The 50,851-nt window shown below is 71.2% G+C and carries 42 protein-coding genes, 1 tRNA gene and 1 pseudogene; 25 read left to right on the top strand and 19 right to left on the bottom strand.

Going from position 1 to position 50,851, the window contains the following annotated elements; genetic code table 11:
* Positions 1-258: 258 nt before the first annotated feature.
* Together AB0H52_RS10060 and AB0H52_RS10055 are read right to left on the bottom strand one after the other, a co-directional pair.
* Positions 259-564 (bottom strand): helix-turn-helix domain-containing protein, encoded by a 306-nt coding sequence (locus AB0H52_RS10060; protein ID WP_151491657.1) that lies wholly within the window; start codon positions 562-564, stop codon positions 259-261.
* Positions 564-935: a type II toxin-antitoxin system RelE/ParE family toxin gene (locus tag AB0H52_RS10055; protein WP_151491656.1), complete on the bottom strand. Its 372-nt coding sequence runs from the start codon at positions 933-935 to the stop codon at positions 564-566. The genes AB0H52_RS10060 and AB0H52_RS10055 overlap by 1 nt, the downstream gene beginning before the upstream one ends.
* A gap of 652 nt (positions 936-1,587) precedes the next feature.
* Between AB0H52_RS10055 and AB0H52_RS10050 the strand changes: the two genes are divergently transcribed.
* From AB0H52_RS10050 to AB0H52_RS10040, 3 genes are all read left to right on the top strand, one after another.
* Positions 1,588-2,358, top strand: a complete 771-nt coding sequence (locus tag AB0H52_RS10050; protein ID WP_151491655.1) for an IclR family transcriptional regulator — start codon at positions 1,588-1,590, stop codon at positions 2,356-2,358.
* A gap of 422 nt (positions 2,359-2,780) precedes the next feature.
* Positions 2,781-4,211, top strand: a complete 1,431-nt coding sequence (locus AB0H52_RS10045; protein WP_151491654.1) for an extracellular solute-binding protein — start codon at positions 2,781-2,783, stop codon at positions 4,209-4,211.
* A 29-nt stretch (positions 4,212-4,240) separates the two neighbouring features.
* On the top strand, positions 4,241-6,244 hold the full coding sequence (locus AB0H52_RS10040; RefSeq protein ID WP_192580393.1) for an ABC transporter permease subunit: 2,004 nt from the start codon (positions 4,241-4,243) through the stop codon (positions 6,242-6,244).
* A 14-nt stretch (positions 6,245-6,258) separates the two neighbouring features.
* Here AB0H52_RS10040 and AB0H52_RS10035 read toward each other — a convergent pair whose 3' ends face one another.
* From AB0H52_RS10035 to AB0H52_RS10020, 4 genes are all read right to left on the bottom strand, one after another.
* Positions 6,259-7,152: a CDP-diacylglycerol diphosphatase gene (locus AB0H52_RS10035; protein WP_151491652.1), complete on the bottom strand. Its 894-nt coding sequence runs from the start codon at positions 7,150-7,152 to the stop codon at positions 6,259-6,261.
* Positions 7,153-7,705: 553 nt separating this feature from the next.
* Positions 7,706-8,602, bottom strand: coding sequence for a helix-turn-helix domain-containing GNAT family N-acetyltransferase (locus AB0H52_RS10030; RefSeq protein WP_151491651.1), 897 nt, complete (start codon positions 8,600-8,602; stop codon positions 7,706-7,708).
* A gap of 14 nt (positions 8,603-8,616) precedes the next feature.
* Positions 8,617-9,021, bottom strand: a complete 405-nt coding sequence (locus AB0H52_RS10025) for a low temperature requirement protein A (protein ID WP_151491650.1) — start codon at positions 9,019-9,021, stop codon at positions 8,617-8,619.
* A gap of 75 nt (positions 9,022-9,096) precedes the next feature.
* Positions 9,097-9,885 (bottom strand): SAM-dependent methyltransferase, encoded by a 789-nt coding sequence (locus AB0H52_RS10020; RefSeq protein WP_151491649.1) that lies wholly within the window; start codon positions 9,883-9,885, stop codon positions 9,097-9,099.
* Between the two features lie 145 nt (positions 9,886-10,030).
* Here AB0H52_RS10020 and AB0H52_RS10015 point away from each other — a divergent pair, with 145 nt between their 5' ends.
* Positions 10,031-10,495, top strand: a complete 465-nt coding sequence (locus AB0H52_RS10015; protein WP_151491648.1) for a hypothetical protein — start codon at positions 10,031-10,033, stop codon at positions 10,493-10,495.
* A 14-nt stretch (positions 10,496-10,509) separates the two neighbouring features.
* Here the strand turns inward: AB0H52_RS10015 and AB0H52_RS10010 are convergent, their stop codons facing one another.
* Entirely contained in the window at positions 10,510-12,909 is a 2,400-nt protein-coding gene (locus tag AB0H52_RS10010; protein WP_357946425.1) for a glycosyl hydrolase family 65 protein, read from the bottom strand.
* 172 nt (positions 12,910-13,081) lie between these two features.
* Here AB0H52_RS10010 and AB0H52_RS10005 point away from each other — a divergent pair, with 172 nt between their 5' ends.
* Positions 13,082-13,711, top strand: a complete 630-nt coding sequence (locus AB0H52_RS10005) for a phosphatase PAP2 family protein (protein ID WP_151491647.1) — start codon at positions 13,082-13,084, stop codon at positions 13,709-13,711.
* A gap of 616 nt (positions 13,712-14,327) precedes the next feature.
* On the opposite strand, the gene AB0H52_RS10000 is transcribed toward AB0H52_RS10005, so the two are convergent.
* Entirely contained in the window at positions 14,328-15,050 is a 723-nt protein-coding gene (locus AB0H52_RS10000; protein WP_278125273.1) for an A24 family peptidase, read from the bottom strand.
* 710 nt (positions 15,051-15,760) lie between these two features.
* Here AB0H52_RS10000 and AB0H52_RS09995 point away from each other — a divergent pair.
* From AB0H52_RS09995 to AB0H52_RS09940, 12 genes and pseudogenes are all read left to right on the top strand, one after another.
* Positions 15,761-16,327, top strand: a complete 567-nt coding sequence (locus tag AB0H52_RS09995; RefSeq protein ID WP_151492319.1) for a hypothetical protein — start codon at positions 15,761-15,763, stop codon at positions 16,325-16,327.
* Positions 16,282-17,289 carry a hypothetical protein gene (locus AB0H52_RS09990; RefSeq protein ID WP_278125275.1) on the top strand — a complete coding sequence of 336 codons (1,008 nt, stop codon included), beginning with the start codon at positions 16,282-16,284 and terminating at the stop codon, positions 17,287-17,289. The genes AB0H52_RS09995 and AB0H52_RS09990 overlap by 46 nt, the downstream gene beginning before the upstream one ends.
* Entirely contained in the window at positions 17,286-17,945 is a 660-nt protein-coding gene (locus AB0H52_RS09985) for an SAF domain-containing protein (RefSeq protein ID WP_357946419.1), read from the top strand. The genes AB0H52_RS09990 and AB0H52_RS09985 overlap by 4 nt, the downstream gene beginning before the upstream one ends.
* A gap of 2 nt (positions 17,946-17,947) precedes the next feature.
* Positions 17,948-18,748 carry a ParA family protein gene (locus tag AB0H52_RS09980; protein ID WP_278125278.1) on the top strand — a complete coding sequence of 267 codons (801 nt, stop codon included), beginning with the start codon at positions 17,948-17,950 and terminating at the stop codon, positions 18,746-18,748.
* A complete protein-coding gene (locus AB0H52_RS09975) occupies positions 18,738-20,282 on the top strand; it encodes a CpaF/VirB11 family protein (protein ID WP_278125279.1) in 1,545 nt (514 codons plus the stop codon). The genes AB0H52_RS09980 and AB0H52_RS09975 overlap by 11 nt, the downstream gene beginning before the upstream one ends.
* A gap of 4 nt (positions 20,283-20,286) precedes the next feature.
* Positions 20,287-21,189: a type II secretion system F family protein gene (locus AB0H52_RS09970; RefSeq protein ID WP_151492323.1), complete on the top strand. Its 903-nt coding sequence runs from the start codon at positions 20,287-20,289 to the stop codon at positions 21,187-21,189.
* Positions 21,189-22,061 (top strand): type II secretion system F family protein, encoded by an 873-nt coding sequence (locus AB0H52_RS09965; RefSeq protein ID WP_151492331.1) that lies wholly within the window; start codon positions 21,189-21,191, stop codon positions 22,059-22,061. Before AB0H52_RS09970 ends, AB0H52_RS09965 begins: the two co-directional genes overlap by 1 nt.
* 25 nt (positions 22,062-22,086) lie before the next feature.
* Positions 22,087-22,296: a hypothetical protein gene (locus AB0H52_RS09960; RefSeq protein ID WP_151492324.1), complete on the top strand. Its 210-nt coding sequence runs from the start codon at positions 22,087-22,089 to the stop codon at positions 22,294-22,296.
* An 8-nt stretch (positions 22,297-22,304) separates the two neighbouring features.
* Entirely contained in the window at positions 22,305-22,754 is a 450-nt protein-coding gene (locus AB0H52_RS09955) for a TadE/TadG family type IV pilus assembly protein (RefSeq protein WP_151492325.1), read from the top strand.
* Positions 22,751-23,218 carry a TadE/TadG family type IV pilus assembly protein gene (locus AB0H52_RS09950; RefSeq protein WP_151492326.1) on the top strand — a complete coding sequence of 156 codons (468 nt, stop codon included), beginning with the start codon at positions 22,751-22,753 and terminating at the stop codon, positions 23,216-23,218. The genes AB0H52_RS09955 and AB0H52_RS09950 overlap by 4 nt, the downstream gene beginning before the upstream one ends.
* A gap of 74 nt (positions 23,219-23,292) precedes the next feature.
* On the top strand, positions 23,293-23,664 hold the full coding sequence (locus AB0H52_RS09945; RefSeq protein WP_225854745.1) for a hypothetical protein: 372 nt from the start codon (positions 23,293-23,295) through the stop codon (positions 23,662-23,664).
* 16 nt (positions 23,665-23,680) lie between these two features.
* A pseudogene (locus AB0H52_RS09940) lies at positions 23,681-24,634 on the top strand (LysM domain-containing protein); the annotation flags it as partial.
* Positions 24,635-25,155: 521 nt separating this feature from the next.
* On the opposite strand, the gene AB0H52_RS09935 reads toward AB0H52_RS09940, so the two are convergent.
* Positions 25,156-26,010 carry a Rieske 2Fe-2S domain-containing protein gene (locus tag AB0H52_RS09935; RefSeq protein WP_151492329.1) on the bottom strand — a complete coding sequence of 285 codons (855 nt, stop codon included), beginning with the start codon at positions 26,008-26,010 and terminating at the stop codon, positions 25,156-25,158.
* A 78-nt stretch (positions 26,011-26,088) separates the two neighbouring features.
* Between AB0H52_RS09935 and AB0H52_RS09930 the strand changes: the two genes are divergently transcribed.
* On the top strand, positions 26,089-26,889 hold the full coding sequence (locus tag AB0H52_RS09930; RefSeq protein ID WP_357946413.1) for a crotonase/enoyl-CoA hydratase family protein: 801 nt from the start codon (positions 26,089-26,091) through the stop codon (positions 26,887-26,889).
* Position 26,890: 1 nt separating this feature from the next.
* On the opposite strand, the gene AB0H52_RS09925 is transcribed toward AB0H52_RS09930, so the two are convergent.
* From AB0H52_RS09925 to AB0H52_RS09890, 8 genes are all read right to left on the bottom strand, one after another.
* A complete protein-coding gene (locus AB0H52_RS09925; RefSeq protein ID WP_357946410.1) occupies positions 26,891-30,568 on the bottom strand; it encodes a discoidin domain-containing protein in 3,678 nt (1,225 codons plus the stop codon).
* A gap of 189 nt (positions 30,569-30,757) precedes the next feature.
* Positions 30,758-33,625, bottom strand: coding sequence for a discoidin domain-containing protein (locus tag AB0H52_RS09920; protein WP_357946408.1), 2,868 nt, complete (start codon positions 33,623-33,625; stop codon positions 30,758-30,760).
* Between the two features lie 138 nt (positions 33,626-33,763).
* On the bottom strand, positions 33,764-35,419 hold the full coding sequence (locus AB0H52_RS09915) for a glycoside hydrolase family 13 protein (protein WP_151491611.1): 1,656 nt from the start codon (positions 35,417-35,419) through the stop codon (positions 33,764-33,766).
* Positions 35,420-35,518: 99 nt separating this feature from the next.
* The gene (locus AB0H52_RS09910) at positions 35,519-36,406 is read right to left on the bottom strand and encodes a carbohydrate ABC transporter permease (protein ID WP_151491610.1); all 888 of its coding nucleotides are present in this window, start codon (positions 36,404-36,406) and stop codon (positions 35,519-35,521) included.
* Positions 36,407-36,417: 11 nt separating this feature from the next.
* Positions 36,418-37,374: a sugar ABC transporter permease gene (locus tag AB0H52_RS09905; protein WP_151491609.1), complete on the bottom strand. Its 957-nt coding sequence runs from the start codon at positions 37,372-37,374 to the stop codon at positions 36,418-36,420.
* A gap of 87 nt (positions 37,375-37,461) precedes the next feature.
* Positions 37,462-38,841 (bottom strand): extracellular solute-binding protein, encoded by a 1,380-nt coding sequence (locus AB0H52_RS09900; protein WP_151491608.1) that lies wholly within the window; start codon positions 38,839-38,841, stop codon positions 37,462-37,464.
* Positions 38,842-39,134: 293 nt separating this feature from the next.
* Positions 39,135-40,142, bottom strand: coding sequence for a LacI family DNA-binding transcriptional regulator (locus AB0H52_RS09895; RefSeq protein ID WP_151491607.1), 1,008 nt, complete (start codon positions 40,140-40,142; stop codon positions 39,135-39,137).
* 414 nt (positions 40,143-40,556) lie between these two features.
* The gene (locus AB0H52_RS09890) at positions 40,557-42,032 is read right to left on the bottom strand and encodes an FAD-dependent oxidoreductase (protein ID WP_151491606.1); all 1,476 of its coding nucleotides are present in this window, start codon (positions 42,030-42,032) and stop codon (positions 40,557-40,559) included.
* A gap of 91 nt (positions 42,033-42,123) precedes the next feature.
* Here AB0H52_RS09890 and AB0H52_RS09885 point away from each other — a divergent pair, with 91 nt between their 5' ends.
* Positions 42,124-43,194, top strand: coding sequence for a serine hydrolase domain-containing protein (locus AB0H52_RS09885; RefSeq protein WP_151491605.1), 1,071 nt, complete (start codon positions 42,124-42,126; stop codon positions 43,192-43,194).
* Between the two features lie 3 nt (positions 43,195-43,197).
* Here the strand turns inward: AB0H52_RS09885 and AB0H52_RS09880 are convergent, their stop codons facing one another.
* Positions 43,198-44,523 carry a deoxyribodipyrimidine photo-lyase gene (locus AB0H52_RS09880; RefSeq protein WP_151491604.1) on the bottom strand — a complete coding sequence of 442 codons (1,326 nt, stop codon included), beginning with the start codon at positions 44,521-44,523 and terminating at the stop codon, positions 43,198-43,200.
* Positions 44,520-45,443, bottom strand: coding sequence for a phytoene/squalene synthase family protein (locus AB0H52_RS09875; RefSeq protein WP_151491603.1), 924 nt, complete (start codon positions 45,441-45,443; stop codon positions 44,520-44,522). Before AB0H52_RS09875 ends, AB0H52_RS09880 begins: the two co-directional genes overlap by 4 nt.
* A gap of 65 nt (positions 45,444-45,508) precedes the next feature.
* On the opposite strand from AB0H52_RS09875, the gene AB0H52_RS09870 reads away from it, so the two are divergent.
* The 6 genes from AB0H52_RS09870 (at position 45,509) to AB0H52_RS09845 (ending at position 50,817) form a co-directional block, all read left to right on the top strand.
* The gene (locus tag AB0H52_RS09870) at positions 45,509-46,651 is read left to right on the top strand and encodes a polyprenyl synthetase family protein (protein WP_357946401.1); all 1,143 of its coding nucleotides are present in this window, start codon (positions 45,509-45,511) and stop codon (positions 46,649-46,651) included.
* A gap of 28 nt (positions 46,652-46,679) precedes the next feature.
* On the top strand, positions 46,680-48,161 hold the full coding sequence (gene crtI, locus AB0H52_RS09865; protein ID WP_357946397.1) for a phytoene desaturase family protein: 1,482 nt from the start codon (positions 46,680-46,682) through the stop codon (positions 48,159-48,161).
* Entirely contained in the window at positions 48,158-48,778 is a 621-nt protein-coding gene (gene idi, locus AB0H52_RS09860; protein WP_151491600.1) for an isopentenyl-diphosphate Delta-isomerase, read from the top strand. The genes crtI and idi overlap by 4 nt, the downstream gene beginning before the upstream one ends.
* Positions 48,768-49,712 (top strand): MerR family transcriptional regulator, encoded by a 945-nt coding sequence (locus AB0H52_RS09855; RefSeq protein ID WP_151491613.1) that lies wholly within the window; start codon positions 48,768-48,770, stop codon positions 49,710-49,712. The genes idi and AB0H52_RS09855 overlap by 11 nt, the downstream gene beginning before the upstream one ends.
* A 78-nt stretch (positions 49,713-49,790) precedes the next feature.
* The gene (locus tag AB0H52_RS09850) at positions 49,791-50,591 is read left to right on the top strand and encodes a polysaccharide deacetylase family protein (RefSeq protein WP_357946394.1); all 801 of its coding nucleotides are present in this window, start codon (positions 49,791-49,793) and stop codon (positions 50,589-50,591) included.
* Positions 50,592-50,744: 153 nt separating this feature from the next.
* A tRNA-Glu gene (locus AB0H52_RS09845) sits at positions 50,745-50,817 on the top strand.
* Positions 50,818-50,851 lie beyond the last annotated feature (34 nt).

Here is a 50,851-nt window from a genome sequence, read left to right as displayed (position 1 = left end):
CAGCCTGCTCCGCCTGGCCGGCGTCGCATCCATCGCGCCAGCCCTACGAAAGAACAGCCGAAACCCGCGCCGATCCCTACAACTACCAGGAATCACCTAGAACGGACATATCTCTACCTTGCGAACGCCCTGGGTGGGCGAGACCGATGCCGCAGTCAGGTTCCCGTTCAAACGGCGAAGCCCCGGCATCAGCCGAGGCTTCGCGATGTGAACGATAAACATGAGCCCAACGCCAGAGGTGCCCTCATGCCCAAGACATCAACTCAGGGTCACCCGTTCGCCATCGAACTCGGCAACAAACTCGGCCTTGCCGCCGAGGGCAGCGATGTACCGGGCAACCGTGCCGACCTCAGTCTTCGGGAGTTCGCCACTCTCGATGGCGACGACGCGCGGCTGTGAAACGTTCATGCGGTCGGCAACCTGCTGCTGAGTCAGGCCGCGCTTCTCGCGCATCTCACGCAGCCGCGTCGCGCGTACCTCGCCATGCATGCGCTCCTTGTGCTGCTCAACCTTGGCCTCGTCGAGGTTCATGCGGGAGCGGACATCCCGCCAGCTTTGCGCCATCAGTGCTGTCCCTTCAGCTCTCGCAGATGATCGGCGAACTTCCTGTCGGCTTCGAGAATGCTGGTTTCGTACCAGACCTTCCAGTTGCCGCTCTTGTCACCCGCCACCAGCAGGATGGCTTCCCGCTGAGGATCGAAGGCGAACAGGATACGGATCTCGGTTCCCCCTGCCGAGCCTGGCCGCAACTCCTTCATGTTCTTGTAGTTCGAGCCCTTGACTCGATCAACCAAGGGTCGACCGAGCGCCGGACCCTCGGCGGCGAGCAGATCAATGGCCGCAGCCACCTGGTCAGCGGAGTCGGGGTCAGACTTCGCCAGGTCAAGCAGCCAGTCCTCGACGCCCTCGGTAAGGCCGACCTCCCACTCGCCCACCCACCCACTATAGCCCAGAAATAATGCCTGCGTTATCGGAAGTGAGAGCGCGGGCAGAGGGTAGAAGTCGACGCCAGGGACGAGACCTCCCGCTGCCGCCGGTCATCGGTGCCGAGTTCAGCCCCGAGCGCATGGATGGGCGCGACCGGCTCGGACCTCCTTGCTGGGCGGTCGTCATAGCCCTCCACGGCCCGAAGGCAAGGAGAAGTGGCCGGCAAGCGGGCAGCACCCGGGACCGGGGGTGCTCCACGGGTGCTCGGATGCTCCGGTACCGGACGGACTCACATCGCGATGGCCGGATTCGCGCCTCCGCCGGTCACTCATCGTGGCGTCACTCCCCATAGACGTGGCGCGGACCAGCCCAGACGCAGCCGGACAACACGGCCGGGATCCGGGCGGCGGAAAACTCCGATGCCCCGAAGTGGTTTTGTCTCATTCTGCGCACTTTTAATCCATAGGTTCAGGGTTCGAGTCCCTGGCGGCCCACCACAGCGAGTACGCCGACACGTGCTGCGGCGGGCACCGTCCAGGTCTTGACCGGCGGCCGGATCGCCGGAACCTGGCGCTGGTGGCTGACGTGGCTATCCTCTTCAGGTGCTGGCCCAAGTGGAGATCGTTGCCACGGGTCCGGCACTGCGAAGGGACTATCGACATGCCCCGTGTGGTACCGGCGGTCATCCGCGCACTCGACGTGCTCGAACTGTTCCTGGACTGCCCGCAACTGTCGGCCCGCCAGGTGATGGAGCGGCTCGACCTGCCCCGCACCACCGTCCACGAACTGCTCGTCACGCTTGAGGCTCGCTCGTACCTGATCTCGGTGCCGGGTCAGCCGGTGCAGTACCGGCTCGGCATGCCGTTGTTCCAGCTCGGTGCGGCGTTCGCCGGCCGGCTTGACCTGGTACGCGAGGCGCAGAGCGTCGCGCGGGACATGGCCGCCGCGTGCGACGAGGCGGTGCACGTGGCCGTGCTCGACGGCGCCGATGTCATCTACCTCGTCAAGTTCGACAGCACGCACCCCGTGCGGATGGTCTCCGGGGTCGGACTGCGGCTGCCGGCGCACTGCACGGCGGTCGGCAAGATACTGCTGTCGGGCCTCGGTGCGGCGGATCTGGACGCCGTTCTGCTGAAGGACCCCCTGCCGGGCATGACGCCGGACAGCATCACTGACCCGGACCGTCTGCGCGACCAACTCGACCGTGTCCGGGCGGAGGGCGTCGCGGTCGACATCGGCGAGTCTGACAGCGCCATGCGCTGCGTCGCTGCGGCGATCCGGGACCATTCCGGCGCCATCATCGCTGGGATGAGCCTGTCCGCGCCGATCATCCGCTGGACGCCCCAGTCGCAGGTGGAGTGGACCGGGCTGGTTCGCGAGGGCGCCGCCGAGCTGTCCGCGCGCATGGGTTACCGGGCCCAGGCTCGATAGCCGACCTCCCGTTTTCGGTTCGAAACAGCGCCGAAACATTGACATCTCTCATGGCGTTGCTCTAGCGTCGCGACCACTCGATACGGTATCTCGAACTCAGTTCGAAATCTCGAACGGTGGTGGTCCCGCGATCCGCCCGAACTGGAACGCCAGCGCCACTGCCTCGGCCCGGTCGCCGATCACCTCGACCTCGTCGCGCCACCCGGCGAGCGGAACCCGGAATCTCTCGGGCGGTTCAGACGAAGCGTGTGTGACGGGCGGGCCCGCTCACCACCGTGGCAACCCACGAACGAACTGACCTCTACGGGCGACGGTCCGTGGTCGCCGCCACAGCGACACAACTGGACGACAAGCATCGCGGTGATTGCCGGTACGCCTTCGGCGTGCGGCCGCGCGCGGGGAGATGAGGGAGACGAATGTCCATGAAGGACGAACCGGCGTGGTCTCGGCGCGGCTTTCTGGGAATGGGGGTGGGAGTGCTCGGCGCGGCCGGTCTGGCCGCGTGTGGGGGCACCTCCGAATCGCCCACCCGGGTGCAGGCGGAGGTTCCGCAGGAGCTGATCGACGCGGCAGCGGCGATGAAAGGCTCCTCGATGGGGATGCTGTCGCAGAAGTTGTACTCGACGGCGGCGAACGAGGCCCTCGACAGCTCGATCAAGAAGTTCGCCGACACCACCGGAACGAAGATCGAGAACAGCCTGGTCCAGGCCGACGCCGGTGACGTGGTCGCCAAGATCGACGCCGAGGTCAAGGGCGGAGTGGCGCGTGACCTGGCGTTCATGACCGACTCCCGGTTCGTCGCGCAGTTCCAGGCGCTGGGCGACCTGGAGGACGTGACGGACGTCGTCCAGGCGCTGACCGCCAAGTACGGCGAACCCTGCGCCGAGGCCAAGAACTTCTGCGTCTTCGACGGCAGGTGGTTCGCGATCCCGTACCACTTCATCGGGATCGGGTCGTTCCTGCGCAAGGACTGGATGCAGGACAAGGGCATCACGCCCAAGGACATCTACAGCTGGGAAGAGCTGCGGGACCTCTGTCTGGAGATCTCCGATCCGACCAAACGCCGGTTCGGCTGGGGCATGACGGTCAACCGGTCCGGTGACGGCAACGGCATGATCGAGGCACTGATCAACGCGTACGGCGGGTCGATCGCCTCCAACGACGGCCGGAAGGTCACGTTCGACTCCCCGGAGACCGTGCAGGCGGTGACCTTCCTGGGCGACATCTACACCAACTCCAAGTACAAGCCGATGCTGCCGCCGGGGATCGCCAGCTGGACCGACACCAGCAACAACGAGAACTGGCTCGCCGGAATCCTCGGCTACACCCGCAACCAGTTCAGCGTCTACGCGGACTCCAGGACCAAGAAGAACCCGGTGCACGCGAACACCCACGTCTTCTCCGACTGCATCGGGCCGGCGACCAACAATCCGCTGCTGCTCGGCCAGTCGCAGGGTTTCGTCGTCTTCAAGGGCGCCAAGAACCCGGCGCTCGCCAAGCTCCTGGCGCAGTACCTGGTCAGCGCGCCCGCGCTGCTCGGGGTGGCGAAGGAGGCTCCCGGCCTGGTGATGCCCGCGTGGCAGAAGGTCTGGGACGCCGACCCGTTCTTCACCAGCGGCGACCCGGCGTTCCCCATGCTCCGTAAGATCACCGAACTGTCGCTGCCGCTGAACACGAAGAACGGCCTGACCTTCCCGCAGAAGGCCAGCGCGGGCCAGCAGGCAGTGGGTTCGGCCTACGTCCTGACCGACATGATGCAGCAGGTCGTCCAGGGCACGGCGCCGGCGCAGGCCGTGAAGGCCGCCCACACGAAGATGGTGCAGATCTTCAACCAGCAGGGGCTGCGGCAGTGAGGTCGGTCCGTCCCGCGCGGGTCCCGACGGTGAGGAAATCCCTGCCGTCGGGGCCTGGCTCCCTCACCGCGACCCAGCGACGGCTGGGTCGTGACTGGCGGCTGGCGGCGCTGTTCCTGGCGCCGATGGCCGTCCTGGTCGGCGGTCTCGTGCTCGTGCCGATCGCCCGGTCGATCGTCACCAGCAGCACGGAACGACACGGGCAGGACACCGTCTTCGTCGGGCTGGACAACTACCTCGCCCTCGTCGGCGACGACCAGTTCCACACCGGCGTGGTGAACTCGTTCGTCTTCACCGCGTACGCCGAGGTTTTCAAGGTTGTTCTGGGGTTGTCCGCGGCCCTGCTGCTGCATCACCGACGCCGCGGGCGGGCGGTGCTGGCCGGGCTGCTCCTGGTGCCGTGGGTGGTGCCGACGGTGGTGACGGCGTTCAGCTGGCGCGCGTTGCTCGACCCGATCTTCGGCAGCGTCAACACCCTGCTCACCGCCACCGGGATCGGGCCGCTGCTGGCCAGCGCACACCTGGTGGACAGCTGGCCCGCCGGCTGGCTGTCCGACCCGTCGCTGGCCATGCCGTCGGTGATCCTCGTGAACGTCTGGAAGGGGGTGCCGTTCTTCACCGTGTGTTTCCTCGCGGGGTTGAAGGCCATCCCGGCGGACCTCTACGAGGCGGCGACCATCGACGGTGCCTCGTCCTGGCAGCGGTTCGCCAACGTGACGCTGCCCGGACTACGTCACGTGATCACCGTGACGGTGACCCTGTCGTCGATCTGGACGTTCAACAACTTCGACCTGGTCTGGCTGTTGACGCAGGGCGGCCCGGGAGACGTGACCGCGCCCTACGTGCTCGTCGCGTACTCGAAGGCGATCCTGCAGTTGCAGTACGGTGCCGGCGCGGCGGTCACGCTCGTCATGCTGCCGGTCATCGGCGGGCTGGTGTTCGTCCTGGTCCGGTTGTTGCGCCAGGACGGCGCCAGCAAACTGCCCCGGCGACGGCGGGCGGCACGCTGGACCGGAGCGCGGCGGTGGGCCGGTACGGCGCGCAAGGCGCTGCCGTGGATCGTCACCGCAGTGGTCACCGGCCTGCTGGCCTGGGCGTCGCCGCAGATCTTCTGGAAGGCGGCGGTCGTCCTCGGGGTGATCCTGCTGATCGCGACGGCGGTCGGCCGGGTGGTCTCCGCGCTGTCGTCCCGCGGCGGTCGCCGGTCGTCGTCCGTGGTGTCGGGCCTGGGGTCGTGGGTCGCGCTGGCCGGGCTGCTCTTCTTCGTGCTGGGCCCGCTGTACTGGATCGGCGTCACGGCGTTCAAGTCGGAGGGTCAGGTCGTCATGCGAACCGACGACCTGTGGCCGACGCCGTGGACCCTGGAGCAGTTCAGCGCCCTGTTCGCCAACCAACCGTTCGGCCGCTGGTATCTCAACACCCTGCTGGTGTCCGCGGCGTCCACCGCGGTGGCACTGGTCTGCGCCGCCCTGGCCGGCTACGCGTTGGCCCGGCTGCGATTCCGGGGGGCGCAGGGCTTCACCGTCACGGTGCTGCTCACCTACGTGATGCCGGGCGCACTGCTGTTCATCCCGCTGTACCAGATGCTCATCGGCGCGCGGCTCACCGACTCGTTGTGGTCGCTGGTGGTGACGTACCCGACCTTCACGCTGCCGTTCGCCACCTGGCTGCTGGTGGGCTACTTCTCGTCGATCCCCGTCGAGCTGGAGGAGGCCGCCCTCGTCGACGGCTGCACCCGCCTCCAGGCGTTCGGCCGGGTGGTGCTGCCGCTGGCCAAGCCGGGGCTGCTGGCGGTCGCGCTCTTCACCCTGACCAATGCCTGGAACGAGTTCCTCTTCGCCTTCGTGTTCATCACGAAGGACGAGTACAAGACGCTCCCGGTGGGGATGCAGTCGATGATCGCCGGGGACGTCGTACCGCAAGGCCAGCTCGCCGCGGCGTCACTGCTCGTCAGCATCCCCGTGGTCATCATGTACGCCCTCGGGCAGCGTTTCCTCACCGAAGGGCTCACCGCTGGCGCGGTCAAGGGTTGACCGGCTGCCGAGAGTCAGTTGTAGGCGAGCAGGAAGTCCACGGTTCCGGTGCCGCCCGGCTGGCCGGGTGGGGTCTGGAGGGCGGGTTCGCTGTTCAGGACATAGAACCCGCCGTTGCCGACCAGGCGAGGGGTGACTGCCATCGCCTGGTCGGCCATGTTCGCCCCGGTCGGTAGCACCACGCTGTCGCGCAGCAGCGTGAACAGGTTGGTGTTCAGGTTCGAGACGTGGAGCACCCGGTACGAGCGGGGGGCCGGCATCCCGGTACTCGTCAGGCCCCAGATCGGGACGATCTGGCTTCGCCAGTTCGCCGGGTTGTTGGTGATCGAGTTGTCATAGGCGTTGAGCTGGGTCTGGATACCACTGTGGATGCCGGCCAGATGGATGTGCAGCTGGTCCTGGTCACGGGTGGTGGCCGAATTGATCCCGAGGCCAATGTTCGGGTACACGACGTGTGAGGGTTGACCGGGCTGGGCGTTGATCCATGCGTCCAGCCAGTAGTTCGGCGCGGCGTTGGTCGCGATGAACGGGCATTCGATGCCATTGATCCGGCAGGTCGGTACCAGCAGGAAGTTGTGCGTGTTCGGTGGTCTGCCGTTGAGCACCACGTAGTCGGACGTCGTGGTCAGACAGTTGGTCGGCGGTGTGGTCCTCGTACCCAGGCAGACCTGCACCCTGTCCCAGAGGTCGTACCTGCCGCCGGTCTGGTTGGTGAAGCCGCACAGGGCCGACTGTTGCGGGCAGTTGGCCCCACCCAGGTCAGGTGGGGAGGGCTGAGGGGTCTGACCACCGTCGGCCATACCGCCGTCCGCGCCGGCCAGCGCCAGCAGTCCGCCGGCGCCGGCGACCCCCGACAGCTTGACGAACTGGCGCCTATGAATCACATCGGTCCGCTTGTCACCGCTCACTGTCGCCCTCCGCCACGACGATCCGGGGTCGTTGCCCAGCAACGCTTTCCAGCCCGCACGGCGCGCGAACTCCCGGGCAGGGATTCGGACTCCCAGGCTGGAACGTGTCGACGGTAGGACGAATCATCCTCACCCCGCCGGGTCACCGGCAGCGAGTCCCCTGATCGTGGCCCTGGCGCGGTCGCGGCCGGTCAGGGTGTGGTCGGCGTGCGTGGACCCGGCCGGTGGGCGGGTTGAACGGATGTGACCGCAACCCGGTCCGCGAATTAGCCCGGATCTACCGGTACGCGGCGCACGGTTGACCGTTCACGTCGGGTGTCGTGACGTTGATGACGTGGCCGATCGGTACCCGTTGCTCGCGTGGCATGCCGAGGGCGGTGAAGCGAACTGACCGCGTGTCGAACCAGAACGCGGCACAGGGTCCGCTCACCTGCGCCCCCTCGGGAAATCGGAGCGTCACCCGAGCCCGCCGTCGTCGAGGATTTCTTCCAGTGTGGCGGTCACCGGTCCGCGGTCCCTCCGGACTCGCCAGATCACCTGGCGGTCGGGGCCATCACCGTCCCAGCTGCTTCTCGAACCAGTGGTGGGCGTAGTACTCGGTGTTGTACGCCTCGATCTCCCGGTAACCCGTCGCGCGGTACAGGGCGATGGCCTCGGTGAGGTTGCGGTTGGTGTCCAGCCGGACGGCGGTCGCGCCGCGCTCCGCCGCATACCGTTCCAGCTCGCTCAGCAGCCGCCGCCCGACGCCGAGCCCGCGTACGGTGTCCGCCACCCAGACGCGTTTGATCTCGGCGGGTGCGTCGCGGTGGAGTTTGACGGCGCCGCAGCCGATCGGTTCGGTGTTGAGGGTCGCGAGGAGGACGACCCCGGCGGGTGGGATGAGTGCCTCGTCGGGGAGCTGCTTGCTCAGTGCCGGGTCGAACCCGTCGTCGAATCGGCGTGCGATGTCCCGGACGTACGCCCGCAGGCATGCGCGGACCCGCGGGTCGCCGGGTGGGCACGGCTCGATGACGACCATCGACCCGATGAGCAGTCGTTCGACCTCGGCCATGGCGGTGACGAGTCGTTCGCGGCGGTTTTCGGTGAGCGGTTCGAGGATCGAGGCGGCGAGTTCGTCGGACCGCTCGTCGAGTTGGGTCCATTCGGTCCGGCCGGCGTCGGTGAGCTGCACGGTGCGTACCCGGCCGTCGCCGCCGGCCTGGTCGGCCTGCCCGACGGTGATCAACCCTTCGGACTCCAGAGTGCGCAGGAGCCGGCTGAGGTATCCCGAGTCGAGGCCGAGCCGGGCCCGTAGTGCCGCGACCTCGGCGCCGGCGGGACCGATCTCCCAGAGCAGGCGGGCCTGCCCGAGGGGGCGACCCTGGGCCATGTACTCGTCGTCGAGCGCACCCACCCGTTGGGTGACCGTCCGGTTGAACCGCCGCACGGCGGCGATGAGCGTGGAGTCCATATACCTGACTTTAGTCAGGTGATCGGGCTCGGCGGTAGGAGGATCCGCAGCGCCCGGCGCCGGACCAGATGGACCGCGACGTACGCGCCCGCGAACAGCCCGGCCCGTCCGTGCAGCGCCTGCGGGATCGCCACCCCGGCCAGCACACTGCCCAGCGTGGCGGCGACCAGCACCGCTCGGATGACCGGGGTCTCCGGGTCGTACCAGTCGGCGGTCCAGGTGGTGGTCACCCAGATCCACCAGACACCGGCCAGCAGCAGGGCGGTCCGCAGCGTCCCGCCCAGGGTGAGGTCGTGCAACAGGTGCTGGGCCAGCTGGCTGAGGGCGAGGACGAACGCCAGGTCGAAGAACAGCTCCAGGAAGGAGGCGCTGAGCGGTGCGTCACTCCCCCGTAGCACCCGCTCGGGCCTGCTCGCCATCGGCGCTTCCTCCTCCGGTGGCACGCGCTGCGTCCGTCGTACCACCCGGAGCCGGCCGCCGGCGGCGAAAGCGGGTCAGCGGCGGACGCCGACCCCCGCGTAGCCGTGCGAATCCACGGCCTCCGACTCGCCGTCCGGCCGCCACCGGGTGGTCTCCACCAGGCCGGGCTCCACCAGGTCGTACCCGGCGAAGAAGCTCAACGTCTCGGCGTGCGTGCGCGGCACCAGCGGCGCGCTGCTGTTGCGGTAGATGGCCTTCCCGCGCTCGGCCAGCTCCGGTGCGATGCCGTCCAACGTCAGGTGCGACAGCACCAGATGGCTGCCCGGCACGCTCGCGTCGCGCAGTCGGGCGACCGCCGCCCACGGGTCGTCGTCGTTCGACACGAAGTGCAGCACCGCGAGGAGCAGCACCGCCACCGGCTGGTCCAGGTCGAGCGTGCCCCGCACGTCCGGGTGTGCCAGCAGGTCGTCGGGCCGGCGCAGGTCACCCTGGACGACGGCCGTGCCGGGCACGTCCGTCAACAACTGCCGGGCGTACGCGACGGCCACCTCGTCGTAGTCGACGTAGACCACCCGCGCGTCCGGCGCCACCGTCCGCACCACCTCGTGCACCGTGCCCTGGGTGGGCAGCCCGGCACCGATGTCCAGAAACTGGCGTACGCCCTGCGCGGCGGCGTACTCGACCGCTCGGCGCAGGAAGTGCCGGTTGGTCTGGGCGGCGACCCCGGTCTCCGGAAAGATCTCCAGCACCCGTTCGGCGGCGGCCCGGTCGGCGGCGAAATTGTGGCTGCCACCCAGGAAGTAGTCGTACATCCGGGCGACGTTGGGTCGGGCGGTGGCGTCGGCTGCCGGCTGGTCGGTCACGAGAGGTCCCTTCGACGGCGCGGTCGGATCTCGATGTCTAGCACCCGCGGCGACGACCCGCCGACCCCTCGTGTCGTTGATCCGGCTGCACCCATGGTCATCGCAGACCACGGTGGGGGCACCCACTCAACGAGGAGGGACGCCGATGACCACTCAGCGGGAAACCGTGCAGGTCGACAACGACCTGTTCCGCGCCGTGTACGACTCGCCCAGCTCGCTGCCCGGCCGGCACCGGTGGACCACCGGCGAGTCGGACGTCCGGCGGTTGGAGAAGCTGCTCGGCATGCCGCCACGCAGCATCGGCGCTCCGCTCTGGGTCAGCGGTGACGAACCGGACTGCCCGAAGTGCGGCCGGCGGCTCACCTGGTACGACATCGTCTCGTCGGCGCTCTCCGGCCTGCACGACAAGGCCATGATCGCGACCGTCATCCTGGGCGACCGCAAATACGTCAACACCGAGGTCCCCGATGCCATCGCCGGCGTACGGTGCTCCGACTGCCACACCGCGATCGACGGCCTACGCAGCTTCAAGTGCCACAACTGGGCGTACGCCTTCGAGGCACTGGAGGCCGTCCGCGAACGGATGGCGGGCGGCCCCGGGCCGACCTGAGCAAACCCGGCGGATCAGTCGGTCGAGCGGCGGGTGGGGCGGCGACCCGGCGGGGAGGGTGGTTCCGGCCCGGGGTCGGGCACCGGCGGCATCGGCCGGGTGACCGGCGCGGCACCGGTGACCCGCAGCGACTCGCCGTGGTGCCACAGCTCGACCTCGACGTCCGCGGCGGCGTCGGGCAGCTCGTAGCGGGCCTCGGCGGGAGTCAAGGTGACCCGCAGCCGGTGCCCGCGCCAGCGCAGGCTGAATGCCAGCCGGTCGATCCGCCGCGGTAGCCGGGGATCGAAGGAGAGCACCCCACGGTCGTCGCGCAGCCCACCGAAGCCCTGCACCAGCGCCAGCCACGCACCGGCCAGCGACGCCAGGTGCAGCCCGTCGGCGGTCTTGTCGCCCAGGTCCGCCAGGTCCTGCAGCACCGACTCGGCGAACAGGTCGTACGCCAGATCCAGATGCCCGACCTCGGCGGCCAGCACGGCCTGCGGTGCGGCCGACAGAGACGAGTCGCGGACCGTGCGGGCCTCGTAGTAGGCCAGGTTGCGGGCCTTCTCGGCGGCGGTGAACTCGCCGGGGCAGAGCTGCATGGCCAGCACCAGGTCGGCCTGTTTGACCACCTGTTTGCGGTACAGCTCCAGGTACGGATAGTGCAGCAGCAGGGGGTAGTCGTCCTCGTCGGTGCTCGCGAAGTCCCACTCCGGCTGCGCGGTGAAACCGGCGGCCTGCTGGTGCACCCCGCGCTCGCGGTCGTACGGGATGGCCATCGCGTCGGCGGCGGCCCGCCAGCCGGTCACCTCGACCCGGTCCACACCGAGCCGACCGGCCAGCTCGGGCAGGCGCTCGGCGGCGTCCGCCGCGCCCCGCAGATTGCGCCTGGCCATCAGGTTGGTGAAGACGTTGTCGTCGACCAGCGCGGCGTACTCGTCCGGGCCGGTCACCCCGTGCAGGTGGAAGGTCGTCGAGTCGGACCAGTGGCCGAAACCGTGCCACAGCCGGGCCGTCTCCACGAGCAGTTCCAGCCCCGCCTCGGCGAGGAAGCGCTGGTCATCGGTCGCCGCCACGTAACGCAGTACCGCGTCGGCGATGTCGGCGTTGACGTGCAGCGCGGCGGTGCCCGCCGGCCAGTAGCCGGAGCACTCCCGGCCGCCGATGGTCCGCCACGGGAACGTCGCGCCGGTCAGCCGCAGCTCAGCGGCCCGCTCCCGGGCCTCCGGCAGGTGCGCGTGCCGCCACCTCAGCGCAGAGCGGGCCACCGCCGGAGCCAGATAGGTCAGCACCGGCAGGACGTAGCTCTCGGTGTCCCAGAGCACGTGCCCGTCGTAGCCGTTGCCGGTCAGCCCCTTGGCCGAGATGGTCCGGTCCCCGTCCGGACGACCCGCCTGGATCAGGTGGAACATCGCGAACCGGAGGGCCTGCTGAAGGTCCGGGTCACCGTCGAGCTGCACGTCGGCGACCTGCCAGGCCGCGTCGAGGGCGGCACGCTGGTCGGTGAGCAGCGCGTCGAAGCCGTCCGCGCGGGCCGCATCCGCCTCGGCGGCCACCAGGCCCGCCAGTTCGTCGACGGGCGTACCGTCGACCGTTCCGCACTCGTACGCGGCGAACTTCGTCAACCGCAGCCGCTCCCCCGGGTGCAGCCGGCCCGCCACGGTCAGCCGTACCCGGTCCAGGGTCGCGTCACCGGTGACCGTCACCGTGCCCGGGGCGTCCACCAGGTGGCTGACCGCCACCGCGACCCGCTGGCCGCTGCGCTCGGTGCGGTGCACCAGCACCCCGTCGAGGCCGTCCGCGCGGTACGCCTCACCGGTCAGCGGGTCGGTGAGCACCGAGGCCGCCCGGGGGTCGTCCGAGCGTTCCGGCACCCTCTCGTTGGCCAGCAGATCCGAGCAGACCCGCAGCTCGACGGAACCGTCCAGCGGCTCGACCTCGTACCGGACGGCGGCCACCGGCCGCCGGGGCAGCGACACCAGCCGGGTGCTACGGATGCGTACCCCCCGCCCGGCCGGCGAGATCCACTCGGTGTCCCGGCGCAGCACACCCGCGCGCAGGTCGAGCACCCGTTCGTGGCTGCGCAGCGTCCCGGTGCGGAGGTCCAGCGGCTCGTCGTCCACCCAGAGCCGGATCAGCGCGGCGTTCGGCGCGCTCACGACAGTGTCGCTGGCCTGCGGAAACGCGTACCCCTCCTCGGGGTAGCTCAGCTCCCGCCGCTCGTGGAAGCCGTTGACGTAGCTGCCCGGCATCCCGCACGGCACGCCCTCGTCGAGGACGCCACGCCAGCCCACCCACCCGTTGCCCAACGCGAAGATCGACTCGGTCTCGCCGAGCCGGTCCAGGTCCGCCGCCGTACGCCGGATCCGCCAGATCTCGTCACCCACCGCCCCGGCAGCGGACGACGGTTGATCGGTGGCCGAACTGGTGTACACGAAGCCTCCTGTGGATGCCGACGTCCCCGACCAGCCAAGCAGAGCAGGCTGTGCGGTTGCTGGACGAAGGTCGCGCGACCGGCCTGACCTCCCTCCACGCAGCGGTGCCCTCTGCCGCGTTTATACGATGTCCCCCAGGTGAACGAGGTACGAACATATGGCGAGGTGATGCATGGCCGACAGCGGCAGCATGGACGTTCCGGAGATCAGCGCCGAGTGGTACCGCGACGTCGTCAACGCCGCCGCCGGCAGCCCCGACCCGTTGCGGTGGTTCGTCGGGCACGCCACCGAGTGGGTGCTCCTGCTGCTCGGCGCGCTGCTGCTGGTGGCCGCGCTGAGACGCCTGTCCGGTGGCCCGCACGACCGCGCACTCGCCCTGGTCGCGCCGGTGCCGACCCTCCTGGCGTACGCCAGCAGCGAATGGCTCAAGACCGTCGTCGACGAGGATCGGCCCTGCCGGGCGGTCGGCCGGGCGATCATCGCGGGCACCTGCCCACCACCGGGGGACTGGTCGTTCCCCAGCAACCACGCCACCATCTCCGGTGCCCTGGCGGTCACCACGCTGCTGCTGTCCCGCCGGCTCGGACTGATCGCGCTGCCACTGGCCGTGCTGGCCGCCTTCTCCCGCGTCTTCGTGGGCGTGCACTACCCGCACGACGTGGCCGCGGGCGTACTGCTCGGCGCCCTGTTCGCCGCCCTACTGACCCCACTGCTGGCCCGCCCGACCGCCGAGGCGCTCCGCCGCCGGGCCGACCGCACCACCCGCCCAACCTCAAAACTGGCAAGCCGTACCCGTCCCTGACCGCGGGCCTGCGCGGCGGGTCCGCGCGGCGGGTCCGCCCGCCGGGTCCGCCCGCCGGGTCCGCGCGGCGGGTCCGCCCGCCGGGTCCGCGCGCCGGGTCCGCCCGCCGGGTCCGCGCGCCGGGTCCGCGCGCCGGGTCCGCGCGGCGGGTCCGCGCGGCGGGTCCGCGCGGCGGGTCCGCGCGGCGGGTCCGCCCGCAAGATCGTGCTTGATCCTGGTTCTAGTGGCCTCTCAGACCGGCCGAGACCACTACATCCTGGATCGAGCACGATCTTGCGGGCGGCCGGGCGGCCGGGCGGCCGGGCGGCCAGGCGCAGGGCGGCGGGTCCGCGCGGCGCAGGCCGGCCGGGCACGGCGCAGGCCGGCCGGGCACGGCGCAGGCCGGCCGGGCACGGCGCAGGACGGCGGGTCCGTGCGGCGCAGGCCGGCCGGGCGCGGCGCAGGACGGCCGGGCGCGGCGCAGGACGGCCGAGCGCGGCGCAGGGCGGCGGGTCCGCGCGGCGCAGGGCGGCAGGGCGCGGCGCAGGGCGGCAGGGCGGCGGGTCCGCGCGGCGCAGGGTGGCCGGGCACGGCGCAGGGCGGCGGGCGCAGGGTCGGGGTCGGGGTCGGGGTCGGGTCAGGTTGCCAGCAGGAGGGCGGCTGCCGTGCCGAGGAGCAGGAACGGGCCGAACGGCAGGTGGGTGCTCCAGCGGGCCCGTCGGGCCGCCAGCAGTCCTACGCTGACCAGCGCGGACAGCCCGAACGCGAGCAGCATCCCGAGCAGCAGGACCGGCCAGCCGTACCAACCGAGCAGCGCCCCCACACTGAGCGCCAGTTTGGCGTCGCCCAGCCCGAAGCCGCGGCGACCGAGCAGCAGCGTGCTCGCGGCGAAGAGCAACGCCAACCCCGTGCCGGCGGCGATGGCACGCAGCCAAGACCCCAGCGTGGCTTCGCCGAGCACGGCCAGGCCGAGCAACAGCCAGGTCCCGGCGGCTGCCGGCAGGGTGAGACGGTCCGGCAGACGGTGCACGGCCAGGTCGACGACGACCGCCGGGATGGTCCAGCCGAGCCACCAGGCCAGCGCCCACAGCGGCCCGACCGGTGGTCCGACCGACAGCAGCAGAACGACCGCGCCGAGCACGGCCAGCTCGATGGTGGCTGCCGGCGGGCCGACCCGGGCCCGGCAGCGACCGCACCGAGCGGTCGGACCGAGCGCGGGCCAGGGCCGGGTCAGGCCGATCGGCGCGCCGCAGGCGTCGCAGCCGGTGCGGTTGGCGGTGCCCGACGGTACGGCGTGCCGCACGGCGGCCAACCGCAGCAGCGGGCTGACCGCCACGATCGCGAGCACAGTAGGGAGCACGGTCGGGAGCCGGAGATGACCCGCGACCGGGCCGAGCCGCGCCGTTCGTGCCCGCCGTCGACTCCGATCGGGTGGGTCCTCCTGCCCGGGAACGGCTGCCGGGGGGCCGGTCAGTGCCATGTCGGCCGTCCCGATCGGCAGGTGCCCTCCCGCAACATGAACACGGATCGTGACTGAGGGATCGCTCTGGTGTAGCGGATGGCGCAGAAAGCGACCTGCGCCGCGGTGCCCCGGAGGGCCTCCCGGGCTGGTTCCGGGACGGCTGTCGCGGTGGCCCGCGCGGCAACGTCGTGGCCGGCGAGGCCCAGCCGGATGCCGGGATGACGCCGCGATGTCCCACTCCCGGGACCGGCGGACGCGTCGCTGGGACTCGGTCCGACCCGGCCACGCCCGATCATCGTCGGCCGATCATTCGGCCACTGTCGGGGGTGCAGCACGGACACCGGTCACCACCACCTGCCATCACGGAGAGTGTTCACTTGAATTGCCTCTGTTGCATCGGCGACCGTCAGCTTATGCTCGCCCCTTGAGTGTGACGCAAGCCTCACTACAACAACTGGACGACACGGGACCTTGCATTTGTAGAAGATCCGTAACGGTGAATGCAGAAGCGCAATGAACAGCTCCGGATGTGCTGATCCGGGCGCGCTTCCGCATGTCCGGCGGCGGTGACCCGTCACCGCGCCAGGCGACCACGAGGAGGCTCGACGGTGCGCGGACGGCAGCTCAGGCGAGCGGCAATCTGCCTGCTGGCGGTCGTGGCGGCGGTGCCGGCCACGGCCTGCGCCAGCGGACGGGACGCCGTCGAAAGGCCGACGGCGGCCCGGGAAGAGGGGCAGCAGACCGACCCGGAGGTCGAACGGCAAGCCGCCGAAAAGGCGGCACTGGACGCGTACTCCGGTTATCTCGCGGCCTCCCGCACGGCGAGCGGACGCAGCGATCCGCGCGCGCCGGAACTGTCCCGGTTCCTCGCTGATCCACTTCTCACCCGGGTCCGGTTGTCCATTCACGAGGCCAAGGAGCACGGCGCTATGCGTACCGGGACGGTGAAGTCCGACCCGACCGTCACGGCGGTCAGCCTGGACGCGACCCCGGCCACCGTGGACATCCAGGACTGCCTGGACACGACGGCCTACCGGCTGGTCTACGCCAAGGACATGCGGGTGGTCCCGGGCAGTGGCGGCGGCAAGCACCTCTCCACCGCCACCGCCACCCGCTACCCGGACGGTCGATGGCTGATCAACTCCGGTACGACGCACCGGGACCAGCCGTGCTGACCCGGGGAGGAAGGGGCGCCCCGGCCCGTACCCCCCGGGTCGGGACGCCCCGCCGGGCGCTCGCCGGGATCGGCCTCGCGCTGCTGCTGGTGGTCGGCGGGACGCTGCCGGCCGCCGCCGCCCGCCGCGCGGACCCGGGGGCGGGCTGCCCGCCCGACCAGCCCGACTGCAGCGTCTGGGACGACGAGCCCGGCACCCCCGGCGGCGGCGGTGACAACGGCGGTGGCGGGGACGACGGCGGCGGAGGTGGGGGCGGCGGTGTCTGCCAGTGGGCCGGGCAGACTGTTCCCTGCTACCACGATGTGCTGGGCTGGTTCAACAACGGCGACGGCTGCTACTACAAGCTGGAGGAGCCGCAACCGGCCAACACCCCCGAGGGCCAGCAGTGGTACCTGTTGACCTGCAACGGCGGTGACCAGGGCAGCCAGCGCGAGGAGCTGCGGGACGGGCCGCCGCCCGGCTACGGCGCACCGCCCGACCCGGAGGAGCTGGCTCGCCGCGCCCTCGCGTCGATCAAGCTGCTCCCGGCGCGCCTGAGAGTCGCGCCCCGCAAGGACGTCGGCCCCGGCCTGGTCGGCCTGCCGGTCTGGATGTGGGCGACCCCGAGCGCCAGCTACTTCGGCCCGTTGCGCGCGTCCGCGTCCGACCGTGGCCTGACCGTCTCCATCGAGGCGAAGGTCGACCGGATCGTCTGGGACATGGGCAACAAGAAGGACACGGTCACCTGCACCACCGCCGGCACCCCGTACGACGCGAAGGGCAGTTACGCCGGCAAACCCTCCCCGGACTGCGGCTTCCACACGGGCTATTCGAAGGCCGGCACGTACCGCGTCGGCGCCACCACGCACTGGACGGTGCGCTGGTGGACCGGCGACGGCGAGACGACCGGGCAGATCCCGCAGACCCGGACCAGCGGCACCGTGCCGATCCAGATCAACGAACTCCAGGTGGTCACCAGATGAGCCTCGCGACTCGCAACGGAACCGGGTCGGTGGACGCGCCGGTCACCCCACCCAAGGTCGTCCGGCAGCGCCGGGTCCGCCCCGGGCTGCTCGGTCTGGCCGTACTCCTGATCGCCCTGGGCGGGTTGGGCGCGGCCTTCGCGGTCACCTCGGTCCGCGCCACCGGCAGCTACCTGGCGGTGGCCCGGCCGGTGGAGGTGGGCCGGGAGATCAGCACCGCCGACCTGATCACCGTGCAGGTCGCCGGAGGGCAGGGGCTGCGGCCGGTGCCCGCCGGCCGGCTCGACGAGGTGGTCGGCAAGAGGGCCGCCGTGGCGCTGGTGCCGGGCACTCTGCTCACGCTGTCCCAGATCACCGACGATCCGCTGCTCGGCCCCGGGCAGCAGCAGATCGCGCTCGGCCTGAAGACCGCGCAGGTGCCGGCCCGCAAACTGCACCCCGGAGACAAGGTTCTGCTGGTCAGCACCCCGGACAGCAACGCCAACGGCGAAGCGGCCGCCACGGGCACCCGGTTCACGGCCAGTGTGATCGACATGGTGAACCAGGCCAACGACGACCAGGTCGTGTACCTCGCGTTGCCCGTCCGGGACGTGCCCGCGGTGGTGGCGCTCGCCGCACAGAAGCGCATCGCCGTCGTACTGACCGAGGCGGCCTGAGCATGGCGATCGTCGCGCTGGTGTCCGCGAAGGGTTCGCCCGGCGTCACCACCTCGGCGCTGGCCTGCGCGCTGACCTGGCACCGGCGGCTGGTGCTCGCCGAATGTGACCCGTCCGGCGGGTCGATCCTCGCCGGCTACCTCGGTGGCCAGTTGGACGGGCCGCGCGGCATCGGCGAGCTGGCTGTCGGGGAGCTGCGCGACGGCAACCTGGAGACCGCGTTCTGGTCCCAACTGGTCGACCTGGACGCACCTCGCCGCGAACGGCTGCTGCTGCCCGGGCTCGTCGACCCGACGCAGGCCGGCAGTGTCACCCCGCTGTGGCAGCGCTTCGCCGACTACTTCAACGCCCTGGACCGCGGCAACCCCGGCTACGACGTCCTCGTCGACTGTGGCCGGCTGCACGTCGCCGGCCCGCCGTGGCCGCTGCTGCGCGCCGCCTCGGTGGTGCTGCTGGTGACCCGCGCCAACCTGCCCGACCTCTCCGGGACGCGGGCGGTGGTCACCGCCATCGAACGGGACTTCGCCGAGCATCGGGTACCGCCGGGCACCCTGCGGCTGCTGCTGGTCGGCGACGGGCACGGTCGGGCCGAGATCAGCCGCGCGATGAAACTGCCGGTGATCGCCCGGCTGCCGCACGACCCGCGTACCGCCGGGGTGCTCGGCCTCGGTGGGACCGTGCGATCCGGACGGCCGCTGCTGCGCGCGGCGGCCGCGCTGGAGGTGCCGATCGGCGCGCTGCTGGAACGCCGGCAGGCACGACTTGCCTGGCCCGTGCAGCAGGGGGTGCCGGATGCGGTTTGAGCCGGTCTCCGCCGACCCGCGCCAGCAGCCGCCGGGCGCCACCTCCATCGCACCTCCGCTGCCCACGCCGAACGGCCGCCACCACCAGTCCCAGGCGGTGCCACCACCCGCACCCACACCCGGCCCGCCGAGGCCGGAGCAGCCACTCCGCCCCCGGATGGACTTCCAGGTCGTCCGGGAGCTGCGGCGGGAACTCACCGAACGGCTCACCCTGTGGCAGCGCGGCCGGGAATTCACCGTCGACGAGGAGGACACCGAGCGGGCACGCCTCGCCGTCACGGTGGTCGCCGAGTACGCCGACGCGGTCCGCCGGGCCGGCACCCCGATGGCCGCCGACGAGGAACGCCTGCTGCTCGACCAGGTGACCGCCGAACTGGTCGGCCTCGGCCGGCTACAGACCCTGCTGGTCGACGACACGATCGAGGAGGTGCACATCCTCGGCTGCGACCAGGTGCGCATCACCCGGCACGGCGGCGGGGTGGACTGGGCCGAACCGATCGCCGACAGCGACGCCGAACTGGTGGAGATCCTCCAGGCGGCGGCCCGCCGGGCGGGCGCGACCGAGCGGTCCCTGTCCACCGTGAAGCCCACCCTCGACCTGCAACTGCCCGACGGCAGCCGCTTGGCCGCGGTGTTCCTGGTCAGCCACCGCCCGTACGCGGTGATCCGCAAGCACAATACGCTGGACGTGAGCCTGGACGACGTGGCCGGCGCCCGGGGTGACCTGGACGAGATGATCGATCCGCTGCTGCGCGACTTCCTCCGCGCGGCGATGCGCGCCGGGCTGAACATCATGGTCGCCGGTCTCGCCGGCGCCGGTAAGACCACGATCATCCGGGCGTTGATGAACGAGATCCCGCCCGACGAGCCGTACGTGCTGCTGGAGGAGAGCCGGGAGCTGCTGCCCGCCCGCCGCCGCGAGCGGCACCGGGCCGTGATGAGCTTCGAGGCCCGCGAGGGGCACGGCGAACGCGGCTTCGACGGTCGCCCGGCCGGCGAGGTGACCATCGCCGACCTGATCCCGCTCTCGCTGCGGATGGGCGTGCTGCGGATCATCGTGGGTGAGGTGCGGTCCCGGGAGATCGTGCCGATGCTCCAGGCGATGACCACCAGCCGGGGTTCGATGTGCACGATCCACGCCCGCTCGGCCGCCGGCGTGGGTGAACGGATCGTCGAGCTGGCGTTGGCGCACGGCCGCGAGATGACCGTCGACCAGGCCCGCCGGATGGCCGGCAACGCCCTCGACCTGATCGTCTACGTCACCGTCGAGGACGAGACCGCCATCGGCGGGCGCAAACACCGGTTCGTTTCGCACGTGGAGGAGATCATCGGAGCCGGCGAGGGTGGCCGGATCACCACCACCTCCGTCTTCGGGCCCGGCCCGGACGGTCGCGCGGTCCCCCGGCACCTGCCGGAACGCGTTCGCGACCAGTTGCTGCGGGTGGGCTACGACGCCCGGCTGCTGACCCGGTGGATCGACGCCGGCACGGGTGCCTGGCGTCGGGCTCGGCAGACCCGACTGGCCCGGCGGTGACGTGATGACCGACAGCCTGGAGTTGATCGCGGTGATCTCCGGGGCCGCGTGTGTGGCGGGGCTGCTGTTGGCCGTGGTGGCACTGGTCGGCACCCGCAAGCCCGCGGGGCCGGCGCCGGGTGCCGGGTCGGGCCCGAGCCGGCTGTGGCGGGGCTCCGGCAGCACACCCGCCGAGCGGCGCGCCTACCAGGTGCTCCTGCTCGCCGCGGTGGTCGCCGGAGCGCTGGCCTTCCTGCTGACCGGGCTGCCGGTGGTGGGCCTGCTGGTCGCCGTCGCGGTGCCCGGCGCCCCGTGGCTGTTCGGGGTGGGCAAGGCCGAGCAGCGGGCGATCGCCCGGATCGAGGCGGTCGGCGAATGGACCCGCCGACTCAAGGACGTCTCCGGCACCGGGCAGGGCCTCCAACAGTCGATCATCGGGACGATCGGCAGCGTTCCGCCCGGCATCGAGGACGAGGTCCGGTTGCTCGCCTCGCGTCTGCAGGCCGGCTGGATGGCGCGCTCCGCGCTGCTGGCGTTCGCCGACGAGATCGGCGACCCGGTCTGCGACCAGGTGGTCGCGGCCCTGATCCTGCACCTCAGCGACCGTGGCGAGCGGCTCGGTGACGTGCTCGGCTCGATCGCCGGCGCGGCCGCGGCCGAGGTGGCGACCCGTCGGGAGATCGAGGCCAAACGCACCCAGCCGCGGTTCGCGGTCCGCTTCCTCACCGGAATGACGCTGGCCACCCTGGCGTACGGGCTGATCAACACCGAGTACATCAAGCCGTACGGCACCCCGGTCGGCCAGGTGGTGATGGCCGCGCTCGGTGCCGCGTTCATCAGCCTGCTGGCCTGGGTGCGGTCGATGAGCCAGCCGCAGCGCCCGGCCCGGTTCCTGCCGGCGCCGGATCCGCGCGAGGTGATCGCGTGATGATCGTCAACTGGCAGCTGGCCATCGCGGTGTGCGGCGGTGCCGGGATCGGACTGGGCCTGTTCCTGGTGATCCGGGAGTTGGTGCCGGCGACTCCGGCGCTCGGGCCGGCGCTGCGCCGACTGCACCAGCCGGCGGGTACCGGACGGGTTCCGACTCCCGCGTCCCGGCGGCTGGACTGGTTGACCGGGCTGTCCCGCTGGTTGCGGCCGCCGCACCGGCAGCTCGCCCTGATCGGTCAGACCCCCGAGCAGTACGCGCTGTCGGTGCTGCTGTCCGCGCTGATCGGGTTGGCCACGCCGACCCTGCTCGGGGTGGCGCTGTTGGCGTTCGGTATCTCGTTCCCGCTGGTCGTACCGGTGCTGGGCAGCCTCGGCCTGGCGCTGATGGGCGGCCTGCTGGCCCACCGGGCCGTGCTGACCAAGGCCGATGCCGCCCGCGACGAGTTCCGCCAGGCCGTCTGCACCTACCTGGACCTGGTCGCGTTGCAGCTCTCCGCCGCGCACGGGCCGGTCCAGTCGTTGGAGCGGGCGGCGGCGGTCTGCGACGGCTGGGTGTTCGACCGGATCCAGGAGTCACTGCGGATCGCCCAGATGCAGATGCACGCTCCCTGGGACGAGCTGCGCGAACTCGCCGACAAGATCGGCATCCCGGAGTTGGGCGACGTCGGCGCGATCATGCGCTCCTCAGGCAGCGAGGGCGCACAGGTGCACGAGACCCTGCGCAGCCGGGCCGACTCGCTACGCGACCAGATCCGCACCGACAACCTCGCCCGGGCCGAGGGGGTGACCAGTCGACTCGACATTCCGGGAGCACTGCTCGTCTTCGTGCTGCTCGGCTTCGTCGTCTATCCGTTCATCGCCCGCATCTGACCCCACCCCCGTGAAGGAGTACGCCATGTCCATCCTCAGCTATCTGCACGTCGTGATGACGACGCGCCTGGCCGAGCTGCGCCACGACGGCGAGCGCGGTGACAGCCCGGTGCCGACCGCCGTGATCATCTTCGGGCTGGTCTTCGTCGCCACGGTCGTCACCGGCCTGGCCCTGAGCAGGGCCAACAACTGGATGACCAACATCCCGACCTTCGGAAACCCGACGGCGCCGTAGTAGCCCGAATGAGTCAGGCCGCGTACCCGAGGTGGCGCCGGGCGGTAGTCACCGCCCGGCACCGCCTCGTGGCCGTCGACCGGGAGCGGGGAGCCAACCCGGTGGAACTCGCCGTGGTGATGCCGGTGATCCTGGTGCTGCTCTTCGCGTCGCTGCAGGTGTCGGCCGTCTTCTTGGCCCGCGCCGCCGCGTTGAACGCCGCGCAGAGCGGCGTCAACGCCCAGCGGGTGCAGCAGGCCGAGGACGGTGCCGGCGTGGCCAGCGCCACCCAGTTTCTGAATACCGCCGGTGGCTGGCTCGTCGGTTGGGACAACCCCGGCCCCACCTGCGTGATCACCGACGCGGACACCGAGGTGACCTGCACGGTCTCCGGTAGATCCCTGTCGGTCGTACCGGGCGTGGACTTCGCGGTGCAGCAGACCGCCCACGGCACCGTGGAGAGGGTGACCCAGCCGTGAACCGCACCGCCGAGCGGGGCTCGGTCTCCATCGAGGTGGCGGTGCTCGCGCCCGCGTTCATCGCGCTGATGGTGCTGGCCGGTGTGGCCGGTCGCAGCGCGGTGGCGGCCGAGTCGATCGAGACCGCCGCGCACGACGCGGCCCGCGCCGCCTCGATCTCCCGGAACGCCGACACCGCCCGGGACGCCGCTCGGAACGCCGCCGAGAAGCAACTGGACTGGTCCGGGTTGGCCTGCGCCAACCCCCTGGACCTGACGTTCACCGGCTCGGTGGCCGGCACGGCCGCCAGCTTCGACGACGCGTTCAGCAGCCCGGTCGGCGTGGATGCCACGGTGACGGTGCAGATCAGTTGCCTGGTGTCCTTCACGGACATCTCCCTCGACGTCCTACCCGGAATGCCGACCGACAACTTGATCACGGCGAAGTTCACGTCCCCGCTGGACCGCTACCGGAGCCGGCAGTGACCACGGCCACCCGGACGCCGCCGTCACCGTGGTCGGCCGAGCACGGCCGGGTGAGCATCTTCCTGGCGGTGGCGATGGTCGGGGTCCTGGCCATCGTGGGCCTCTCCTTCGACGGCGCCGGGCAGCTGCGCACCCTGCAACGCGCCAACAATCTGGCCGCGGAAGCCGCCCGGGCCGGCGGTCAGGCCATCGACCTGGCCACGGCCATCGAGGGCGGACCGAAGCGGATCGACGAACCACAGGCCGTCGTCGCGGTCGGCAACTACCTGACCTCCGCCGGCACCACCGGCCACACCGTGAGCTTCCCGCAGGTCGGCGGGGAAACCCTGATCCGGGTGACCGTCACGATCACCTACCAGCGCTCGATGCTCGGGCTGATCGGCTTCCCCGGGACGGTCACCGTCACCGGCGAGGCGACCGCCCGGGCCATCACCGCAGGACCGTAGGAAGGGAGAGGCAGCCATGCCCGTATCGGGTGGGTCCGTCGTACGGCGGACCGGACGCATCCTCACCGGCGTCGGCGCGCTGGTCGTGCTCTGCGCGCTGTTGGCCGGCGCGCCGGTCGCGTTGATCGCCTTCGCCGGCAACCCGCTGCCCGACCACCTGCCCACCATCAGCGAGGTGGGCACCGCGCTGACCAGCCGGGACGACGGTCAGCTCTTCCTGCGGGCACTGGCTCTCGCCGGCTGGTTCGGCTGGGCCACGTTCGCCTTCTCCGTCCTCGTCGAGTTGGGGGCGCAGACCCTGCGCCGTCCGGCTCCGAAGCTGCCCGGGATGAGCCGCCAGCAGAAGGCCGCCGCCGCGCTGGTCGGCTCGGTCGCGCTGATCCTCGCCGCCAGCCCGGCCGCCGCCAGCGCCGCCGCGGTCTACGCCGGTCCGACGTACGCCCCGCCGGGCACCCCGGCGGTCAGCACCGTGGCCGCGCCGACCCGCGCGGCTGCGACACCCGACACCACGGCACAGGTGTACCGGGTGGCCCGGGGCGACTACCTGGGTGAGGTGGCCGAGCGTTATCTGGACGAGTTCGGCGACTACCGACGACTCGCCGAGTTGAACCGGTTGGACGACCCGGACCGGATCCATCCCGGCCAACTGCTCCGGCTGCCCACCGAGGCCGCCGACCAGGGCAAACGACCGCATGCGACCGGCCGGCTGGTGAGCCGACCCACCCCGCCCAAGCCGCCGGCACCCCGGCCGGCACCCGAGCGGACCGCGCCGGAGCGGGTCGATCCGGCACCACCCGGCGGTACGGAGTCGGCGGGTCAACCGCCAGCGATGACCGTGGGCGCGGCACGGGCCGGCACCACCGACCGGGTGAACCGACCGCTCGCGGTCTCCGCCGTGCTGGCCGTGGCGAGCATCGTGGGCGCCCAGATCGGCGCGGTGCTCGGGCTGCGCCGCCGCCCGGCAACCGCCGGTGCGGCACCTCGACTGGCCGCGGCCTCCCGCACGACCATGGGCCGCGCGGCTCGCACCGCTGGCCGCACGGCTCGGGGCGGGGGCGGCACGGCTCGGGGCAGCGGCCCGGCTCGGAGCAGCGGGGCAGCGTGGGCCGCCAGCCGGGCGGCGGCCAGCGAAGCCACCGGTTCACCGGCAAGTGACGCGGCGCCCGCCGGGGCGCCCTTCGGTGGGAACGCGCCCGCCGGGGCGTCCTTCGGTGGGACCGCACCCGCCGGGGCGCCAACCTGGACCGATGACGAGAGCGGGACCGGCGGCGACACCCCCGACGGGCTGCTCGACGGCGGGCATGGCCTGGACTCCGTGCCGGACGGCCCGCCGGTCGGCAGGCACCGGCGTTGACCCGGCCGCTCGGGTGACCACGAGCGGGCTCGGTGCCGAGGTGCCCGCAGAGCGATACCTGTGAGGCATAAATATGACCTGGAGGCAGGGGTCTTCGGTAACCCCGCGCCCGGTCGAGGGCTGTGGCCCGATGGTGGTCAGGGCAGGCGGGTCTGGAGCACGCCGTTCTGGATCCGGGTGGGCAGGATCTGTTGGTCGTTGCCGGACGGGCCCTGCATGACCTCGCCACCGTTGAGCCGGAACGCGCTGCCGTGCCACGGGCAGACCACGCAGGCGTGACCGTCGATCTCCTGCACCTCACCCTCACCGAGTGGTCCGCTCTGGTGCGGGCAGCGCTCCAACATCACGGTGACCTCGTCACCGTGCCGGTAGAGGATCACCGAGATGTCGTCGTCCACCTCACGGGTGATCAGAGTGCGTTGCGGCAGGGTGGCCATGTCCGCCAGGGAGTGCCAGCCGTCGCTCATCCGGTGCAGCTCGGACACGCTCTGGTTGACCTGCGCGCCCTGCTTGTACGCCAGGTGGCCGCCGATGTAGGCCCCGAGGCTCACCGCGGACAACCCGAGGAAGCCGAGGGTACGGCCGACGCCGTACCGCCCGGAGAGCCGCGCGGCCAGCGAGCCCGCGTAGAGGCTGATGCCGACCGTGTTCGCGGCGGCGTGCACCAGGCCGACCCGGCGCTGGTCGCGGGACAGCGCCGCCCAGTCGTTCAGCCCGGCGACGGCCGCCGGCACCGCGCTGACGGTGCCGAGACCGACCAGCACGGTGGCGGGACGGCGCTGCCCGGGCATCAGGTCCAGCACTGCGGCGCTGATCCAGGCGCCCACCGGCACCTGCACCATGGCCGGGTGCAGCGGATGGCCCAGCGTCACCCCGTGCAGCAGGTCCCGTAGTCGTCGCGGACGCAGCGTGCTCAGGACCGCCCGCTGCAACCGGTCACCGGCCCGGTCCATACCGGATGCCTGCTCAACTCTCGTCAGAAGTGCTCGCACGAGTACCGACTTCCCGGCGAACGCGGTAGCAAACCGGTCGCCGACGACAAATCGTCGGTGGGCGGGCATGCTGGAGCGGTGAGCGTACGGGTGGAGCGCGCAGGTCCGGTTACCACGATCATTCTCGATCGGGCGGAGGCTCGGAACGCCGTTGACGGGCCGACGGCCCGGGCGCTCGCGGACGCCTTCCGGGCCTTCGACGCCGACCCGGACGCGGCGGTGGCCGTGCTCTGGGGGGCGGGCGGCACGTTCTGCGCCGGCGCCGACCTCAAGGCGATCGGCACGCCCAGCGGTAACCGCGTCGAGCCCGAGGGGGACGGGCCGATGGGTCCGACCCGGATGACGCTCAGCAAGCCGGTGATCGCGGCGATCTCCGGGTACGCGGTGGCCGGCGGGCTGGAGCTGGCGCTCTGGTGCGACCTGCGGGTCGCCGAGTCCGACGCGACGCTGGGGGTGTTCTGCCGCCGCTGGGGCGTACCCCTGATCGACGGGGGCACGGTCCGGCTGCCCCGGCTGATCGGCGAGAGTCGCGCACTGGACCTGATCCTCACGGGCCGTCCGGTGCCGGCGGACGAGGCGTACTCGATGGGGTTGGTCAACCGGTTGGTGCCACCCGGCCGGGCGCGGGCCGCGGCCGAGGAGCTGGCGGCGGCGATCGCCCGGCATCCGCAGACCTGCCTGCGCAACGACCGGGCGGCGGTGCTGGCCGGCGCCGGCCGCCCGGAGCCGGAGGCGCTGGCGACCGAGCTGGCGTACGGGATGGCCTCGCTGGCCGCCGACGCGGCGGCCGGCGCGGCCCGGTTCGCCGCCGGCGAGGGCCGGCACGGCACGATGCCGCCGGGAGGGGCGAACCTCCCGGCGGCATCCGGTGCCGGCTAGCTCAGTTGCGGTTGATGGTGAAGGTCGACGTGGTGTTGCGGATGTCCACGGCGTTGTTGCTCAACTGCAGGTTGTTGAAGGTGACCGAGCCGACCGCCGGGCCCTGACCGGGTTCCGGCATCTCGTTGGCCCAGACGGCGAAGCCCGACTTCGCGTCGAACGCGTCACCGCTCTTGCGGGCACCGCTGATCGAGATGTTGGTGAACACCGTGTCGGTGATCGGGTTCTCCGGCTGCGATCCGGTGTACTTGGTCTGGAACATGATTCCCGAGTACGTCGGGTCGACGATGTCCACGTCGGACACCCGGATGCCGCGGAACTCCTTCGAGGCGGAGAAGACCCAGATCGCGGGGAACGTCTGGGAGCCCCAGAAATGGCCACCCGCCCGGATGATCGAGATGTTCTGGAACTGGGTCGGTGGGCTGGCTCCGAAGCCGATGAACGGGTAGCCGAAGTCCAGCGAGCTGATGGTGATCCCGGAGTACGTCAACATGTCCGCGATGTACAGGTTGCGGAAGATGTTGTTGTAGCCGCCGTAGACCGCCAGCCCGGCCGCCCGCCACGTCAACGTGGCGGTGAGGTTCTCGAACACGTTGCCGTTGTTGCCGGTCGACGCGCCCTGGTCGGTGGCCGAGAAGAGGGCGAACGCGTCATCGCCGTTCGACCGCCCCTCGGTGTTGGTGACCAGGTTGTTGGTGCTGCCGTTGGTCAGGTTCACACCATCGGCGAAGGTGTTGCGGAAGCGGCTGTTGCGGATGGTCAGCCCGCTGACGCTCACCCCCCAGTACGCGCAGACGGTGTGCTCGACCCAGACGCTGTCCAGGGTCATGTTGTCGACGTCCTTCAGCTCACCCCAGACCTTGCCCGGCCCGTCGATGCGGTTGGTGTAGTTGCCGAAGAAGGCCAGGTACGAGAAGGTCGACCCGCTGGCCGAGGACTCCACCCGGAAGCCCGCGTCGGTGTTCTGCTGGCCGGTCGGCGTCTGGAAGCGGGTGTACCACATGCCCGCGCCGGTCACCGTGATCGGCTTGCCGTACACCTGGAGCTTCTGCGCGGTCTCGTACGTGCCGGCCGGCAGGTAGACACCGATGAGGTTGCCGGTGGTGTCCATCCGGACCGCGTCCAGCGCGTTCTGGACGTCCTGGTGGCTGAAACCGCTCGGCACCCGGTAGCGGGACGGGTCCGGGTTGGCCCGTGGTGCGACCAGCTCCAGGTTGATGAAGTCGATCGCGTACGTGGTGGTGTTGGCCGGGTCCTTCTGCAAGCGGATCTTGCTGCCGGCCGGGATGGTCGAGTTCAACATCACGTTGGCCTCGTCGTACAGGTGGCGAGGCGGGCCGGCGCTCGGCGAGTCACTCGGGCCGGCCTCCGCGCCGTAGAGCCAGATGTGCTTGGAGGTCAGGTTGATCGGCTTGTGCAGGGTGCCGTTGACATAGATGTTCAACGTCGAATCGATGCCTCCACCACCCGGCGCGTCGGGGATGGAGAAGCGGGTGACCAGGGTGTTGGTCGCCGCCCGGGTGGTCCACTCGACGTACGCGCCGGTGCTGTTCAGGGTGACCGCGCGACGTCCGGACGCCTCACCGCCGAGGTTGCCGATCTCCCGGTTCGGCCCGACCTGCCCGGCACCGCCGCCGGTCGTGCCGTCCTCGGCCTCGTACATGTCGTAGCCGAGGTTGGCGCCGCGCCCCACGAAGAGCGGGCGGTCGCTGGTGTTGTTGGCCTGCTTGACCGGCAGCTCGTTGGCGTCGGCGGCGAGCACCACCCGGACGGTGTACTTGCCGTTCGCGGCCGTCCAGGTGCCCAGGGTGATCGGGCCGACCGTGGCCCCGGCGTTGATCACACCGGAGTACGAGCCGGTCAGGGTACGGACCGCGGTGCCGGACTCGTTGAGCACGGTGAGCGTGATGCCGTGCGCACCCGAGGTGGACGCCTGGTTGCCGGCGTTACGGATGGACACCGAGAAGGTGACCGTGTTGCCGGCCGACGGGTTGCCCGGTGACCAGGCGACCGCCGAGGCGACCAGGTCGGCGCTGGCGACCGCGCTGACCACCAGCGGGCTGGGGTTCGTGTAGCTGTTGTTGGTGTCGTCCTGCTCGACGACCGTGTTCGACTCGTCGACCTTCGCGCTGAGCGGGTAGCTGCCCGCGTCCCGGGTGCCGATGCTGGCGTTGACGGTGGTCGAGGCGCCGGCCGCGAGGCCACCGACGGACGCGGTGCCCACCCGGGTGGAGCCCAGGTAGAAGTTGACGTTGGTCGCCGCCGAGGCCGCCGATCCGGCGTTGCGCACGGTGGCCGAGAGGGTGATGGTGCTGGTCTCCACCGGTGCGGACGGGCTGAACGACATGCCGGTGACGGTCAGGTCCGGGTTCGGCGCCGGAGTGCCGAAGACCTGGAACTCGGCGACCTGCCCGGCCGGTGCGCCGGTGTTCGAGGCGATCGACAGCCGCACGTCGGCCGCCGCAGCGGAGACCGGGATGGTCACCGTGTTGCCGCTGGACGGGTTGAACGTGTAGTTCGCCGCGCCGACCAGGGTGGTGAACGTCGACGAGCCCTGGTCCCGGCCGAGCACAGTGATGTTCTGGGTACGCGTACCCCAGGCCGAGTCCGGGTTGAGCTTCAGCACGACCTGGCTGAGGCTGGCGTTCGCGCCGAGCTGCACGGTCAGGGTGCTCGGGTTGCCGTTGCCCTCCCAGTAGGTGGCCACGTTGTTGTCGTTGGCGTTGGTCGCCACGAACGTGTGCACGTACCCGGAGGCGGTGATCGGCTTACCGACCGCCAGGTTGGTACCGGTCGGCGGGGTGCCGGTGCCGGTCCGGGTCACGGTGTTGCTGTTCGCCGACTGGTTGCCGGCCGCGTCCCTGGCCCGCACGTAGTACGAGACCGTGGCGCTGTCGGGCTGACTGTCGGTGTACGTCAGCGTCGAGCCGCTGACGCTGCCGCGCAGCCCACCGTTGGCGTACACGTCGTAGCCGGTCACCCCGACGTTGTCGGTGGACGCCGACCAGGTGAGCCGGACCTGCCCGCCAGCGGGCTGGGTGTAGGCGAGGTTGCCGGGGACACTCGGCGCCTGGGTGTCCGTGCTGCCGCTGGCGCCGTACACCTCAACCTCGGAGAACTGCGCGGCCGGCCAGCCGGTGTTGCCGGTGACCTGCACCCGTACGTAGCGGGTGCTGGCGGCGGTGAAGCTGACGGTCGCGGTGTTGCCGCTGCTCGGGTTGAAGGTGTAGCCGGCGGACGCCTTCAGGGTGGTGAAGGACGAGCCGTTGGTCGAGCCCAGCACCGACAGCGTCTGCGTACGCGTCTGCCAGTCCGAGGAGGGCGGCAGCTTCAGCACCACCCGGTCCACGTTGACCGTGGCGCCGAGGTCGGCCTGGATCCACTGCGGGAACGCGTTGTTCGCGCTCTCCCAGTAGGTCGACGCGCTGCCGTCGTTGGCGTTGCCCGCCACGTAGTTCTGGTTGTAGCTGCTGGCGGTCATGGTGGCGGAGAGCCCGGCGAGCAGGGCCATCCGGGCGGCGGACGCGGACGCGTCGACCGCCGGTGCGGCGCTGGCCGTGGGGGTGACGACCGGGGCGGTGGCGAGGAGCAGGCCGGCGAGCGCGCCGGCGAGGATCCTGCGGCTGGTTCGGGGCGCGCCGCTCGGCGGGGTGCCTCGTCTGGTACCGGTTCTGGACATGGGGTCGCTACACCTCTTTCGGGGGTGGGGTGTGGTGCGTTGCCCGGTGACGGGTGCCGGGGTACGCCCGTCGTGCCGCGACAGGTGGGGGACGGTTGGGGGACGGGATTCTGGCCGGCCCGGGGCGGCGCTGCACCCGGGTCGCCGGGACCGGGTGGCCCCCGCCCTGGCGGGGCGGGGGCCGCCGGTCTAGCTGGAATAGACCTCGAACTCGCTGAGCTGACCGGCCGGCCAGCCGCTGTTGCCGGTCACGGTCAGCCGCAGGTACCGCTGGCTGGTCGCCGTGAAGGTCACGGTGACGGTGTTGCCGCTGGCCGGGTTGAAGGTGTAGCCGGCGGACGCCTTCACGGTGGAGAACGACGAGCCGTCGGCGGAGCCGAGCACCGACAGCGTCTGGGTGCGGGTCTGCCAGGCCGATGACGGTGGCAGCTTCAGCACGACCCGGGACACCGTTCGAGTGGCGCCCAGGTCCACCGTCACCGACTGCGGGAACGCGTTGTTCGCGCTCTCCCAGTAGGTGTTCGGGTTGCCGTCCACCGCGTTGGACGCCGCGTACACGTCGGAGTGGCTGGTCTCGGTGATCGGGCGCCCGGCCGCCAGGTTGCCGGTGGGCGGCGGGGTGGTCGGGGGCGGGGTGGTCGGGGGCGGCGTGGTGGGCGGCGGGGTGGTGGACGTGCCGCCGTACACCTCGACCTCGGAGAGTTGCGCGGCCGGCCAGCCGGTGTTGCCGGTGACGGTCACCCGAATGAAGCGGCGGTCACCGGAGGGCAGGCCGATCGACACGGTGTTGCCCGCGCCGGGGTTGAAGACCCGTCCGGCCGACGATGCCAGGGTGGCGTACGACGATCCGTCGGTGGAGCCGAGCACCGACAGGGTCTGGGTGCGTTGCTCCCAACCGCTGGGCAGCTTGAGCACCACCCGGTCGACCGAGCGGGCCGAGCCCAGGTCGATGGTGACCGACTGGGGGAAGGCATTGTTGGCGCTCTCCCAGTAGCTGGCCGCGTTGCCGTCCACCACGTTGGCCGCCGTGTAGCTCTGGTTGGTGCTGGTCGCGGTCGCCGACCGGCCCAGCGCCAGGTTCCCGCCGGTGGGAGGCGGGGTCGTGGGGGGCGGCGTGGTGGGAGGAGGCGTGGTGGTCGGAGGCGGCGAGGTCGGGCCACCGCCCCACTGCGGGTCCGGCCACGGGCCGCAGTACGGGGTCGGGGTGTACCAGCCCGAGTTGCCCGAGCCCTGGGTGATCTGGAAGCCCCCGCCCACGCAGTTGTGGATCGGATTGCTCTGCGCGATGTTGCTGGCCCGCACGTTGGTGAAGGACACCTGGCTGGGCGCCTGCACCTGGAGGGCGTACGTGCCGGCGCCGTCGATGCGCACGTTGGTGAGGTTGATTCCGTTGGTCTGGCCCTCGATCCAGTGCAGCGCCGCGTACGAGCTGTCCAGGATGTCGGTGTCGGTGATGTTGATGGTGGGGTTCTGGAACGCCTCGTTGAGGGCGGAGAACCAGATCGCTCCGACGCCGAAGTTCCAGTTGTAGTCCGAGTTGCCGTTGCGGATCAGGGTGTTCCGGGCGATCGTCCAGGTGCCCTGGACACCGGTGGCACCCTGCACGCCGGGGTAGCGGTTGGCGACGTGGATGCCGCCGCCGTTGGTCAGCGAGTCGGCCGTGACGTTGTCGGTGATTGTGATGTCCCGGCCGCCGTAGCTGACCAGGTGGTTCGCCAACAGGGTCACGCCGATGGTGTTGTGCGTGAAGGAATTGTTGACGTTCGGCACGTTCTGCGCCCACATCGCCAGGGCGTCGTCACCGGTGTTGCGGACGAACGTGTTGGTCACCGTCGAGTTGGTCACGCCGGTGTGGAAGTTCACCCCGTCCGCGGTCTGGTCCAGGATCCGGCTGTTGCGGATGGTGAAGTTGTCCATCGGGCCGTCCATCCACGCCCCGACCTTGGTGTTCTCCAGCCACAGGTTGTCCACGACCGAGTTGGACATCGCCCCACCGAGGGCGTTGACCTGGTCGTCGTCCATCCGTTCCCGGATGTCACCGATGATGGCGAAGTCCCGCAGCGTGACGTTGCGGCTCGGCCCGCCGGCCTCGTGTGACCGGATCTCGCCGGTGTAGCCGCCGCCGGGGACGTACTTGCCGTAGACGCCGGCGGCCCGCTTGCGGTCGGTGGGGTGCCGGCCGCCGAGCACCGAATACCACGGTCCGGCACCACGCAGCGTCACCCCGTCGACCACCACGTGGTCCCAGAGGGTGAAGGCGCCGGTCGGGATCCAGACGGCCCTGCCCTGGGCCTTTCCGGCGTCGACCGCGGCCTGGAACTTCGCGGTCGAGTCGGTCGCGCCGCTCGGGTCGGCACCGAAGTCGGTGACCACGTCGAGCACACCGCTGGGCTTGGCGATCGGCGTGACCAGCTCGAAGTCGGCCAGGTCGACGGTGAACGTCGGCGACTGGGCCGTCGACGAGACCTGGAGGCGAATCTTCGTCCCGGCCGGCTGGGTGCTGCCGAACAGCGCCCGGGTCTCGTCGTAGAAGTGGTGCGGGTTGGTGTCGCCCGGGTTGTTGTTGAACGGGTATCCGCCGTAGTACCAGCCGTACCTCGACGTCACCGGGACCGACTTCAGCAGCGTCCCGTTGGCTCGCAGGTCGATGGCGGCGTCCCGGCCGGTGCCGGCCGGGCTGTCCGGCAGGCTGATCCGGAAGGTGACCGCGTTGGCCGGGGCGGTGAGCGTGAACTCGACGTACTCGCCGACGGCGTCGAGGGTGACCGCCTCCCGGCCGGACGCCTCCGACGGCAGCGTGCCGTAGCGGCGGTCCGGGCCGATCTTCGTGCCGTTGTGGGCGGCCTTCTCCGCCTCCTGCTCGACGAACGGCACGGTCGCGCCGCGGCCGGGGATGTCGAAGGGGGACAGCCCGGCCGCCGAGGCCGGGGTGGCGGTGCCGGTGACCGCGAGGACGGTCACCGATGTGGCGGCGAGCAGGGTGGCGGCGATGGCGGCCAACCCTGCCCGGGTCGGGTGTCGAAGGTGGTGCGGGGTGCCGGTGGTGTGGTTGGCCATGAGCTGCGCTCTCCCTTTCGTCAGGCAGGCCAGGTCCCCCCGTTGCGGTGCGGCGTGTCGCGTTCCCCCTTGGTCCTCCTCTCTTCGACGGGTGTGGTGCCGGCGGTCGGGACGGGACCGCCGGCACCACGGCGTGGGTCAGGTGAGGGCGGCGCCGTCCGCCGCGGGCGATTCGGCGGTACGCAGCCAGACGGCGGTGTCCGACGGCAGCAGACCGTCGTCGAGCGGCCCGCTGGCCAGCAGCACATCCCCGTCGGCGGGCACCTCCACCGGGGTGTCGGAGAGGTTGACCAGGCAGCGGAAGCCACCGCCCCGGCTGAACGCGAGCACCCCCTCCGGGGCGGTCAGCCAGGTCAGCTCGCCGTCGCCGAGCGCCGGCTGGGCCCGGCGGATCCCGATCGCCGCCCGGTACAGCTCCAGCATCGAGGCCGCGTCGCCGGTCTGCGCCCGGGCGGTCCGTTCCTTCCAGTCGGCCGGCTGAGGCAGCCACGGAGCGGTCGCGCCGTCGGGGCTGAACCCGAACGGCGGCTCGTCGCCGGTCCACGGCAAGGGCACGCGGCAGCCGTCACGGCCGGGGTCGACGCGGCCGGAACGCTCCCACATCGGGTCCTGGCGCATCGCGTACGGAATGTCCTCGACCTCGTAGAGCCCCAGCTCCTCGCCCTGGTAGACGTAGGCGGCGCCGGGCAGCGACAGCGAGAGCAGCGCGGCGGCACGGGCCCGCCGGGTGCCCAGCTCCAGGTCGGTCGGGATGCCCTCGCGCTTGGCGGCGAAGCTGAACGTGGTGTCCGCCCGCCCGTAGCGGGTGACGTGCCGGGTGACGTCGTGGTTGGAGAGCACCCAGGTGGCCGGCGCACCGACCGGCGCGTGCGCGCTCAACGTGCCGTCGATGCTCTCGCGCAACGCAGAGGCGTCCCAGGCGCAGCCGAGGAAGTCGAAGTTGAACGCCGCGTGCAGCTCGTCCGGGCGCAGGTAGTTGGCGAACCGCTGCCGGTCCGGCAGCCACACCTCACCGATCAGGGCGCGCTCGCCGGGGTAGGAGTCGGCGACCCGGCGCCAGCCCCGGTAGATGTCGTGGACCCCGTCGAGGTCGTGGAACGGGTGCGGCTGGTCCGGCCGGACCTCGGGCAGCTCGCCGTCCTTGACCAGCAGACCGGCCGAGTCGATCCGGATGCCGTCGACGCCCCGGTCGAACCAGAACCGCAGGATGTCCTCGAATTCGGCGCGTACCCGGGGGTGCTCCCAGTTGAAGTCCGGCTGCTGCGGGGCGAACAGGTGCAGGTACCAGTCGCCGGGGGTGCCGTCCGGGTTGGTGGTGCGCGTCCAGGTCTCGCCGCCGAACTCGCCGACCCAGTCGGTGGGCCGCTGGTCGCCGTTCGGCCCCCGGCCGGGGCGGAACCAGAACAGGTCCCGCTCGGGCGCCCCGGGGCCGCCGGCGAGGGCGGCCTGGAACCACGGGTGCGCGTCCGAGCAGTGGTTGGGTACGACGTCGACGATGGTCCGGATGCCGAGCGCGTGGGCCTCCGCGATCAGGGCCTCCGCCTCGGCCAGCGTGCCGAAGACCGGGTCGATGTCACGGTAGTCGGACACGTCGTAGCCGGCGTCGGCCATCGGCGACGGATACCAGGGGCTGAACCAGATCGCGTCGACGCCAAGTGCGGCCAGGTGATCCAGCCGGGACCGGATCCCGGCGATGTCGCCGATACCGTCGCCGTTGCCGTCGGCGAAGCTACGTGGATACACCTGGTAGATAACGGCTCCACGCCACCACGGACCACTGTCTGCTGTGGACACGAGCACCTGCTTTCTGCGTCAGTACGTCGGCGAGTTCGCCGGACCTGGATATGTGTCGGGCGAACGGTCATTGTTCGCCGCGGGGAGACGCGGTAATGGTCACCCCTTGAGGCTGCCGGTGGTCAGGCCGGACATGATGTTCCGCTGGAAGATCAGGAAGACGATGACGGTCGGGATCGCGGCGATGACCGACGCGGCGATCACCACGTTCATGGGCGTACCACCCGCGAAGGAGTAGATGCCGACGCTGACCGTCCGCGTCTGCGGCGACGGCATGACCAGCTTCGGCCAGAGGAAGTCCTTCCAGACCGCCGTCATGGCCAGGATCGCGACGACCCCGAGGATCGGGCGGGACATCGGCAGGATGATCGACCAGAGCGTACGCAGTGGCGTCGCCCCGTCCACCAGGGCCGCCGCCATCAGCTCCTCCGGAATCGAGTCGAAGAACCGCTTCAACAGGAAGATGTTGAATGCGTTCGCCACCAGGGGCAGCCAGATCGCGAACGGCGAGTCCAGCAGGTTGATGTGCGCGATCGGCAGGTCGATCACGGTCACGTACTGCGGAACGATGAGGACCATCGCCGGAATCATCAGCGTTCCCAGCATCAGCGCGAGGATCACGTTGCCGAAAATCGGCCTCAGCTTGGACAACGAGTACGCGGCAGCCGCATCGAAGACGAGTTGGAACAGCACCGCGCCGATGGCGTAGTAGAACGTGTTGAACAGCAGCTTGGCGAGTTCCAGGTTGTTCCAGGCGTCGATGTAGTTCTGCGGCTGGGGGTCCTTCGGGAACAGCGTCGGCGGGGTCTGCGCGATCTCCTGGCCGGACTTGAGCGCGCCGGTAACCATCCAGTAGAGCGGGCCGAGGAAAACGAGGGTGAACCCCGTCACGACGACCACCAGCAGCGTCCAGTAGATGATCCTGCCGCGCCCCCGGCTGAGCTGGGCTTGGGAGATGAGGGTCCGGGTGCCGGATTCCTGTGCCATTCCTCGCCGTCCTAGTCCTGTTTCGCGCTCAGCCGCAGGTACACGGCGGAGAAGCCGGCCAGCACCACGAGCATGATCACGCCCACTGCGGCGGCGCCGTTGAGGTCGTTCTGGAAGAACCCGTGCTGGTAGATCAGGTACGCCACCGTCGTCGCGGAGTCCTCCGCGCCCGCGCCGTTGGCGAGGATCAGGGGCTCGATGAAGAGCTGCATCGTGGCGACGATCTGGATCATCGCCAGGAGCGCGAGGATCAGGCGGGTCTGCGGGATCGTCACGTGCCGGATGCGCCGCCAGATCCCCGCGCCGTCGAGCTCGGCCGCCTCGTACAGCTCACCGGGGATGCTCTGCAACGACGCCAGGTAGATGAGCACCGCGCCACCCATGTTCATCCAGGTCGACGCGATCACCATGGCCGGCATCGTCATGTCGGGCGACTGCATCCACTGGGAGGTGGGCAGGTGCAACGCCTTCAGGATCGCGTTGAAGAGCCCCGCGTCGCTGGGGTCGTACGCGTAGAACTTGAACAGGTACAGCGCGGAGGCCGGCGGCAGCATCACCGGCAGGTAGACCAGGATCCGCAGGTAACCCTTGGCGTGGCGGAACTCGTTGAGCAGGATCGCCACGAAGAACGGCACCGCGTACCCGACGACGAGCGCGAGCACCGTGAAGTAGAGCGTGTTCTGCCAGGCCGGCCAGAAGCTCGGGTCGGCGAGGATGCGGGAGTAGTTGTCCCAACCCACCCAGGTGGTCTCGCCGCGCCGGGTCCGCTGGAAGCTCATGACGATGCCGCGGACCATCGGGTACCAGGAGAAGACGACGAAGCAGAGCACCGCCCCAATCAGGAACGCGTGACCGGTGAGGTTGTCCCGTACCTTGCGGCCGAGGCTCGTGCGCTGCGGCCTCGCCGGGTACGGCGACGGCGGACGGCCCGCTGTCCGAGAGGTCGGCGGGACGGTGGTGATCGCCAAGGCAACTCCTGAGTGAGTCGGTGACGTCGTCGATGCGGCGTGGACGGTGTGGGGGCCGGGTCGGCGTCCCGGCCCCCACACGCTCGGTCAGCTCTCCGCGGCGAGGAGCTGGTTGACCTTCTCCTCGGCGGTCTTGAGCAGCGCGTCGATGTTCGCGTTCGGGTTGGTCAGCACCCCGGACATCGCGGCGTCGAGCACCGCGTAGATGGCCTGCGCGTTGCGCGGCTCACCCTTGATCGGCACCGGGGTCGCCTCGAAGATCGCGAAGTTCGCCGTGTCGACGTTCGCGTTGGCCTTGCGCAGCTCCAGTTCCTGCTTCTGCGCGTCGCTGCCGTTGGCGAACAGCAGCGGCTGGGGCAGACCCACCGGGTAGTTCTGCGGCTTGGCCCGCACGTAGTCGAACTGGCCCTTGCCCGGGGTCAGCTTCTGGTACGCGATCCACTTCATACCGGCCTTGACCTGCTCGGGGGTCAGGTCCTTCTTGAAGAAGTAACCCTCGCCGCCGCCGAGCGTCCCCTTCGCCGCGCCATCCTGGCCGGGCAGCGGGGCCATCGCCCAGTCCTGGAACTTGCCCTGGAACTGGCTGACGATCGCCTGGGTGGCGTCCGGAGCACCGATGAACATGCCGACCTTGCCCGCGCCGGCGTTCGTCAGCAGGTCAGCCCACTGGAGCAGCTGGCGGCTGCCCATGCTGTTGTCGCCGTACCGCATGTCCTTGAGGTTCTGCAGGACCTGCTTGCCCTGGGCGTTGTTGAAGTCGGCCTTCTTGCCGTCCTCGGTCAGCACCCGGCCGCCCTGCGAGTAGAGCAGGGAGGTGAAGTGCCAGCCGCCGGTGTTGCCGGCGCTGTACTCCGAGTAGCCGGCGATGCCGTTGCCGAGGGCGGAGATCTTCTTGGCGGCCGCCCGGACGTCCGCCCAGGTCTTGGGCGGGTTGTTCACGTCGAGCCCGGCCTGCTGGAAGAGGACCTTGTTGTAGATCAGGCCCATCGAGTAGTTCTTCACCGGGACGGCGTAGAGCTTGCCGCCGTCGGTGAAGACCTCCTTGAGCGCCGGGTCGATGCTGTCCCAGGTGGGGATCGTGTCCTTGTTGGCATATTGGGCGATGTCCATCGCCTGGCCGGAGTCGAGCACCTGCTGGACGTCGGTCATGTACCCGTAGAACACGTCGGTCACGGTGCCGCCGGCGAGGCGGGCGGTGAAGTCCGGCGGGTTGTTGCACTGCTCGCCGACGCTCACGCTCTTGACGACGATGTCCGGGTTCTGCCGCTGGAACTCGGCGACGTCGTCGTTCCAGTTCTTCAACAGTTCTTTCTGGGCGCCGACGGGCTGGCAGTCGACCGTGATGGTGACCTTGCCGCCGGCGTTCGTGTCCTTGTCGCCGCTCTTCGTGGAGCACGCCGTGAGGCTGAACCCCAGGCCGGCCACGAGCGCCAGCGCCGCAGCCTTTCGGTATTGCGGTACGGACATCTGTCCATCCCTTCGGGAACGGGTGTCTCCAAGACCTTCGCTGATCTGCGGTGATGCGACCTGACGCCCTGTAGCTGCGCCGGAGCCAGGTGTGAGTGAAGTCACTGTAACGAGGCCGACTCATTTCAGCAAGGTGTCGACCGTGTTCTGAAAAGACGCGACATCTTGACGACAGAGACGAACAGAAGTTGGGATTGCGCCTGGTTCGGACGGTTTTGGACAGCGAAAAGGCCGCCGACCGCGGGGGGCGGTCGACGGCCGGAGGGCGGTCGGTCAGTGCGGTACGGCGAGGGTCAGCGACGGGGTGCCGGTGCGGTGGAGCCGCGTACCACCAGCTCGGGTTCGAACAGCAGCTCGTCGTGCAGCACGCCGGCCCCCTCGATCTGGGTCACCAGCAGGTCCACGGCGGCTTGGCCCATCGTCTCGATCGGCTGCCGCACCGTGGTCAGCGGCGGGTCGGTGCAGGTCATGAACGCGGAGTCGTCGTAGCCCACCACCGAGATGTCGGTCGGCACGGCACGACCCAGCCGCCGTGCGGCTCGAATGGTGCCCAGGGCCAGCACGTCGCTGGCGCAGATGATGCCGGTGACACCCCGCTCGACCAGTTTCGTCGCGGCCACCCGGGCGCCCTCCATCGAGAAGCTGGAACGCTCGACGCATTCCGCGTCGTCGCCCTCGCCCCAGCCCGCGGCCTGGATCATCGCGTCCAGCTTGCGCCGGGACGGCACGTGCCCCTCCGGGCCGAGCACCAGCCCGATGCGCTCGTGCCCGAGCGACCGCAGGTGCCCGTACGCCTGCTCCACGGCCACCGCGTCGTCCGTGGAGACCCGGGGAAAGCCCAACTCGTCCACGCCCGCGTTGACCAACACCACCGGCAGGCCCCGGTCGGTCAGCCGGCGGTAGTGGTCGTGCCGCGCGTCGGCGAGGGCGTACGAACCGCCGGCGAAGATCACCCCGGAGACCTGGTGGTCGAGGAGCATCTCCACGTAGTCCATCTCGGACACACCACCGATGGTGCGGGCGCAGAGCGCCGGGGTGTAACCCCGCTGGGCGAGCGACCCGGTCACCACCTCGGCGAGCGCCGGGAAGATCGGGTTCTGCAGTTCGGGCAGCACCAGCCCGACCAGCCGGGCACGCTCGCCACGCAGCTTGGTCGGCCGCTCGTAGCCGAGCACGTCGAGCGCGGTCAGCACGGCCGTCCGGGTCGCCTCGGACACGCCGTCCCGACCGTTGAGCACCCGGCTGACGGTGGCCTCGCTGACGCCCGCCTTCTTGGCAACTTCAGTCAACCGCTTGGTCACGGTCGCAATCGTACGTCAACCTCATGAAAGAAATGAACAGCCAATCCGCTGGGTTTTGCCGTTGACCTGCCACGTCTTGACGTCGATCGACACGCCGATGTGCACCGTGACGCCAGCCCGACGCGGCGCCGCACTGCCTCCGACCTGTCCCGCTCGCCGTTTCGAGCGTGATGCCTCAGCGGCATCAAGATGACTGTGAGGCATCACGCTCTTCCGGGCACGGGCCTCGCGGAGCCCGCACAGCGCGGGCATCGCGAACCCGCACGGCGCGGACCTCGCGGAGCCCGCACAGCGCGGACCTCGCGGAGCCCGCACGGCGCGGACCTCGCGGAGCCCGCACGGCGCGGACCTCGCGCAGCCCGCACGGCGCGGACCTCGCGCAGCCCGCACGGCGCCGGCCAGCCGCCGGTGTCGTCAGGACAGGTTGCGCAGCGCGTCCTCGATGGCCCGGTGGAACGTCGGGTACGCGTAGATCATGTGCCGGAGCTGACTCAGCGGCACCGCCGCGTGCACCGCCACGACCAGCGCCGAGAGCACCTCGCCACCGGTCGGGCCGACCGACGTCGCGCCGATCAGCACGCCCTGGTCGGCGTCCGCGATCAGCTTGATGAAACCCTCGTCGCCGACCTGGTGGATCCAACCCCGGGTCGAGCTGCTCAGCTTGGTGAACCCGACCTGCACGTTGATGCCGCGCTCGCGGGCCTGCCGCTCGGTCAGCCCCACCGCGCCGACCTCGGGATCGGTGAACGTCACCCGGGGCAGCGCGCGGTAGTCGGCGCGTGGCACGCTGCCCGCCGAACCGCTCGACCCACTGGCCGCCAGCGAACTGGACGCGCCCATCGCACCGCCGACCACGCTGGCGGTGCCGCTGGCATCCGGCCCCGCGTCCGCCTGGCGAGCGTGCGCCAGCACGTCGGCGATCACGATGGCCGCCTGGTACATGGCGATGTGGGTGAAGGCCCCCTCGCCGGTCAGGTCACCGACCGCCCAGATGCCGTCGGTGACGTGCAACCGGTCGTCCACCGGCAGGTAGCGCTGGGCGGCGTCCACGCCGACCGTGTCCAGCCCCAACTCCTCCAGGTGGGCGCGGCGCCCGGTCACCACCAGCAACTGGTCGGCCGTGAACTCGGCACCGCCGGCCCCCCGCAGGGTGAACCGGTTCCCGTCGTGCTCGACCCGTTCGGCGCGTACCCCGGTGTGGATCTCCACGCCGTCGGCGCGCAGCGCCGCGGCGGCGACCTCGGACGCCTCCGGCTCCTCGACGGCCAGCACCCGCTCCAGCGCCTCCACCACGGTGACCCGCACACCGAAGCGGGCGAAGACCTGGGCCAGTTCCAGTCCGATCGCGCCACCTCCGAGCACCAGCAGCGACGCCGGCAACTGCTCGACCTCGATCGCCTGGTGGTTGGTCCAGTACGGGGTGTCGGCCAACCCATCGATCGGCGGCACCGACGGACGCGTGCCGGTGCCCAGCACGACCCCGTGCCGAGCCTGGAACACCTGGTCACCGACCCGGACCCGCCCCGGGCCGTCGAGCCGGCCGCTGCCCCGGACGAAGCGGCCACCCTTGCCGGTGAACCGCTGCACCGCGACCGTGTCGTCCCAGGTGTCGGTGGCCTCCTCGCGGATCCGCTTCGCCACCGGCGCCCAGTCCGGCTGGACCTGCGCCGTCCCGGCCAACCCGTCGACACGGCGGGCCTCGGCGAGCGCGTTGGCCGCCCTGATCATCATCTTGCTCGGGATGCAGCCCCAGTACGGGCACTCACCGCCGACCAGATCCCGCTCGACACCGACGACGCTCAGGCCGGCCTCGGCGAGCCGCTCGGCCACCTCCTCGCCGCCGACCCCGAGCCCGACCACGACAACATCCACCAGCTCCGGTTCCGCCACCCGAACAGCATCCCCCAGCGACCGCACGCCAACCACCGGGGTCAACGAAAAGTCGACCCCGGTAGCGGGCCGGGCAGCCTACGGTTACCGCATGCACGCACGCTTCACCCCGGTCCGGGATCACTTCCACGACCTGCTCGCCTCCGGCCGGGAGAGCGGCGCGAGCCTGACCGTCTGGTACGACGGGCAGCCGGTGGTCGACCTGGTCGGTGGCACCAGCGACGGGCCGGGTGGCGAGCCGTGGCGGCCGGACACCCTGGTCAACGTCTACTCGGCCGGCAAGCCGGTGGCCGCGCTGTGTCTGCTGACGCTCGTCGACCGTGGGCAGGTCGACCTCGACGCGCCCGTCGATCGGTACTGGCCGGAGTTCCGCACCCCGGCCACCGTGCGGCACCTGCTGTCGCACACCTCCGGGCTGCCGACCTTCCCGGTGCCCCGGCCGGCCGCCGCGATCGCCGACTGGGCTCTGCTCGCCGGCGACCTCGCCGCAGCCGATCCCGAGTGGACGCCGGGCTCGATGGCCGGGGAGCACGCGTGGACGTACGGGCACCTGGTGGGCGAGCTGGTCCGGCGGGTCGACGGCCGCTCGGTGGGCAGGTTCCTGGCCGACGAGATCGCCGGCCCGTGGCGGCTCGACCTCGGCTTCGGGCTGGCCGAGGCGGACCAGCGGCGCTGCGCGGACCTGCGCTACGGCGACCCGCAGTGGCCGGCCCGGAAGCTCGGCGAGCCGGGTTCACCGCGGGCGCGGGCGATGGGCAACCCGGCCGGTGGGCTTGACCTGGCGGTGCTGAACAGCCCGCTCTGGCGGCGTGCCGAGGTGCCGGCGGTCAACCTGCACGCCAGCGCGTCCGGGTTGGCCCGGCTCTACGCCGGCCTACTGGCCGGTGGCGTCCTGGACGGGGTCCGGCTGGTCAGCCCCGAACTGGTGGCCGAGGCGACCCGGATCCAGTACGACGGGCCGGACCTCGTGCTGGACCGCCAGGTCCGGTGGACGCTCGGCATGCAGTGGGAGCCGGACGGTAGTTGGGGCATGGGCGGCATCGGTGGCAGCAGTGCGTGGGCCGACCCGGAGCGGGGTTACGTCTTCGCGTACGCCACGGCCCTGCTCGCCGAACACGACCGGGTGGACGAGCTGGTCGAGGCCCTGCACTCCTGCCTGTGACCGTCAGCGCAGCCACACCGGATCGGTGCCGGGCACCGAGAGCGGCGGTGGGTAGTCCAGCGATCGGCGCGGGTCGTCGGGCAGCTTCCACGGCTGGTGCACGGCCTTGCCCGGCACCCTCGCCAGCTCCGGCACCCAGCGGCGGACGTAGTCGCCGTCCGGGTCGTACCGTTCGGCCTGCCGGACCGGGTTGAACCCCCGGTACGGCTTGGTGTCGTTGCCGGTGCCGGCGACCCACTGCCAGTTGCCGGAGTTGTTGGCCACGTCGCCGTCCAGCAGCCAACGGAAGAAGACGCCCACCCCGGCCCGCCAGTCCTGCCCGAGGTGCTTCGTCAGGTAGCCGGCCGTGATCAGCCGGGCCCGGTTGTGCATCCAACCCTGCGCCCGCAGCTGCCGCATCCCCGCGTCCACGATCGGCATCCCGGTGCGCCCCTCGGCCCAGGCCGCCAGCGCGTCGTCGTCGTAGCGCCACCGCTCGGTGGCACCCGGCCGGTACGCGGCGGTCGAGATCGCCGGAAAGGCGGCGGTGACCTGGTAGTAGAAGTCCCGCCAGCAGAGCTGCCGGACGAACGGGCCGGACCGGTCGCCGGCCCGGTTGGCTACCGCCAGCGGCGACACGCAGCCGAAACGCAGGTACGGGCTGAGCCGGGACGTGTCGTCGCCGGCCATGTCGTCGTGCTGGTCGCCGTACCGGTCGAGGTCGGGCAGCCAGTCGGTGAGCCGCTGGCGGGCGACCCGCTCGCCGCCGACGGCGGCGTCGGGTGACTCTCCGGCCGGCAGCGCCGGCAGCCGACCGACGCGTACCCCGTCGGGCAGCGTGATCCGCCGCGGCGCGGCCAACTCCTCGCGCCATGGCGAGGCCGCCCAGGCCCGGTGGTACGGGGTGAACACCCGGTAGTGGTCACCGCCGCCGCCCGGCCGCAGGGCACCCGGCTCGATGACGGTCAGCCCGGGAAACAGTCGCAGGTGCAGCCGGTGCCGCGCACACTCGTCGCGCAGGCGCCGCTCCCGCCGGCGGGCGTGCCGGCTCACATCGGCCGAGAGAGCGACGGCGGTGGCGCCGACCTCGCCGGCCAGCCGGACCGTCTCGTCCACCGGGTCGCCGTGGCGCACCACCAGGTCGCCGCCCCGCTCGCGCAACTCGGTGCGCAACTCGGCGACGGCCTGGTGCAGGAACCGGGTGCGGTTGGCCGACAGGCCGGCCAGCGCCAGGTCGAACACGTACAGCGGAACCACCCGGTCGAAGGCCGCGCAGGTGGTGGCCAGCGCCGGGTGGTCGTGCACCCGCAGGTCGCGGGTGAGGAGAACGATCGCGGTGCCCCCGGTCACCGGGCCGCCGGGTGCACCGTCGGCCCGGGGATGGAGACCGGGGTACCGGTCGACGTGAGCAGGGCACGGGCGGCCACCGCCATCCGACGCCGTTGCGGCACCAGGGCCCGCCGGGCGAACACGTCGTAGTCCTGCGCGGCCACCTCGTCGAGGATGCCGCCGTACAGCGCGTACGCGGTGCGCATGCACGCCTGCGAGGCGGGCGCGAGCATGGTGATGCCGGGTGCGGCGGCGGCGTAGTGCGCCTGCGCGCGGGTCACCTCGTACTCGATCAGCTCGCGGGTCCGGGGCGTGCCCCGCCCCCGGTCCCGGGCCTCGACCAGCTCGTCGCGGGTGACGCCGAACTTCGCCAGGTCCTCGTCCGGCAGGTAGGTGCGGCCCCGGTCGAGGTCCTCGGCGACGTCCCGGATGAAGTTGGTGAGCTGGAAGGCGAAGCCGAGTTGGCGGGCCGGCTCGCGGGCCGCCGCCGGGTCGGAGCTGCCGAGGATGGGCAGCATCATCGTGCCGATGACCGCCGCCGAACCCTCCATGTAGTCGAGCAGGTGGTCGTAGGTCGGGTACGCGGTGACGGTCAGATCCATCGCCATGCTCTTCAGAAACGACGCAAAGTCGTCCCGGTCGAGATCGAAGACGGCGATCGTGTGCAGCACGGCCGGCAGCAGCGGGTCGTCGACCGGCGCACCGTGCAGGCCGGCCACGAAACGGCTGGCCCAGTCGTCGAGCAGGGCGGCCCGCTCGGCCGGCGGCAGGTCCTCGGTGCGGTCGACGATCTCGTCGGCGTACCGCGTGAACCCGTAGAGGGCGTGCACATGTCGTCGTTTCCACGCGGGAAGCAGCCGGGTGGCGAGATAGTAGGTGCGGCCGTGACGTCTGTGCAGCTCACGGCACCGGTCATAGGCAGCGGTGAGATCGGTGTCCACCGGCCCTCCTCAAATATCGACGCACCAATCGACGCAACTCGTAACCCTAGGGTACGCTCGCCCACATGGCCAACGACGCAGTTGCGGGCAACGCGATTCGTGTGGCGCCGGCAGGGCCGGGCGAGGGGGACGATCCGGTCCGGGCGGTGCTCGCCGCGTACACCCAGGACCTGATCACGGCGGTGGACGACACCCTCACCACGTTCCTCGCCGCCGAGGTCGACACCCTCGCCGAGATCGACGCGGGGATGGGCGGCTTCGCGGTCGCCGCCCGGGACGCCGTGCTGGCCGGCGGCAAGCGGATCCGGCCCACCTTCGCGTACTGGGGCTGGCGCGGGGCGGTCGGCGGCAGCGAGCCGCTGGCGCCGGTGCTGCCCGCGCTGGCCGCCCTCGAACTGCTGCACACCTTCGCGCTGGTGCACGACGACGTGATGGACGCCTCCACGGTCCGACGCGGCCGGCCCACCGCACATGTCGCGCTCGCCGAGCAGCACGTCGCCGCCGGCCACCGGGGCGACCCGGGCCGGTTCGGCGAGGCCGTCGCGGTGCTCATCGGCGACCTCTGCATGGTCTGGGCCGACCGGCTGCTGGCGCAGGCCACCGTGGCGCCGGCCCAGCTGTTCGAGGTCCGCCACTGCTACGACCAGATGCGGGTCGACACCGTCGCCGGGCAGTATCTCGACGTGCTCGGTGAGAACGACCCGGCCAACTGGTCGGTCGACCGGGCCCTGCGGGTGGCGCGTTACAAGACCGCCAGCTACACCGTCCAACGGCCGCTGCTCTTCGGCGCCTGCCTGGCCGGAGCGCCCGCCGACGACCCGCTGACCGCCGCGTACACCCGCTACGGCCTGGCCGTTGGCGAGGCGTTCCAGCTGCGCGACGACCTGCTCGGCGTCTACGGCGACCCGGCCGCCACCGGCAAACCGGCCGGTGACGATCTGCGCGCCGGCAAGCCGACGACGCTGCTCATGCTGGCCCGGCAGTTGGCCACGCCGGCCCAGCTCACCGCGCTGGACCAAGCCGGGACGGCACCGGTCGAACGGCTCGCCGAGCTGGTCGCCGAGACCGGCGCGGCGGCCCGGGTGGAACGGATGATCGCCGAGCGGGTCGGCGACGCGTTGGCCGCGCTGGACGCCGCACCCGTGGACCGGACGGCACGGACCGCGCTGACCGGGCTGGCCACCGCCGCCACCGATCGGCGGGCCTGATGAACGACTTTCCCAAGGAGGTGGTCACGTGCGGACGGTGACAGGACGGACGGACCGGGTGGTGGTCGTCGGCGCCGGGTTGGGTGGGCTCGCCTGCGCGCTGCACCTGGCCGGCAGTGGCCGGCAGGTGACCGTGCTGGAACGTGAGCCGGTGCCCGGCGGGCGGGCCGGGCGGCTCGCCGTGGAGGGCTACGAGTTCGACACCGGCCCCACCGTGCTCACCATGCCCGACCTGATCGCCGAGGCGCTCGGCGCGGTGGGCGAGGAGCTGCGCGACTGGCTCGACCTGACGCCCCTCGACCCCGCCTACCGGGCCTACTACCCGGACGGGTCGACCCTCGACGTGCTCACCGACACCACCCGGATGGCGGCCGAGATCTCCCGGGTGTGCGGGCCGAGGGAGGCCGACGGCTACCTGCGCTTCGTCGACTACGCGCGGGAGTTGTGGCGGTTGGAGCGGGCCGACTTCATCGAACGCAACCTGGACGCGCCGACCGACCTGATCACCGGCAACCTCCTCAAGCTGCTCACCGGTGGGGCGTTCCGACGCCTCCAAACGAAGATCAACCAGTTCTTCCGTGACCCGCGCACCCAGCGGATCTTCTCCTTCCAGGCGATGTACGCCGGCCTCGCCCCGCACGACGCGCTGGCCATCTACGCGGTCATCGCGTACCTCGACTCGGTGGCCGGGGTCTACTTCCCGCGCGGCGGCATCCACGCGGTCTCCCGGGCGATGGCCGGCGCCGCCGAGAAGCACGGCGTCCAGATCCGGTACGACACCACGGTGACCCGGGTGGAGACCGCCAACGGCCGGGCCACCGGCGTCCTGACCGCCGACGGCGAGCTCGTGCCGGCGGACGTGGTGGTGCTCAACCCGGACCTGCCGGTCGCCTACCGCGACCTGCTGCCCGCCGGCCGCGAACGCCGACTCACCTACTCGCCGTCCTGCGTCGTCCTGCACGTCGGCTCCCGGCAGGGATATGCGAAGATCGCCCACCACAACATCCACTTCGGACGCGCGTGGAAGGGCACCTTCGATGAGGTCATCCGGCGGGGCGAGCTGATGACCGACCCGTCGCTGCTGGTCACCAACCCGAGCCGCACCGACCCGTCGGTGGCCCCACCGGACCGGCACACCTACTATGTGCTCGCTCCGGTGCCCAATCTCGCCCGGGCCCCGTTCGAGTGGCGCGGTGACCTGACCCAACGCTACGGCGACCAGCTGATCGGCACCCTGGAGGAGCGCGGCTACGTCGGCTTCGGCGCCGGGGTGGAGGTGCTGCGGGCCATCACCCCCGCCGAGTGGGCCGAGCAGGGGATGGCCGCCGGCACCCCGTTCGCCGCCGCGCACACCCTCTTCCAGACCGGCCCGTTCCGCCCGTCGAACCTGCACCGTGACCTGTCGAACGTCGTCTTCGTCGGCTCCGGCACGCAGCCCGGGGTCGGTGTGCCGATGGTGCTGATCTCCGGCAAGCTGGCGGCCGGTCGGATCACCGGGGAGGGCCGATGAGCAACCGCGAAGAGCACCTCGTCGAGCTGGTCGACGACACCGGGCGGGCACATGGCGAGACCACCGTCGCCGCCGCCCACCAACCACCGGGGCAGCTGCACCGGGCCTTCTCGGTGATCCTGGTCGACCCGGACGGCCAGGTGCTGCTCCAGCGGCGGGCCGCCGTCAAGACACGGTTCCCGCTGCGCTGGGCGAACTCCTGTTGCGGCCACCCCCGACCGGGCGAGTCCCTCGCCGAGGCGGCCAACCGCCGGCTCCGCGAGGAACTGGGCGCGGGCCCGGTCGAGCTGACCGAGGTCGGCGTCTACGTCTACTACGCCGAGGACCCGGCCACCGGTCGGGTCGAGTTCGAGTACGACCACGTGCTGCGCGGCGAGTTCCGTCCGGTGGCTCCGCTGCTGCCCGACCCCGACGAGGTGGCCGAGCTGCGCTGGGCCGACCCCACCGCCCTGGAGGCCGAGCTCGACCGGGATCCCCGGTCGTACGCACCCTGGCTGGGCGGGGTGGTGAGCCGCCTGCTGCGCCCCTCGGCGTCGACGCCCGGCGCGACCGGCCCGGCCGTGACCCCGTCCGGATCGTCGGCGGATGACGCGGCGGAGCGGTCGGGTGGCCGATGAGGCGCTGAGCGCGGGCGCCGTCGCGCGCCGGCTGGGGGTCGCGGTCACCACGCTGCGCACCTGGCACCAGCGCTACGGGCTCGGGCCCAGCCAGCACATCCCGGGCCACCACCGCCGGTACACGCCGGCCGACCTGGCCCGCCTAGAGATCATGCGGCGGCTCACCGCCGAGGGGGTGAGCCCCGCCGAGGCGGCCCGCTGGGCCCGGCAAGCACCGGATCCGGCGTCCACCGACACCATCGGCCACCACCGGGTCCGACCGCCCTCCCGCGACGGCGGCGGAACGATCCCGGTGGGTCGCGCCGGCCCGGCCGCCCGCGGGCTGGCCCGCGCCGCCATGCGGTTGGACGCGGCGTCGATCAGCGAGACGATCGCGCACACCCTGGCCGCCAGCGGGGTCGTCGCCACCTGGGAGGGCCTGCTGCGTCCCGTACTCGCCGGCATCGGCGAACGGCACTCCGCCACGGCTGGCCTGATCGAGGTGGAACACCTGGTGTCCCGCTGCGTGTCGGAGGCGTTCGCGGCGGCCAGCAGGGCCAAGGTGCCGACCGGGCCGGCCCGCATCCTGCTCTCCTGCGCGGATGAGGAACAGCACACGCTTCCGCTCGAGGCGTTGGCCGCCGCACTGGCCGAAGCCGGGGTCAGCTATCGGATGCTCGGCGCCCGGGTGCCGGTCGGCGCGCTCATCGAGGCGGTCAGCAGGACCGGGCCGGCCGCCGTCGTGCTCTGGTCGCACACCCGGGCGACCGCCGACCCGGGCCAGCTCAGCGCGCTGCTCGCCGCACCCCGCCGTCCGCTGCTCGTCCTCGCCGCCGGCCCCGGCTGGCGAGCCGACTCCCTGCCCGCCGGGGTGGTCCGGCCGGTCGACCTCGCGGAGGCTGTGTCACTCTCCGTGGCGGTCCGTGACTCGCTGGACCAGTCCACCGAGGGCTGACGGCCCCTGTGCGCTTCGCGCGGCTTCCACTAGCGTCGGGGGGTCCGCCTACCCCGAACCCCTTCCGGGAGCGAGCAGATGCAAGCCCGCGCTGTCCTGGCGTCCGTCCTCGCCATGGCGCTGGTCTTGTCCGGCTGCGCCCAGCCGGACGGCACCATCGCACCCGCCGGCGCACCACAGCCGGTGGAATCGACCACGCCGCCCACCCCCACCCCCACACCCACGCCGTCGCCGCGTCCCACCCGCACCAAGCCGCCGAAGCCCCAGCTGCGTCCGCTGCCGGCCAAGCTCCCCGCCGGGCTGCGGCGCAACACCGGTGTACGCCCGGTGGCCCTGACGTTCGACGACGGGCCGAGCCCGGCCTGGACGCCGAAGGTGCTCGACCAGCTGCGGGCCGCCCGGGTCACGGCCACCTTCTGTGTGGTCGGTCGCGAGGCGCAACGTCACCCGGATCTGATCCGGCGGATCGTCCGGGAGGGGCATCAGCTCTGCAACCACAGCTGGCGGCACGACCTGGACCTGGCCCGGCGACCGGTCGCCGAGATCCGGGCCGACCTGGTCCGCACCAACAAGGCCATCCAGGCGGCGGCACCCGGCACCCCGGTGACCTTCTACCGGCAGCCGGGCGGCCGGTGGACGTCGGAGGTGCTGGGCGTGGCGAAGGACCTCGGCATGCGCCCGCTGCACTGGGCCGTCGACCCGCGGGACTGGGACAAGCCGACCGCGGCCACGATCGCCAAGCGGGTCCGCAACGCGGCACGGCGCGGCTCCATCGTGCTGCTGCACGACGGGGGCGGCGACCGGGCGGCGACGCTGGCCGCCTGCCCGCAGTTGATCGCCGACCTGAAGCACCGCTTCGGCGTCGCCCGACTCAGCTGAACCCCTCTGAACTGCGAAAACGTGCCGCCTCAGGCCCTTGCCGATACCGATTTTGTCGAAGGACCGGGCATCACGTATGCTTTCCAAGCCTCCGGCGGGGCCGGATGGGAGCAAGTCCGCTTGAAGTTGCGAGTGTGCAATGATGGCGGGGCCGCCCTCATCGTCTAGCGGCCCAGGACGCCGCCCTTTCAAGGCGGTAGCACGGGTTCGAATCCCGTTGGGGGCACGACCGGCGCAAGCCGGGGCAACACGAGTTTGGT

It is taken from the genome of Micromonospora sp. NPDC050695, assembly GCF_040654415.1.
Classification (GTDB): Bacteria; Actinomycetota; Actinomycetes; order Mycobacteriales; family Micromonosporaceae; genus Micromonospora.
Note: the sequence above shows the minus strand (reverse complement) of the source record. Positions and strands in the feature narration are given on the sequence as shown.

What these genes read in the sequence shown, in the direction of transcription:
- AB0H52_RS10060 (WP_151491657.1), bottom strand. Translation starts at nt 564, where the DNA reads ATGGCGCAAAGCTGGCGGGATGTCCGCTCCCGCATGAACCTCGACGAG.
- AB0H52_RS10050 (WP_151491655.1), top strand. Translation starts at nt 1,588, where the DNA reads ATGCCCCGTGTGGTACCGGCGGTCATCCGCGCACTCGACGTGCTCGAA.
- AB0H52_RS10045 (WP_151491654.1), top strand. Translation starts at nt 2,781, where the DNA reads ATGAAGGACGAACCGGCGTGGTCTCGGCGCGGCTTTCTGGGAATGGGG.
- AB0H52_RS10030 (WP_151491651.1), bottom strand. Translation starts at nt 8,602, where the DNA reads ATGGACTCCACGCTCATCGCCGCCGTGCGGCGGTTCAACCGGACGGTC.
- AB0H52_RS10025 (WP_151491650.1), bottom strand. Translation starts at nt 9,021, where the DNA reads ATGGCGAGCAGGCCCGAGCGGGTGCTACGGGGGAGTGACGCACCGCTC.
- AB0H52_RS10015 (WP_151491648.1), top strand. Translation starts at nt 10,031, where the DNA reads ATGACCACTCAGCGGGAAACCGTGCAGGTCGACAACGACCTGTTCCGC.
- AB0H52_RS10005 (WP_151491647.1), top strand. Translation starts at nt 13,082, where the DNA reads ATGGCCGACAGCGGCAGCATGGACGTTCCGGAGATCAGCGCCGAGTGG.
- AB0H52_RS09990 (WP_278125275.1), top strand. Translation starts at nt 16,282, where the DNA reads ATGGCTGATCAACTCCGGTACGACGCACCGGGACCAGCCGTGCTGACC.
- AB0H52_RS09985 (WP_357946419.1), top strand. Translation starts at nt 17,286, where the DNA reads ATGAGCCTCGCGACTCGCAACGGAACCGGGTCGGTGGACGCGCCGGTC.
- AB0H52_RS09980 (WP_278125278.1), top strand. Translation starts at nt 17,948, where the DNA reads ATGGCGATCGTCGCGCTGGTGTCCGCGAAGGGTTCGCCCGGCGTCACC.
- AB0H52_RS09975 (WP_278125279.1), top strand. Translation starts at nt 18,738, where the DNA reads ATGCGGTTTGAGCCGGTCTCCGCCGACCCGCGCCAGCAGCCGCCGGGC.
- AB0H52_RS09970 (WP_151492323.1), top strand. Translation starts at nt 20,287, where the DNA reads ATGACCGACAGCCTGGAGTTGATCGCGGTGATCTCCGGGGCCGCGTGT.
- AB0H52_RS09965 (WP_151492331.1), top strand. Translation starts at nt 21,189, where the DNA reads ATGATCGTCAACTGGCAGCTGGCCATCGCGGTGTGCGGCGGTGCCGGG.
- AB0H52_RS09960 (WP_151492324.1), top strand. Translation starts at nt 22,087, where the DNA reads ATGTCCATCCTCAGCTATCTGCACGTCGTGATGACGACGCGCCTGGCC.
- AB0H52_RS09955 (WP_151492325.1), top strand. Translation starts at nt 22,305, where the DNA reads ATGAGTCAGGCCGCGTACCCGAGGTGGCGCCGGGCGGTAGTCACCGCC.
- AB0H52_RS09945 (WP_225854745.1), top strand. Translation starts at nt 23,293, where the DNA reads ATGGTCGGGGTCCTGGCCATCGTGGGCCTCTCCTTCGACGGCGCCGGG.
- AB0H52_RS09925 (WP_357946410.1), bottom strand. Translation starts at nt 30,568, where the DNA reads ATGTCCAGAACCGGTACCAGACGAGGCACCCCGCCGAGCGGCGCGCCC.
- AB0H52_RS09920 (WP_357946408.1), bottom strand. Translation starts at nt 33,625, where the DNA reads ATGGCCAACCACACCACCGGCACCCCGCACCACCTTCGACACCCGACC.
- AB0H52_RS09910 (WP_151491610.1), bottom strand. Translation starts at nt 36,406, where the DNA reads ATGGCACAGGAATCCGGCACCCGGACCCTCATCTCCCAAGCCCAGCTC.
- AB0H52_RS09900 (WP_151491608.1), bottom strand. Translation starts at nt 38,841, where the DNA reads ATGTCCGTACCGCAATACCGAAAGGCTGCGGCGCTGGCGCTCGTGGCC.
- AB0H52_RS09885 (WP_151491605.1), top strand. Translation starts at nt 42,124, where the DNA reads ATGCACGCACGCTTCACCCCGGTCCGGGATCACTTCCACGACCTGCTC.
- AB0H52_RS09870 (WP_357946401.1), top strand. Translation starts at nt 45,509, where the DNA reads ATGGCCAACGACGCAGTTGCGGGCAACGCGATTCGTGTGGCGCCGGCA.
- idi (WP_151491600.1), top strand. Translation starts at nt 48,158, where the DNA reads ATGAGCAACCGCGAAGAGCACCTCGTCGAGCTGGTCGACGACACCGGG.
- AB0H52_RS09850 (WP_357946394.1), top strand. Translation starts at nt 49,791, where the DNA reads ATGCAAGCCCGCGCTGTCCTGGCGTCCGTCCTCGCCATGGCGCTGGTC.